This is a genomic window from Gilliamella sp. B14448G11 (genome assembly GCF_016101765.1).
Classification (GTDB): Bacteria; Pseudomonadota; Gammaproteobacteria; order Enterobacterales; family Orbaceae; genus Gilliamella; species Gilliamella apicola_N.
In genome coordinates, this window is the sequence record NZ_JACFPX010000003.1 from 115,343 (window position 1) to 170,859 (window position 55,517).

Genomic DNA, 55,517 nt, shown 5'->3' on the forward strand with positions numbered 1-55,517 from the left:
TGGTAATACTATAAATGCTATTAGTCAACAATTAAAACAATGCGGAGCAACCCGTGTTCAGATAATTTGTTTATGTCGAACGGTATTGTAAAATCCTAAACAGTCCCTATAATAACCAAGAAAGTTAGTCAACTATTATAAATGGTGTTAAAGTGAGGAGTTATGTCTATTATTACTATTTCTGAATCAGCTCAACAGCACTTTAAAAAATTGCTTGCTAATCAACCAGAAGGCACACAAATTAGAGTATTTGTTATGGATCCGGGTACGCCTAGTGCAGAATGCGGAGTTTCGTATTGTCCGGCCGATACCGTTGAAGATAATGATATAGAAGAAAAGTATGCGGATTTTTCAGTGTATATCGATGAATTTAGTGCCCCATTTTTGGAAGAAACTGTAATTGATTATGTGACAGATGAATTTGGTGCACAGTTAACATTAAAAGCACCAAACTCTAAAATGAAAAAAGTTGCTGATGATGCTCCGTTAATTGAGCGAGTCAACTATGTGATTCAAGCGCAGATTAACCCTCAGTTAGCAAGTCATGGTGGGCGTGTAAATTTAGTTGAGTTGACCGACGATAACTATGTCATCTTACAATTTGGCGGCGGATGTAATGGTTGTTCAATGGTTGATTATACTTTAAAAGAAGGTATCGAAAAGCAATTAATGGTCGAATTTCCTGAGCTTGCAGGAGTGAAAGATATTACTGAACATCAAGCAGGTACACATTCATTTTGTTAAAATGCATGGAAAATAATTTTTATTTAGAACTTGCTTATTGCTGGGATTAAGTCATAATCAAGGGTTATGTGTCTGTTCACTTTATGATGGGGTTTTATGAATCAAGTTAGTATTATTTCAGATCTTATCGTTTGGATTGAGAAAAATTTAGAACAGCCATTGTCTATTGATAATGTATCGCAAAAGTCTGGTTATTCAAAGTGGCATCTACAACGTATGTTTAAAGAAGTGACGGGTCAAGTTCTTGGAACTTATATTCGTCATCGTCGCTTAACTTATGCAGCGCTCTCTTTGCGTATGACCAGTAAACCCATTTTAGACATTGCTATGCAATATCGTTTTGATTCGCAACAAACATTTACCCGATCTTTTAAAAAACAGTTCAATGAAACTCCAGCAAGTTATCGTCGAGGTGAATTTTGGGATCCAGCAGGATTAACACCAGCAATTGAGCTTAATAAAAATCAGCTTTCACTACCTGAACCCAAATTTGTTGATATGCCGAAACAGACTTTTTGGGGAATTTCTTTCAAAAATAATTGTAATTTAGGGCAATTATTAGACGAAGAAAATAGACTTAGAACACAGTTTTTTCATAATTATTTATCCCGTTGTACAAATAAAAACGAAGATTTGCCTGATAAAATCTATGCTTTTAGTCGCATATTAAAAAGCAAAGATAATACCAATGAACAAGAATTACTTTATACTATTGCATTAGATCATAATAATAATCTTGAACATATTGAAGAAGTTGTCAGTGAAGGTGGATTATATCTTTGCTTTAAATATATTGGTTCACCAGATAACTTTAGAGATTTCATTTCTCAAGTACATTTAGCCGCAATGCCAGCTCTAAAAGTTCGGTTGCGTAGTTCCAGCTGTTTAATCGAAATCCATCATAATCTTCATGATGATACGGTTGCCTCTGTTAAAGATATTAAGACTATGGAATGTGATTACTGTGTGCCAGTTGTTACAGAAACTGAGGTTAATATCCAACAAAATTTATAACTCTGATTGTTACAAGTGTAACGAATAGATATTAGCTAGTGTTTTAGTTATCTGAGCTTAATAGAATATTCTCTAACCATTTTTTAAATTCAGGTGTTGCCTCTTTTAGACTATTAGAACCTCGAGTTACTGTAGCAATGCCTATTTTTAGTTGATCTTTTAGTTGTCGTTGGTTGATTGAACCGTCAAGTAATGAATGTATGATTTTTACTCGAGTTATCAATGCATCACGCTCATCGGCGGTCATTAATAATTTTAATATATCAATTGAATAACCATCATTAAATGCTTGGTGTAATAGCTTAACGGTTTGTTGCCATTCATTAGTTTTCATTATAGTCACCATTAATATTGTTTATTAAATTCATGCTGAGTCAAAATATGTGGATTTTTTTTACCTAAAATTATTTGATAGATATAGTCATAAACTAAAACACTTTTCACGTAATTACGTGTTTCAGTAAATGGAATACTATCAATAAAAGCAACGGCATCAAGTTTTCCACCACTCTCTTTTAACCATCGTTTAACGCGATTGGGTCCAGCATTATAAGCAGCTGAAGATAATATCCGATTATTACCATTTTGTAGATAAATTGAATTTAAATAGTAACTACCCAATTGTATGTTGATTTCAGGATCGAACAGTTGTATTGATGAAGTATAAGTAAGTAAGCCCATTTTTTTAGCTGTTTCTTTAGCGGTTGCAGGCATCAGTTGCATTAATCCTCTGGCTCCAGCTGAAGATTGTACCGAGGTATCAAGCGCACTTTCTTGACGAGAAATAGCTAAAGCATAAGAAAGAGGGATAGCTTTATCTTTTAGGGTATCATGGTATAAGTCTTGGTACATGATGGGCAAGCGTTCATTCCAGTTATTCCATAATTTGCCTACAATCGTTGCTTGAATACTTAGATCACCCCAACCTTTATGTAAAGCATATTGAGCCAATTTTAGATATTCATTACTATCCACTTGATTGTTTAGCATATATCGCCATTCTCTGCTTGATTCTGGCAACATTCCTAAACTACGTAATTCATTAATTCTTTTCACAAATGGTTTATCATCAAACTTAGACTTTAATGCTGAAATTTCGGTATGAGTAATTTTTTTTGATTGATTATTAAGAGAATAATGTCGATTCAGCGTTTGCGCACTGATCATCCCATAAAAACCACGTTTAGCTGTGAGTGTTTGTAAAATACTATTAGCTTCTTTTTTTCGATTATTTTTTAATAACACTCGTGCTTTCCAATATTGCCAATCTTCTTTTAATTGATCTTCTGGTGATAGTTGTTCTAACCAATAAGCAATATCCTTGTAATTATTTTCATCAATAGCTAAACGAATACGTTTTTCAACCAAAGATGAATCATGGCTTTTAGCAATATAATTATCTCGCCATTTAATTTGTTCATAAGTGGCTGAATCATTAAAGTAACGGTTTGCTAAACTTTTTTGCAATAAACTTTGTTCATTTTCATTTAATTTTTGCTGTTTGATGAATTGTGGTAATAAGGTCTCAGCTAATTCTATATCGACTTTAGTTAAACGAGAAAATGATGCTAAAATAATCTTTTTAGTAAAAGAACTCGCTTTAATATTTTTTGAAAAGTCGTCTAATTTTCTCGGATTATCAAATAAAGCTAGTAAATTATTTTTAGTTGTTTTGTAATCCTCATCTAATAAATTTGCTAGATACCGAGCTAATTTTAAATTATTCGCTTCAACTGCCAATTCAATACGTAATAATATTAAATTGTTTGTTCGTTTACCGGCTTTAGCCCAAGCATTAAGTAATGGATCACATGCAGAAGAAAGATCTTTTCCTGTCATCCAAAGTGTTTCTACATCTTTAAAAACTGATTTATCTCCGTTTTTCATGAGTAAAGCATATTGGTAGCGACAATTAGAAGATATTGAATTATCTTTGGGGAATGAAATTATTGAACTCCAATCTTGGCGATTTGTTAACTCTTTCAAGTAGGATTGGGTTAAAGAGTTTGTTAAAGGAAAATCCTGATTTTTCTTTACAAAATCGCTAACTACATCAGGGGAGACAACTTTTATATTTTTTTGAAAAAATTGCACAGCAGCGTAAGGATATAATGGATAATTTTTTATGGTTGCAAGTAATGTTTTTTGTTCTTGAAAATTTAACGATTGATAAGAGTTAATCCATTTTTGATAATTTTCTCGTAACATTTTTTGAGAATTATTTGCGAAAGCGTTACTTGTAAATATTAAACTTATTATCAATAAGTAACGTGATACCAATTTCATCCTTTTAGCTCCCATATGAATTTATCTAACTAGATTAGCATATTTCATTGTGTTTCGTCGATGATGAACTAAAAGGGGATAATTCCCACTAAAATAGTCAACTAAATACTTGACTAAAATAAAAGGATATATACAATAAATATTATAACACATAGGGGGATGATTAATGAAATTGACATCAAAAGGAAGATACGCGGTAACTGCAATGTTGGATGTAGCATTACATTCTGATTCAGGACCTGTATCACTTGCCGATATTTCAGAACGTCAAGAAATCTCACTTTCTTATCTTGAACAATTATTTGCGCGGTTACGAAAAAATGGTTTAGTAACCAGCGTTAGAGGCCCTGGTGGGGGTTATGTGCTGAGTCGGTCAATGGATCAAATTGCGATTAGCTCAATTGTAAAAGCCGTTGATGAGACGGTACATGCAACTAAGTGTCACGGTCAAGATGGCTGTCAAGGTGGTGTTAGATGTCTAACTCATACACTATGGAATGATTTAAGTGAGCGAATTGAAGACTTTTTAACCAGTATTACACTTAGCGAATTAGTCAATAATAATGAAGTTAAAGCCGTAGCTAATCGACAAAGTAATATACGACACGTCAGCATTAATTAAAAAATAAAATACAGAATTTGTTATTGGGAGTAATTAATGAAATTACCTATTTATATGGATTATGCAGCTACAACACCCGTTGATCCTAGAGTTGCTGAAAAAATGATGCAGTATTTAACACCAAATGGTATTTTTGGTAATCCTGCATCTCGTTCTCATAAATTTGGTTGGCAAGCCGAAGAAGCGGTTGATATTGCTCGAAATCAAATTGCAGATCTTATTGGTGCTGATTCCCGCGAAATTGTATTTACTTCAGGAGCAACGGAGGCTGATAACTTAGCTATTAAAGGTGCAGCGCATTTTAATAAAGCTAAAGGTAAACATATTATTACTTGTAAAACGGAACATAAAGCGGTACTTGATACTTGTCGTCAACTTGAACGTGAAGGTTATGAAGTGACTTATTTGGCTCCAGAGTCTAATGGGATACTGGATTTAGATAAGCTTGCAGCAGCCATGCGCAGTGATACAACCGTTGTATCAATTATGCATGTCAATAATGAAACTGGTGTCATTCAAGATATCGAAAAAATTGGTGAGATGTGTCGTGAAAGAGGTATTGTTTTTCATGTTGACGCAACCCAAAGCGTTGGTAAATTACCCATTGATCTGTCTAAATTAAAAGTTGATCTTATGTCATTTTCTGGACATAAAATTTATGGGCCAAAAGGGATTGGTGGACTTTATGTTAGACGTAAACCTCGTGTTCGTATTGAAGCGCAAATGCATGGTGGTGGTCATGAGCGCGGTATGCGTTCTGGTACGTTGCCAGTGCACCAAATCGTTGGTATGGGCGAAGCATATCGTATAGCTAGAGAAGAAATGGCAACTGAAATGCCACGTTTGTTAGCGTTAAAAAATCGCTTATGGAATGGCTTAAAAGATATCGAAGAAGTTTATCTTAATGGTTCTTTAGAACATAGTGTCCCTAATATATTAAATGTAAGCTTTGCTTATATTGAAGGTGAGTCACTTATGATGGCTTTAAAAGATTTAGCCGTATCATCCGGTTCAGCATGTACTTCTGCAAGTTTAGAGCCGTCTTATGTATTGAGAGCACTTGGCCTTAATGATGAACTTGCACATAGCTCAATTCGATTCTCATTTGGTCGATTTAGTACTGAAGAAGAAGTAGATTATGTTATTAAACTAATTAAAGATTCTATTGGTAAATTAAGGGAATTATCTCCACTTTGGGAAATGTTCAAAGATGGTGTTGATCTAAGCAAAATCAAATGGTCAGCCCATTAAAATTAGGAGTAAATTATGGCATACAGTGAAAAAGTAGTTGATCACTATGAAAACCCTCGTAATGTTGGTTCTTTTGATCAAAATGATCCTAATGTTGGTAGTGGCATGGTTGGTGCACCAGCATGTGGTGATGTTATGCGTTTACAAATCAAAGTAAATGATGACGGTATAATTGAAGATGCTAAATTTAAAACTTATGGTTGTGGTAGTGCAATTGCATCAAGTTCTTTAGTTACTGAGTGGATTAAAGGTAAATCTTTGGATGAAGCGCAAGCAATCAAAAATACAGATATTGCTAAAGAACTTGAGCTACCACCTGTTAAAATTCACTGTTCGCTTTTAGCGGAAGACGCAATTAAAGCAGCAATTGATGACTATAAAACTAAAAAAGGTCAAAGTTAATGGCAATTACACTAACAAATAGCGCCGCTAATCGTGTTCAGGCTTTTCTTGCCAATCGTGGAAAAGGGGTAGGATTGCGGTTAGGCGTTAAAACATCCGGTTGCTCTGGTATGGCATATGTTTTAGAGTTTGCTGATATTATTAATGATGATGATAGTGTGTTTGAAGATAAAAATGTTAAAGTCATCGTTGATAAAAAAAGTTTGGTTTATATCGATGGTACCGAACTGGATTTTGTTAAAGAAGGATTAAACGAAGGTTTTAAATTTAATAATCCCAATGCACAAAATGAATGTGGCTGCGGTGAAAGCTTTAATGTGTAATTGGGGTAATGAACATGCCTAATTACTTTGAACTATTTGATTTACCTGTTAAGCTACCAGTAGATGTTTCGTTACTAACAGCGCATTATCAACAATTACAAAGACAATATCATCCAGATAATTTTGCCACTGCTAATGATAACGATAAAATGGTGATGGTACAAAAATCAGCAATGATTAATGACGGTTATCATACACTGAAAAATCCTATTAAAGCTGCTGAACATTTGTTGTCTCTGCAAGGTTTTGATGTGGCAACTGAGCAAAATATTATTCATGATGCTGATTTTTTAATGGAACAATTTGTTTTACGTGAAAAATTAGAAGATATTGAAAGTCAGGATGATTTTGTTATATTAGATGACTTTCATTCGCAAGTTTTTGCGCGTCAACGTGATGTTTATAAAGAATTATTAGAATTTATTGACAAACAAGATTGGGAAGCAGCCCTTAATCAAATCTTTAAAATCCGCTATTTAACTAGATTGATAGAACAAATCGAAAAGTTACAAGAAAAACAATATGCTTTATAATTTTAGTTAAGCATATATCAATTAGAGACAATTCAAATGGTATTATTACAAATTAGTGAACCTGGACAAACTCCTGAACCTCATCAGCGCCGTTTAGCTGTGGGAATTGATTTGGGGACAACTAATTCACTAGTTGCTACTGTGCGTAGCGGACAAACCGAAGTGTTACCAGATTTGGATAATGATTTTCTATTACCTTCAGTTGTTCATTACGGCTTAGATGTTGATGATAATCTTGTTATTACCGTTGGTAAGCATGCAAAATCTAATGCTGTAAATGATCCTCAAAACACGGTGAGTTCTGTTAAACGGTTAATGGGTAGAAACTTATCTGATGTTGATGCTGTACATTTTCCTTATACTTTTTCACAAACGGATAATGGTGTTCCATTATTGAATTTGCCTAATAATCAAGTTAACCCAATACAAGTCTCCTCGGAAATTTTGATCGCTTTAGCTCAACGTGCAAAACAGAGTTTAGGTGGTGAAATTGATGGTGCTGTAATCACAGTGCCAGCCTATTTTGATGACGCGCAACGGCAAGCAACTAAAGATGCGGCTAAATTAGCTGGGTTGCATGTTTTAAGATTATTAAATGAACCAACTGCTGCTGCTATCGCTTATGGTTTAGATACTGGCAAAGAAGGCGTTATTGCAGTTTATGATTTAGGTGGCGGTACATTTGATATTTCTATTTTGCGTCTACATAAAGGGGTATTTGAAGTTTTAGCAACTGGTGGTGATTCAGCACTAGGTGGTGATGATTTTGACCGATTGCTTGCTGATTATTTAAAAAATGAATTAGGTTTAGAAAATAATACTGATCCTTATATAAACCAAAAAATTATCGATGAAACAGTTAAAATAAAAATAGCATTAAGTCAGCAAGACTTAGCTTTAGCTAATATAGAAGGTCAATCTTTAACTATAACGCGTCAACAATTTCAAGACTTAATTGAACCTTTAGTTAAACGAACTTTGGCGGTTTGTCGCCGAGCATTAAGAGATGCTGAAATCAATATTGATGAAGTGGTTGAAGTTGTCATGGTCGGTGGATCAACTCGTGTCCCTTTAGTTCGACAATTAGTGGGTGATTTTTTTAGAAAAGAGCCTTTAACTTCCATTGATCCTGATAAAGTTGTTGCTATTGGTGCGGCAATACAAGCTGATATTCTGGTTGGTAATAAGCCCGATTCAGATATGTTATTGCTTGATGTTATTCCTTTATCTTTAGGAATAGAAACAATGGGGGAATTAGTGGAAAAAATCATCCCTCGTAACAGCACAATACCCTGTGCAAGAGCTCAAGAATTTACCACATTTAAAGATGGCCAAACAGCTATGATGATTCATGTGTTACAAGGCGAGCGTGAAAGTGTTGCAGATTGCCGATCGTTAGCTCGTTTTACGCTAAGAGGTATTCCCCCAATGCCTGCTGGCGGAGCACATATTCGTGTTACTTTTCAAGTTGATGCTGATGGTTTATTAAATGTTACTGCAATGGAAAAATCAACAGGTGTTGAAGCTGCGATTCAAGTTAAGCCATCTTATGGTCTAACTGATAATGAAATTGCTAACATGATTCAAGATTCAATCAATTATGCCCAGCAAGATAAACAAGTAAGAATGCTTGCCGAACAAAAGGTTGAAGCGGCTAGAGTACTAGAGAGTTTACAAAGTGCTTTAGATAAAGATGCTGATCTATTAAATGAGCAACAGCTTAATCAGATTTTAATCGCTAAGCATCAGTTACAGGCCGTAAGTGAATTAGATGATAGTGATGCTATCAAAAAGCATATTAAGATTGTTGATAATATGACACAAGAGTTTGCTGCTAAACGTATGGATAGATCAATTCGTCAAGCCTTAACTGGCCATAAAGTTGATGATATTTAACAAACGAGATTATTATGCCCAAAATTACATTTTTACCTAATGCTGATCTTTGCCCTGAAGGCAAAACAGTTGAAGCTGAAGAAGGTGAATCTATTTTAGAAGTTGCACTTCGTAATGATATTGAAATTGAACATGCATGTGAAATGTCTTGTGCATGTTCAACATGCCATTGTATTGTTCGTAAAGGTTTTGATTCGCTAGAGGAAAGTGATGAACAAGAAGATGATATGCTTGATAAAGCTTGGGGAGTCGAGCCTCATAGTCGACTAAGTTGCCAAGCTCGAGTTGCTGATGAAGATCTTGAAGTTGAAATTCCAAGATATAGTTTAAATCATGCCAAAGAAGATCATTAAAAAGACCGCCATAATGGCGGTTTTATCTATCACAATTTGATTTAAATTTCTGCAAAGCGCTTTTCTTTCCTTAAATAATCTATTTTAAAAAGGATGTTTGAAGAATGATATATTGTAATTAAATTCACTCTTCAAGCGTCAAAACTCGTAATTATACCTATTATTTAAAAAATGTTTGTTAGTTAAATAATTATCTACATACTTTATTAATTACTCCTTGCATTCATTTATAATTTACGTATAATTGACGCACTTTGTTTGTTGATTTTTCAACAGCAAATGCGTATAAAGATATAGTTAATATGTAATATATTGAATTATATCAACAATACTTCCGATTTGGGGGTTACGAAAAGAACGGATTACACTCTCCTGTCAATCGAAACAGGGTAGGAGGAGTAGTCTTTTGTTATAACTTTTAAATAATGGAGCTCTGGTCTCATGTCGAACCAAAGAATCCGTATCCGGTTAAAAGCGTTTGATCATCGTTTGATTGATCAATCAACTGCTGAAATTGTAGAAACTGCGAAGCGCACAGGTGCGCAAGTTCGTGGTCCTATTCCATTACCGACACGCAAAGAGCGTTTCACTGTATTGATTTCTCCGCACGTAAATAAAGATGCGCGAGATCAATATGAGATTCGCACTCACAAACGTCTAGTTGATATTGTTGAGCCAACTGAAAAAACAGTTGATGCCTTAATGCGTCTAGATCTTGCTGCCGGTGTTGATGTGCAGATCAGTTTAGGTTAATCCTAAGCTGAATGATTGAGAGGTCGAAACAATGATTGGTTTAATCGGTCGTAAAGTGGGAATGACACGAATCTTCACTGAAGAAGGTGTTTCTATTCCCGTCACCGTAGTAGAAGTTCAAAGCAACCGCGTTACTCAAGTTAAAACTCTTGAGAATGATGGTTATCAAGCTATTCAGGTTACTACTGGCAGCAAAAAAGCAAGCCGCGTAAATAAACCTGAAGCAGGTCATTTCGCTAAGGCTGGCGTTGAAGCTGGTCGTGGTCTATGGGAATTCCGTTTTGAAGAAGGCGAATTTACTGTAGGTCAAAGTATTAACGTTGATATTTTCACTGACGTTAAAAAAGTTGATGTTACTGGAACATCTAAAGGTAAAGGTTATGCTGGTGTAACTAAACGCTGGAATTTCCGTACTCAAGATGCAACTCATGGTAACTCTTTGGCACACCGTGGTCATGGCTCTATCGGTCAAAACCAAACTCCAGGTAAAGTGTTCAAAGGTCGTAAAATGGCAGGTCACTTAGGTAATGAACGTGTAACTGTTCAAAACTTAGATATTGTGCGTGTTGATGCAGAACGTAACCTTTTATTAATTAAAGGTGCTGTTCCAGGCGCAATCAATAGTGACGTAATTGTTAAACCGGCAATCAAGGCTTAACGTCGAGGAGATAGAGATGGAATTAGTAGTAAAAGACGCGCAAGCGCTTTCTGTTTCCGAAACTACCTTCGGACGTGAGTTTAATGAAGCGTTAGTTCACCAAGTAGTTGTTGCTTATGCATCTGCTGCTCGTCAAGGCTCTCGCGCACAAAAAACTCGTGCAGAAATCGCTGGTTCAGGTAAAAAACCATGGCGTCAAAAAGGCACAGGTCGTGCTCGTTCAGGTTCTATTAAGAGCCCAATCTGGCGTAGTGGTGGTGTGACATTTGCAGCAAAACCACAAGATCATAGCCAAAAAGTTAACCGTAAAATGTATCGTGGTGCATTAAAGAGTATTTTCTCTGAATTAGTGCGTCAAGAACGTTTAGTTGTGGTTGAAACATTCACTGTTGAAGCACCTAAGACTAAATTATTAACTCAGAAATTAAATGATATGAACCTTAATGATGTTCTTATTATTACTTCTGATGTTGATGAAAATCTTTTCTTAGCAGCACGTAACTTACATAAAGTTGATGTGCGTGATGTGGCAGGTATTGATCCAGTTAGTTTGATTGCATTTGACAAAGTGGTTATCACTGTTGATGCTGTTAAACAAGTAGAGGAGATGTTAGCATGATTCGTGAAGAGCGTCTGCTTAAAGTCCTGCGAGCACCACATATTTCTGAAAAAGCATCTATTTCAATGGAAAAAACAAATACATTAGTATTGAAAGTTGCTAAAGATGCTACTAAGAGAGAGATTAAAGCCGCAGTTGAACAACTATTTGAAGTTAAAGTAGATGGCGTTAATACACTTGTTGTTAAAGGCAAAGTTAAACGTCGTGGTCAACAAATCGGTCGCCGTAGCGACTGGAAAAAAGCTTACGTTACTTTAGCAGAAGGTCAAAATTTAGACCTTGCTGGCGTCGCTGAGTAATTCGGAGGAGTAAGAACAATGGCAGTTGTTAAGTGTAAACCTACATCTCCGGGTCGTCGCCACGTTGTTAAAGTGGTTAACCCAGAGTTGCATAAAGGTAAGCCTTATGCACCGTTGCTTGATTCAAAAAGCAAAACTGGTGGTCGCAATAATAATGGTCGTATCACTACCCGTCATATCGGTGGTGGTCATAAACAACATTATCGTATTGTTGACTTTAAGCGTAATAAAGATGGTATTCCAGCAGTTGTTGAACGTTTGGAATATGATCCAAACCGTAGTGCAAATATTGCATTGGTTTTATATAAAGACGGTGAACGTCGTTATATTTTAGCGCCTAAAGGCTTAAAAGCAGGTGATCAGATCCAATCTGGTGTTGATGCATCAATTAAAACAGGTAACTGTTTACCGATGCGCAATATTCCAGTCGGTTCTACCGTGCATAATATTGAAATGAAACCAGGTAAAGGCGGACAACTTGCTCGCTCTGCTGGTAGTTATGTTCAAATCGTTGCGCGTGATGGTGCTTATGTAACATTACGTCTACGTTCAGGTGAAATGCGTAAAGTGTTATCTGATTGCCGTGCCACCATTGGTGAAGTTGGTAACTCAGAACATATGCTTCGCGTATTAGGTAAAGCGGGCGCAGCGCGTTGGCGTGGTGTTCGTCCTACCGTTCGTGGTACAGCAATGAACCCGGTAGACCATCCACATGGTGGTGGTGAAGGTCGTAACTTTGGTAAACATCCTGTGTCTCCATGGGGTCAAAAAGCCAAAGGATTGAAAACGCGTAGCAACAAACGTACTGATAAGTATATTGTTCGCCGTCGCAATAAGAAATAATTAATATAGAGGATTAGCTATGCCACGTTCTCTCAAGAAGGGTCCTTTTATTGACCTACACTTGCTGAAGAAGGTAGAGAAAGCGGTGGAAAGCGGGGACAAGAAACCAATTCGTACTTGGTCCCGTCGTTCAACGATCTTTCCTAATATGATCGGTTTGACCATCGCTGTCCATAATGGTCGTCAGCACGTTCCAGTTTATGTTTCCGACGAAATGGTTGGTCATAAATTGGGTGAATTCGCGCCGACTCGTACTTATCGCGGCCACGCGGCTGATAAGAAAGCTAAGAAGAAATAAGTAGGAGAAAGAGATGGAAACAATTGCAAAGTATCGCCACGCTCGTTCTTCTGCGCAAAAAGTTCGCTTAGTTGCAGATCTTATTCGCGGTAAGAATGTGTCTCAGGCACTTGATATTTTAACGTACACCAATAAAAAAGCGGCTGTACTTGTTAAAAAAGTATTAGAATCTGCTATTGCTAATGCAGAGCATAACGATGGTGCTGATATTGATGATCTAAAAGTTGCGAAAATTTTCGTAGATGAAGGCCCAACCATGAAGCGTATTATGCCTCGTGCGAAAGGTCGTGCAGATCGAATTTTGAAGCGTACGAGTCACATCACCGTGATCGTCTCAGATCGCTAGGCTGGAGAATAGCAATGGGTCAAAAAGTAAATCCAAATGGTATCCGACTAGGCATCGTCAAGCCTTGGACATCTACATGGTATTCGGGTACAAAGACATTCGCTGATAATTTAGAAAGTGATTTTAGAGTGCGTGAATTCTTGAACAAAGAATTAGCACAAGCATCAATCTCTAAGATTGTAATCGATCGTTCAGCAGAAACTAACGTTCGCATTACTATTCACACTGCTCGTCCAGGTATTGTGATTGGTAAAAAAGGTGAGGACGTTGAAAAATTACGTAATGCCGTAGCTTCTATTGTCAATAAATATAAAGACAAGAGAGAAAAACGTGATGTTGCAGTACAAATTAATATTGCCGAAGTTCGTAAACCTGAACTTGATGCTAAATTAGTTGCTGACAGCATTACTTCTCAGTTAGAACGCCGTGTTATGTTCCGCCGAGCTATGAAACGTGCGGTTCAAAACGCAATGAAAGCGGGTGCTAAAGGTATCAAAGTTGAAGTAAGTGGTCGTTTAGGCGGCGCTGAAATCGCTCGTAGTGAATGGTATCGTGAAGGTCGAGTACCTTTACATACATTACGTGCTGACATCGACTATGGTTTGTCTGAAGCATTAACAACCTATGGTATTATTGGTGTTAAAGTGTGGATCTTCAAAGGTGAGATCCTTGGTGGTATGGCTGCCGTTGAACAAGCAGAGAAACAACCTGCTGCTCAACCGAAAAAGCAGCGCAAAGGCCGAAAACAATAAGGAGCGTCGCTGATGTTACAACCAAAGCGTACAAAATTCCGTAAAGTGCACAAGGGCCGCAATCGTGGTCTTGCTGTAAGTACTGACGTTAGTTTCGGTACATTCGGTCTTAAGGCTGTGGGTCGTGGTCGTTTGACTGCGCGCCAGATCGAAGCGGCACGTCGTGCAATGACTCGTGCAGTTAAGCGTCAAGGTAAAATCTGGATTCGAGTTTTCCCTGATAAACCAATTACTGAAAAACCACTTGAAGTGCGTATGGGTAAAGGTAAGGGTAACGTTGAATACTGGGTTGCTCAGATTCAACCAGGTAAAGTCCTTTATGAAATGGACGGAGTACCGGAAGAAGTTGCTCGTGAAGCATTTGCGTTGGCAGCTGCAAAACTGCCAATTAAAACCACCTTTGTGATTAAGACGGTGATGTAAATGAAAGCAAAAGAGCTACGCGAAAAAAGCGTTGAAGAGTTAAATACTGAACTTCTTAATTTATTACGTGAGCAATTTAACTTACGTATGCAATTATCTGGGGGTCAGTTGAAACAGACTCATATGTTAAAACAAGTGCGTCGTAATATTGCACGAGTTAAAACGTTATTAACTGAGAAGGCGGGTGCGTAATATGACTACTGAAGTAAAAATTCGTACTCAGCAAGGTCGTGTTATTAGCGACAAAATGGATAAATCTATTACTGTAGCTATTGAACGTAAAGTGAAGCATCCGTTATATGGTAAGTTCATTAAACGTACGACTAAATTGCATGTACATGATGAAAACAACGAGTGTGGTATTGGTGATACTGTAGAAATTAAAGAGTGTCGTCCATTATCAAAAACCAAATCTTGGACTCTTGTTCGAATCGTTGAAAAAGCGGTTAGTTAATCTATTTGATTAAAAACTGCACATAATATAATAAACGGCTCGACGGCCGTTTATTTTATGCTATCCATTTTATTTGAGTGGTGTTATACTATGCGCCCTCACGTAAGTGGGTTTTTGGTTGTCTATTCTTATCCATGGAAGTTGAGGTGGATGAAGGTAGATTAGACAATAATTAATTTATACGGAGCATTAAAATGATCCAAGAACAGACTAGGCTAGATGTTGCCGATAACTCTGGCGCACGTAGCGTAATGTGTATCAAGGTTCTCGGTGGATCGCACCGTCGTTATGCAGCGGTAGGTGATATCATCAAAGTTACTATCAAAGAAGCAATTCCACGTGGTAAAGTTAAGAAAGGTGATGTACTTAAAGCTGTGGTAGTGCGCACTAGAAAAGGTGTTCGTCGTCCTGATGGATCTGTCATTCGTTTCGATCGCAATGCTTGTGTTATTTTAAATAATAACAGTGAGCAACCGATTGGTACGCGTATTTTTGGACCGGTCACTCGTGAACTTCGTTCTGAGAAGTTTATGAAGATCATTTCATTAGCACCAGAAGTACTGTAAGGAGCGGGTAATGGCAGCGAAAATCCGTCGAGAAGATGAAGTTATCGTGTTAACTGGTAAAGATAAAGGTAAACGCGGTAAAGTAAGAAGCGTTTTGTCTACTGGCAAAGTAATTGTTGAAGGTATTAATTTGGTGAAAAAACACCAAAAACCTGTACCTGCATTAAATCAAGATGGTGGAATTGTTGAGAAAGAAGCAGCTATTAATGTTTCTAACGTAGCAATTTTCAACCCAGCTACAGGCAAAGCAGATCGCGTAGGCTTTCGTATTGAAGACGGCAAAAAAGTCCGTTTTTATAAGTCTACTAATGAATTAATCAAATAAGTAATTTGGAGTGTACGATGGCGAAACTGCATGATTACTACAAAGCACAGGTAGTAAATAAACTGCAAGAACAGTTTGGCTACAAATCTGTCATGCAAGTCCCTCGGATCGAAAAGATCACCTTGAATATGGGTGTGGGTGAAGCAATTACTGATAAAAAATTATTAGATAATGCTGTTGCAGATTTAGCTGCAATCAGTGGTCAAAAACCACTAGTCACTAAAGCACGCAAATCAGTTGCTGGTTTTAAAATCCGTCAAGGGTATCCTATTGGTTGTAAAGTCACTTTACGTGGCGAACGCATGTGGGAATTTTTTGAACGTCTAGTTTATATTGCTCTTCCTCGTACTCGAGATTTTCGTGGTTTAAGCGCGAAATCTTTCGATGGTCGTGGTAACTATAGCATGGGTGTTCGTGAACAAATCGTTTTCCCTGAAATCGATTATGATAAAGTTGATCGTGTTCGTGGTTTAGATATTACTATCACTACTACTGCACAATCAGATGAAGAAGGCCGAGCTTTATTATCTGCCTTTAACTTCCCATTTCGTAAGTAAGGTAGGGCATAATGGCTAAACAATCAATGATTGAACGCGACAAAAAACGCGTAAAGCTAGCAGAAAAATATTTTGCAAAGCGTCAAGAATTAAAAGCGATTATCTCTGATCTTAATGCATCAGATGAAGATCGTTGGAATGCAGTGCTTAAATTGCAAACGCTTCCTCGTGATTCTAGTCCATCACGTCAACGTCGTCGTTGTCGTCAAACAGGTCGTCCTCATGGCGTCCTTCGTAAGTTTGGTTTAAGCCGTATTAAGGTTCGTGAATCAGCCATGCGTGGTGAGATTCCTGGTCTTAAAAAGGCAAGTTGGTAATCAGGGGAGTGTTATAGATGAGCATGCAAGATCCTATAGCAGATATGTTGACCCGTATTCGTAACGGTCAAGCTGCGAATAAAGTTGCAGTCACCATGCCTTCCTCTAAGCTAAAAGTGGCAATTGCCAATGTGCTAAAAGAAGAAGGTTATATCGGGGACTTTAAAATTGTTGGTGACACTAAGCCAGAATTGGAAATTACTTTAAAATATTTCCAAGGTAAAGCTGTTGTAGAAAGTATTAAACGTGTTAGCCGTCCAGGTTTACGTATTTATAAACGTAAAGATGAATTGCCAAAAGTTATGGCTGGACTAGGTATCGCAGTTGTTTCTACTTCTAAAGGTGTTATGACTGATCGTGCAGCACGCCAAGCAGGTCTTGGTGGTGAAATTATCTGCTACGTAGCGTAAGGGAGAAAAAAATGTCTCGTGTTGCAAAAGCACCTGTCGTTGTTCCTGCTGGCGTAGAGGTAAAACTCAATGGTCAGGTAATTACGATTAAAGGTAAAAATGGCGAGTTATCTCGCACAATAAATAATGCTGTTGTAATTAATCAAGAAGAAGGTCAAATTAAATTTGGTCCTCGTGATGGTTTTGCAGATGCTTGGGCTCAAGCTGGAACTGCACGTGCATTGGTTAACGCAATGGTTATTGGTGTTACTGAAGGTTTTACTAAAAAACTTCAGTTAGTTGGTGTCGGCTATCGTGCACAAGTTAAAGGTAATGCGATTGGTTTATCTCTTGGATATTCTCATCCAATTGAACATGAATTACCAGCTGGTGTAAAAGCTGAATGTCCTTCACAAACTGAAATCGTACTAACAAGTGCGGATAAACAGTTAATTGGACAAGTTGCAGCAGATATCCGTGCTTATCGTCGTCCTGAGCCTTATAAAGGTAAAGGTGTTCGTTACGCAGATGAAGTTGTGCGTACTAAAGAAGCTAAGAAAAAGTAAGGTAACACTATGGATAAGAAATCAGCTCGTATCCGTCGTGCAACTAAAGCGCGTCGCAAGATGCATGAACTACTTGCAACTCGCTTGGTGGTTCACCGCACTCCGCGTCATATTTATGCGCAGATTATCGCACCAAACGGATCAGAAGTACTGGCAGCAGCTTCTACGTTAGAAAAAGCTATCAGTGAAAGTTTAAAATACACTGGAAACAAAGATGCAGCGGCAGCAGTTGGTAAAGCAATTGCAGAACGTGCATTAGCGAAAGATATCAAAGAAGTTTCATTTGATCGTTCAGGTTTCCAATATCATGGTCGAGTTCAGGCGCTAGCAGATGCTGCTCGCGAAGCTGGCCTACAGTTCTAAGGTAGGAGTTAAAGATGTCAAACATCGAAAAACAAGCTGGTGAACTGCAGGAAAAATTAATCGCAGTTAACCGAGTTTCTAAAACCGTAAAAGGTGGTCGTATTTTTAGTTTTTCTGCACTAACAGTAGTTGGTGACGGTAATGGCCGCGTAGGTTTTGGATATGGTAAAGCACGTGAAGTGCCTGCAGCAATCCAAAAAGCAATGGAAAAAGCACGTCGTAATATGATTAATGTTGCTTTAAATAACGATACTTTACAGCATCCAGTTAAAGGTGCTCATACTGGGTCTCGTGTTTATATGCAACCAGCATCAGAAGGTACTGGTATCATCGCTGGTGGTGCAATGCGCGCTGTTTTAGAAGTTGCAGGAGTTCGTAACGTTCTAGCTAAAGCATATGGTTCAACTAACCCAATTAATGTGGTTCGTGCGACGATTGATGGCTTAGAAAATATGAAATCACCAGAAATGGTTGCTGCTAAACGTGGTAAAACCGTCGAAGAAATTTTGGGGTAATTAGCCATGGCAAAAACAATTAAAATTACACAAACTCGTAGTTCTATTGGTCGTCTACCGAAGCATAAAGCAACGTTAGTTGGTCTAGGATTACGTCGTATTGGTCATACTGTTGAGCGTGAGGATACTCCTGCGATTCGCGGTATGGTAAACCAAGTTTATTACATGGTTAAAGTTGAGGAGTAATAGTAATGCGTTTAAATACTTTATCTCCTGCTGAAGGTTCAAAGCATGCACCTAAACGTGTAGGTCGAGGCATTGGTTCTGGATTAGGTAAAACTGGTACTCGTGGTATTAAAGGTCAAAAATCTCGTTCAGGTGGTGGCGTACGTCGCGGCTTTGAAGGTGGTCAAATGCCTTTATATCGTCGTTTACCAAAATTTGGTTTTACCTCACGTAAAGCTCAAGTTACAGCTCAAGTTCGTCTTTCAGATTTAATGAAAGTTGAAGGTGATATTGTTGACCTAAATAGCTTAAAAGTCGCTAATGTGATTAATTCACAAATCGAGTACGCAAAAATTATGTTATCTGGTGAAGTAACTAAACCTGTAACTGTTCGCGGTATTCGAGTGACTAAAGGTGCTAAAGCTGCAATTGAAGCTGCTGGCGGAAAAATTGAGGAATAATTAGAAAGATGGCAAAGCAACCAGGATTAGATTTTCAAAGTACACGAGGCGGTAGCGGCGAGCTTAAAAGACGTTTATTATTTGTGCTTTTAGCGCTTATTGTTTTCCGTCTTGGTTCTTACGTTCCGGTTCCTGGTATTGATACTAAAGCGTTATCGGACTTACTAGAACAAGCATCATCTAATGGTATTGTAGGTATGTTCAATATGTTCTCTGGTGGTGCTTTAAGCCGTGCTTCGATTTTTGCTTTAGGGATAATGCCTTATATTTCTGCATCAATTATTGTGCAATTATTAACGGCCATTAGCCCTAAACTTGCAGAATTGAAGAAAGAAGGTGAGTCAGGTCGTAAGAAAATTAGTCAGTACACTCGTTACGGCACATTGGCTTTGGCGATGGTACAAGCTGTTGGTATTGCGACTGGTTTACCTAATATTCCTGGTTATGGTCAAGTGGTCATTGATCCAGGATTTTCTTTCTATTTTATTGCATCGGTTAGCTTAGTTACTGGCACTATGTTTCTTATGTGGTTGGGTGAACAGATCACGGAACGCGGTGTAGGTAATGGTATTTCAATCATTATCTTTGCTGGTATCGTTGCAGGTCTTCCTCATGCAATCTATGAAACGATTGAACAAGCTCGTTCTGGTTCATTGCATCCGATTTTATTATTAGTCGTGGCAGCATTAGTGGTTGGTGTGACTTATTTTGTTGTATTTGTTGAACGTGGTCAACGTCGTATCGTTGTCAATTATGCTCAACGTCAACAAGGTCGTAGAGTTTATGCGGCACAAAGCACACATTTACCATTAAAAATCAATATGGCAGGCGTTATCCCTGCAATATTTGCTTCAACAATTGTTATGTTACCATCAATGATGGCTTCTTGGTTTCAAGGAGATGGTGAAGGATGGAGATATATCATTGTTCTTATCGGACAATACTTCTCTCATGATCAACCATTATATATAATCTTTTTTGCAGCAGCGATTATCTTCTTTTGTTTCTTTTATACGGCGTTGGTTTTCAACCCAAGAGAGACAGCAGATCAGCTAAAAAAATCTGGTGCATTTATTCCAGGTATCCGTCCAGGTGAACAAACATCTAAATATATCGACAAAGTAATGACTCGTTTAACGCTGGTTGGCGCAATCTACATTACTTTTGTATGTTTGGTTCCAATGTTTATGACAAGTGCAATGAAAGTTCCGGTTCAATTTGGTGGAACTTCTTTATTAATTGTGGTTGTTGTAATCATGGATTTTATGGCACAAGTACAGACTTTAATGATGCCGAATCGTTATGAGTCAGTGTTAAAGAAAGCGAACCTTAAAGGCTACGGCCGATAAGTTAGCCAGAAGTTACGGAGAAAAACATGAAAGTTCGTGCTTCAGTCAAGAAATTATGCAGAAATTGTAAAATCATTAAACGTAATGGCATTGTTCGTGTTATTTGCGTTGAAGGTAAACATAAACAACGTCAAGGCTAATTATTTGGTTGCGAAGTTGTAACTTTTGCATATTTTACTTGCCAAAGTATAGTAAAGCTGGCTAGAATAGCCAGCCTAAATTTATTTGTAAAATCGCTGTTTGAGTATCCTGAAAACGGGCTTTTCAGTATAGTGATTTTACTAAACATTAACAATAAAGGAGTGCATAGTGGCCCGTATAGCAGGCATTAACATTCCTGATCAGCAACATGCTGTAATTGCATTACAAGCAATTTATGGTATCGGAAATACCCGCGCTAAGACAATTTGTGCTGAAGCTGGTATTCCAGAACATGTTAAGATCAGAGAACTATCTGAAGATCAGATTGAAAAGTTACGTGAACAAGTCGCTAAATTCACAGTTGAAGGTGATTTGCGTCGTGAAGTAACTATGAGTATCAAGCGTTTATTAGACCTTGGTTGTTATCGTGGCATGCGTCACCGTCGTGGACTTCCGGTTCGTGGTCAACGCACTAAGACTAACGCTCGTACCCGTAAGGGACCGCGTAAGCCAATCAAGAAATAATTGAGGTATAATTAAATGGCAAAGACACCTGTTCGTACACGTAAACGTGTTAAAAAGCAAGTTTCTGATGGTATAGCTCATATTCATGCATCATTTAACAATACAATCGTAACTATTACCGATCGTCAAGGTAATGCGTTGGGTTGGGCAACCGCTGGTGGTTCTGGTTTCCGTGGCTCTCGTAAGTCAACACCTTTTGCAGCTCAGGTAGCAGCAGAACGTTGTGCTGAAGCCGTCAAAGATTACGGAATCAAGAATCTGGAAGTTATGGTAAAAGGACCTGGTCCTGGTCGTGAGTCAACAATTCGTGCATTAAATGCAGCGGGTTATCGCATCACTAATATTACTGATGTTACTCCGATTCCTCATAACGGTTGTCGTCCACCAAAGAAACGTCGTGTTTAATTTTGTTAAACATTGAATGTTTAGGATTATTGGAGAAATAAAATGGCAAGATATTTGGGACCAAAGCTCAAATTAAGTCGTCGTGAAGGTACAGATTTATTCCTTAAATCTGGAGTCCGAGCGGTTGATAGTAAATGTAAATTAGAACAAGCTCCTGGACAACATGGTGCGCGTAAACCGCGTTTATCAGATTATGGTGTTCAGTTACGTGAGAAACAAAAAGTTAGACGTATTTATGGAATCTTAGAACGTCAATTCCGTAATTATTACAAAAATGCTGCGCGTATTAAAGGCAATACCGGGGAAAACCTACTTGGTCTTTTAGAGCGTCGTTTAGATAACGTTGTTTATCGTATGGGATTTGGTGCAACTCGTGCTGAAGCTCGTCAATTAGTTAGTCATAAAGCTGTTCTTGTTAATGGTCAGGTAGTGAACATTGCTTCTTATCAGGTTTCACCAGAAGATGTAATTAGTGTTCGCGAAAAATCAAAAAAACAAGCACGTATTAAAGCCGCTTTAGAGTTAGCTGAACAACGTGAAAAACCAACATGGTTAGAAGTTGATGCTAGCAAAATGGAAGGTGTATTTAAACGCTTACCAGAACGTTCAGATTTATCTGCTGACATCAACGAACATTTGATCGTCGAACTTTACTCTAAGTAAAGTTTAGCACTTAAGAGAGGACATAATGCAGGGTTCTGTAACAGAGTTTTTAAAACCTCACCTAGTTGATGTTGTTCAATACAGTCAAACTCATGCTAAAGTGACTTTAGAGCCACTTGAGCGTGGTTTTGGTCATACTTTAGGTAATGCACTACGCCGCATTTTATTATCATCTATGCCGGGACATGCAGTAACCGAAGTTGAAATTGACGGTGTTCTGCATGAGTACAGTACTAAAGAAGGCGTTCAAGAAGATGTGCTTGATATTTTGCTTAATTTAAAAAAATTAGCGGTTCGAGTGCATAATAAAGATGATGTTATGCTGACTTTAAATAAATCAGGTATTGGTGCTGTAACTGCATCAGATATCACTCATGATGGTGATGTTGAAATTGTTAATCCTGATTTAGTAATTTGTCATCTTACTGATGCCAATGCTTCAATTAGTATGCGTATTCGTGTACAACGAGGACGTGGTTATGTCCCTGCTTCTGCTCGTGTCAAGTCAGAAGATGAAGATCGACCAATTGGTCGTTTGTTAGTTGACGCATGTTATAGTCCTGTTGAGCGTATCGCTTATTCTGTCGATGCTGCTCGTGTGGAACAGCGTACAGATTTAGACAAACTTGTTATCGATATGGAAACAAATGGTACTATCGATCCTGAAGAGTCTATCCGTCGTGCATCAACAATTTTGGCTGAACAACTTGAAGCTTTCGTTGATCTACGTGATGTACGTCAACCAGAAGTTAAAGAAGATAAACCGGAGTTCGATCCAATTCTTTTACGTCCAGTAGATGACTTGGAATTAACCGTTCGGTCTGCTAATTGCTTAAAAGCAGAAGCAGTTCATTATATTGGTGATTTAGTGCAACGTACTGAAGTTGAGTTGCTTAAAACTCCTAATCTTGGTAAGAAATCACTTACTGAAATTAAGGATGTGCTCGCATCTCGTGGTTTATCTTTAGGCATGCGTCTTGAGAATTGGCCACCAGCAAGTATTGTTGAAGACTAAGATAAAATTTATAAGAAGGATAAAGTTATGCGCCATCGTAAAAGTGGTCGTCAACTGAACCGAAATAGCAGCCATCGTCAAGCAATGTTTCGTAACATGACTAGTTCACTTGTTGAACATGAAATCATCAAAACTACATTGCCTAAAGCAAAAGAGTTGCGTCGTGTTGTTGAACCGTTAATTACGCTAGCCAAAAGCGATAGCGTAGCTAATCGCCGTTTGGCATTTGCTCGTATCCGTGATAAAGATACAGTGAAAAAATTATTTTCAGATTTAGGTCCACGTTTTGCTACCCGTCCAGGCGGTTATGTACGTATTCTTAAATGTGGTTTCCGTGATGGAGATAATGCTCCAATGGCTTATATTGAATTAGTTGATCGCCCTGCGGTAGAAGAAGCAGAAGTAGCAGCTGAATAATTATAAAATCATTGTGTACAAAAACCGGCTATATGCCGGTTTTTTATTAGTAAAATAAATTTTCTGTTTTATAAGAGATTTAATTCTTAAGTAATGACTTATTAATTTTATTATTGAGTTTTGAGTTATAAATTAAAAGGGAATCCCTATAAGATACAGCAATATACATTAATAATGTGGCGGTGGGGTCTCTTCAGACAAGCTAGCAATATTTGATACTTGTGTTGCTTGAAGTTTTTGCGATAATAATGTTAATTGTTCTTTAAGTTTACTGATATCAGATTGTAGATTAACTACCATCTGATTTAATTCTTCAATGGTCATTTCTTGAAATGCAACTTTTGTTTCTAGTAATTCTAATTGATGTTTCATAAAGTGTTTTTGTGGATTCTATTCAATTTTTCATATTGTAAGCAAAAAGACCTATGAAATCCATCCTCGTTCGGCAAAAGAGACGTATTCCCCCTTACCTATTACAAGATGATCAACAATTCGGATATCAATTAGTTCACAAACTTGCTCTATTTTTTGAGTTAATACACGATCTGCTTGACTTGGTTCAGCCATCCCAGATGGATGATTATGCGCTAAAATCAAACCCGCAGCGTTATGTTGCAATGCTCGTCTAGCAACTTCTCGTGGATGCACTTCGACACAATTATAAGTACCAATAAACATTTCTTCAGATGTAATTACTTGATTTTGATTATTTAAAAAAACTACCATAAAAATCTCACGATCTTTATTTGCTAATCGACTAGCTAAGTAATGATGAGTTAAGGATGGTGAAGAAAGAAAGTTTTCGTTTGCCATTTTAACTTTAAGGTATCGGTGTGAAAGTTCAATGACTGCTTTTAATTGTGTGTATTTTACTGTTCCTAATCCATTTTTTTTACAAAATTCACTATGGCTTGCATTAATTAAATTATACAAAGAACCAAATTCACTTAATAATTTTTGCGATAACTGTAAAACAGGTAAGTTACGTGTACCAGTACGTAAAAATAACGCTAGTAATTCAGCATCACTTAATGTTTCTACTCCAAATTTCAAAAGCTTTTCTCTGGGCATTAATGTTGTGGGTAGTGAAGACATAATACAATTCCTATTATTCAAAACTGAATTATTAATGGAATAATAGATAAGATAAAATAATAAGTAGAAATATTATGAGTTATTTCACAAAAAAATGAGAAACTTTGCACCATACAAAAAAAGCGCCTAATGGCGCTTTAGAATATTATAATCGTTATCGAAAAAATCAATGACAACCACAACCACCGTGACCACCACCACAACAACCTTGATTATCATCTTCTTCGTGATCGTGTCCACCACAGCCACAACCGTCATGTCCATGATCGTGACCATGTTCACCATGAATATGTCCATGAGCAATTTCTTCTTCTGTTGCTTCACGGATAGCTAATACTTCTCCGGTAAACTTCAAATCTTGACCTGCTAACATATGATTGCCATCGATAGTGATATTATCTCCATCAATTGCTGTTATTTCCACTGGTAGCGGTCCATGCTGAGTATCAGCAAAAAAGCGCATACCAACTTCTAATTCATCTACACCAACAAAAACATCTCGTGGAACATTTTGTACAAGTGCATCATTAAAATCACCATAAGCATTAATTAGCTCAACATCAAATTTATCACCGATTTGACGACCTTCTAATGCTTTTTCCAAATCTGGTAATAAGTTTTCTGCTCCATGCAAATATTCACAAGGTGCGGCTTTAGTTGCTTCATCAACCAATACACCATCTTTAGTTCGAACTTGAAAAGCTAAACTGACAACTTTATTTTTTGCTATTTTCATTTTTTCTCCAATAAACTTTTATTGAGCAAATTAAGGTAGATTTTAACGGAAAAAATCTAATCTGTATGCTATTTTCTTCTGAAAAAATTTGAGGTGAAAATTAGAAGATTTCTTTTGAATCTTCAGTAAGATTTTTTTTAAAAGCGATGCTTAAATTGGTTAATATTTGTAATATGTCTACTAATATTTTATATTGCTTTGTATAAATCTGTCATTGCTAAATTAAAGTTATTCTGTTTTAGAAATTAATCATTCATTGTTGTAATTAAATAAATTATAGATAACTTATTTAATTAATTAAAAATTTGAAACTAACTAAAAATGATAAGGAGTGATTGTGTTAAATATAAATCAATATTTTAATGGTAAAGTGCAGTCCATTGGTTTTCAAAATGCCTCTCTTGGCCAAGCTTCTATTGGAGTAATGTTACCTGGTGAGTATATTTTTAGCACCGACAAACCAGAAGAAATGACCGTGATTACTGGTTCATTAAAAGTATTATTACCTACAGCAAAGGATTGGCAGATTTTTGAAGTAGGGCAGGTTTTCCATATCGCAGGAGAAAGCCAATTTGATGTTGTAGTTGTAGAACCTACTGCTTATTTGTGTCGATATTTAGCAAAATATTAAATTTCCCATAATATTTTTGCAATATTTAATTCATCAGTTTTAGTTGGTGGTAGACATAAATATAAGCGACTATCCGTTTTTTAGCTGATTTTTATTTTGCTATGAAATATTCTCCCGTAATTTCACGGGAGAATAACGGTATTGGGAACTATTTAAGTTCTAACTCATTCATTGCTGCGATACTAAATCCGCCATCGACGTGTACCACTTCACCAGTAATTCCTGATGCAAGGTCTGAACATAAAAAGGCTGCTGAATTACCCACATCTTCTATTGTTACTGTACGACGAATAGGAGTAACCGATTCGCAGTGAGATAACATCTTTTTGAAGTCTTTAATGCCTGATGCGGCAAGTGTACGAATTGGGCCTGCTGAAATTGCGTTAACACGAACTCCTTCTGGTCCCATGGCGTTTGCCATATAACGAACATTAGCTTCAAGTGAAGCTTTAGCTAATCCCATTACATTATAGTTAGGAATTGCACGTTCAGCACCAAGATACGAAAGTGTTACTAATGCTGAATTTGGATTTAACATTGATCGACATGCTTTTGCCATAGCAACAAAGCTATAAGAACTAATATCATGTGCGATAGCAAACCCTTGACGCGTAACCGCATTAACATAATCACCATCTAATTGGTCACCAGGAGCAAAAGCGATTGCATGCACAAATCCATCAAATTTGTCCCATGTTTTTGCTAATTCAGTAAAAAGTTCAGTGATGCTTTCATCATGTGACACATCACATGGTAAGACGATTTTAGAACCAAAATCCGCTGCAAACTCTTCAACGCGTGTTTTTAATTTATCATTTTGATAAGTAAAAGCTAATTCAGCCCCTTCACGATGCATAGCTTGTGCAATACCATAAGCAATAGAACGATTACTGGCAACACCAGTAACTAGTATGCGCTTACCTACTAAAAATCCCATAATTTTTCCTCTAATATTTTTACTACATAGTTTAGGATAGTGATGATTATATGTTGATAAAGCTAACTTCGCCACAAAAATTCATTTTTTGAGTGGTTGTTTTCAGTTCCATAGCTTAAAACAAGCGTTGTTAATTTTATTAATAGTTGACTATAATAGTAAACTATTATCGTTTGTAGATGGTGAAATTATTATGGAAAATTTAGTTTGTTATAAAACGTTACCCGTTTGGAATGTTAAAAAACTGCCACAAATGTTTTGCGAACAACACAATACACAAGTTGGAACATGGGCAAAATTGACAATCATTGCTGGTTATTTAGATTTTGAGTTATTAACTGAACAAGGTGAAGTTTTAACTCGGAACCATTACGATATACAACACCAACCTCCATTTATCGCACCTCAGCAATGGCATCGTATTGCTGGAGTTTCTGATGATTTACAATGTCAATTAGCTTTTTATTGTCAACCCGAAGACTATACACATAAAAAGTATCAAATGACAAAAACACATTCTGAAGTAATATCTGCTTGCCATATTGTACCGGTTGGAAAAGCACTCGATCTTGGTTGTGGTTCTGGACGTAATTCTCTATATTTACAGCTGTTAGGGTTTGATGTTGATGCAGTTGATAAATCCGAATTAAGTATAAATAATTTAGAGCAAATTATTAATAGTGAGCATTTACCTCGCATTAATGCTGATGTTTATGATATTAACCAAGCTAATTTACAAGGTGAATATGATTTCATTATTTCTACTGTAGTTATGATGTTTTTACAATCAGACCGAATTGCAGACATTATTGATAATATGCAATTAGTTACTAAATCAGGTGGATATAATTTAATTGTTTGTGCTATGTCTACTGAAGATTATCCTTGTCAGCTTGGATTTTCATTCACATTTAAAGAGAAAGAATTGCTTCATTACTATCAAAATTGGGATATTTTAAAGTATAACGAAGATGTTGGTGAATTACACAAAACGGATATTTATGGTAATCGAATTAAATTAAGATTTGCTACACTTTTAGCTAAAAAACGATAAATATTACAGGATAGCATCCCGTAATATTAATATGTTTAAATTGTTATTCGTTTACATTGAGTCTTTTATCAACCTCAAACCAAGCTTTACGAGAATTTAATAGATCTTGTGCTGACATAGGTTTTTTACCCGCAGGTTGTAGCAGTGTCATATTTAATGCTCCTTCACTGGTTGCAATACAAATTCCAGTTTTATCAGCCTGCAAAATGGTACCAACAGGTTTATTGTGATTAATTGCAATAGCTTGTGCTTGCCATACTTTAACCAATTCATTATTAACTTCAAAATAACTTACAGGCCAAGGATTAAAGGCTCGTACACAGCGCTCAAGTTGCTGGGCAGAAAGATGCCAATCTAATTTGGCTTCTTGCTTTGACAGTTTTTTAGCATAAGTTGCTTGCGAAGGATCTTGTTTTTCAGGGTGAATATTGCCTTCACTGATTAAATCTAGTGTTTTGAGTAAGGCCTTTGGACCAAGTTTAGCCAATTTATCGTATAATGAAGCGCTTGTATCAGTTGGTTCAATGTTACAGTTTAGTTTATATAACATATCACCAGTATCAAGGCCTGCATCCATTTGCATAATGGTTATACCAGTTTGTTTATCACCAGCCCAGCAAGCTCGTTGAATTGGGGCTGCTCCACGCCATCTTGGTAATAACGAACCATGCACATTTAAGCAGCCAAGTTTTGGCGTATCTAATACTGATTGTGGCAAAATCAATCCATAAGCTACAACAATCATAATATCAGCATTAAGATCACTAATAATTTTTTGATCTTCTGATGATTTAAGCGTTGCCGGTTGATAAATCGGAAGATTATTTTCTAACGCTAATTGTTTAACCGGACTAGCTGTTACTTTGTTGCCACGGCCAGCAGGACGGTCAGGTTGTGTAAAAACTGCAATCACATTATGATTAGAGTCAATTAATGCTTTTAAATGAGTGGCTGCAAAGTCAGGTGTACCGGCAAAAATAATATTTAACGGTTTAGTTGTCTGTTGCATAAGTTTTATATCCATAATAAAAAATAATGATTATAGTTGAAATTTCGTTGAGAATCTTTAAACAAAAAAGGTGCCATTATTTATTACTGAAAGCACCTTATTATCATATAGGGTTGTGTTATATAAAATTAGTAGCAAAATTATAAAGGTAGGTTACGTTTAATCATTGCTTCTTTATAGGTATCGAAAACTTTATGTTGCAATTTTAAACCATATTGATAAAAGATCCCAAATATAAAAAATGCCCACATTGTATTATCTTGATTTTTTTTGGACATATTGTAGTTTTTTGTTAATTCCTCATCGCTCATTTCTCCTGATTCAACAAGTTTTATAATTCTTTGGCAATAAAGCTTATTCATAAGTCCAACAAATGTTGCTAAACCGATAAAAATAGCGGCAACAACGATAAGAGCCATAATAGTTTGTATGATATCACTCATTTTTTAACACCTTTATCTTCCTATAATTCAATTAATTATTTTTAATAATATATTTTTCAACCAATAAATTTTAACAAAACGTTTGTTATAAGCAATCAAAACATCATTAATTTTTAAAATGGAAAAAATATAGGTACTAGAGCAATGTCTACTACCATCACCAAAAATGTTAATGGTATGCCAACTTTAACAAAATCAATAAAACTGTATCCACCAGGCGCAACAACCATGGTTTTAACTGGCGAAGAAACAGGTGTAATAAATGACGCAGATGTTGCAATGGCGACAGTCATGGCAAAAGGATAAGGTGAATAATTAAATTTTACTGCTAAATCAATTGCGATTGGAGCAATCAAAATTGCAGTTGCAGTATTAGAAATAAATAACCCTACTGTTGAGCATAATAAAAAGATAAAGGTTAATACTATGTATGGACCAAAAGATCGTAGATGAATTTCTAGCCATTCAGATATTAGCGAAATTCCTCCCGTTTTATTTAAAGCTACAGCAAAAGGCATCATCCCAATAATTAAAATCAATGTTGGCCAATGAATGGATTTATAAGCATTGGCCATGTCAATACAACGAGTAGCTCCCATTAATAGACAGGCAATAAGTGCAGCAACGACATTTGGTACAATACCTGTTACCATCAATAGAATCATTATCGCCAAATTTATTAAAGCTGCGGGGGCTTGTGAGCTTGCAGGAGCGATATCGTCAATATCTGCAGGGTAATCTAAGACCACAAAATCATTAGTACGTGTCTGCAGTTTTTGAATTGATCCCCAATCTCCACAGACCAATAATGTATCACTCATTTCTAAACGTTCTTGGAATAAGTTATTTGTTTCAACTGGAGCGTGATTGCGCCAAATACCAATTACTGTTAGAAAGTATTTTCCTCTGAAATCTATTTCATTGAGTGTTTTACCACATAGTGTTGATTCTGGTAGTAGTGCAACTTCGGCCATGCCAACTTCTTTAACTTGTTCAGAAAAATATTCACCGCGTAAAATTTTAGGTTCCAGATTATTTGTTGTCAGAAATGTTCGGTAATCGGCTTCTGAATGCGACATATCTAATAATAAGATATCATTTTCACGAAATTCGGTTGAACCATTTACTGGTATTAATACTTTATGAAATTTACGCCAACGTTCAATACCGATAACATTAACACCATGTTTAGTACGCAAGTGTAAACCATCAATAGTTCGTCCTACAAAAGGCGAACCGGCCAGTATTTGTGCGCGGTGAGCACGACCAATTAATTTATAGTCTCGAATTAAATCAGTTATTTTTCGTCTTTGTGGTTGAATATTAGTTGGTGTAACCTGTTCTGCAGTAAGCAACCAATTGCGTGTTAATATACAATAAATAACGCCAACAATTAAAACACCAATACCAATTGGCGTAATTGAGAAAAATCCAAACTCTTCAAGTGCGGCACGACTTAGTTCACTATTTACTACTAGATTGGGGGCGGTGGCAACCAATGTCATCATGCCACTAATTAATGCTGCAATACAAAGAGGCATCATTAGTTTTTTTGCATGAATACCTGTATGATTAGCAATACTAATAGCAACAGGAATAAAAATAGCAACAACGCCTGTTGAGCTCATCACTGAGCCAAGTAAAGCGACGCCTAACATGATACAAGTGATAATACGAATATCATTTTGGCCAGCTATTTTCAGAATATATTCGCTCATCTTGTATGAAATACCCGTTCTTACTAGGCTTTCACCAATAACAAAAAGTAGTGCAATTAAGATAATATTGGGGTCACTAAATCCAGATAGAGCTTCAGCAGGCGTTAACACACCTGTCATGGTGATAGCCGTAATGGTAAGTAGTGCAATTATGTCCATTCTTAATTTGCTAAGTGAAAATAAGATAATGGCAATAAGAAGCAATATACAAACAACGATGAGAGGATAATATTGGGTTAAATAATCAGGCAAAAAAGCAGCAGTAAATGACATTAAGCCATGCTCAGATGACAAGTTTTTCACAAAAATAACTCAATGAAGTAGGTTTTATTTTATACATAATACCTTGATTTATTGTAATAGGGAATATTTTCTATTGCTGTTTATTTAACAATAATTGATCATTTATTACCTATTTAACATTTTTTGCTATTTTTTTCATAACTCATTCGCTTTAACAAAACTTAGGTGTAATTTACTGAAATTAACTTATTCAACCGATAACCCTTGTTTAGGAGAGAATATGTCATCAAAGAAAACAGTTGCACAAATTATAGTTGATATTTTAGGTGAAGCAGGTGTTAAACATTGTTATGGTATTGTAGGCGACACATTAAATCAAATTACCTCCGCTATTAAAAAAAGTGATATTGAATGGGTTCATGTACGCCATGAAGAAGTTGGTGCTTTTGCTGCTGGAGCAGAAGCTTATCTTACCGATCAAATTACCGCTTGTGCTGGTTCTTGTGGACCCGGTAGTCTACATTTTATTAATGGTATTTATGAAGCACAAAGAAATAGAGTACCCGTTATTTTATTAGCGAGTCAGTTAATTACTTCGCAACAAGGAAACGATTTTCCACAAGAAGTTGATTTTGAAGCAGTATATAAAAATTGTTCTGTATTTTGTCGGGAAATTAGTGATGCTACGCAAGTAAGAGAAATCACTACTGCGGCTATTCAAGGCGCTATTAATCAACGCGGTGTTGCGGTGTTGGTGATTCCTTATAATATTAGTTTAGAGAAAATAGAAGATAAATGTGGTCACAAGATTTACCATCCTAAACCAATAATACGCCCATCATATAAAGAGTTGGCTGAAATTGCAGATATTATAAATAAAAATCAAAAAGTGACCATCTTTGCTGGTCAAGGTGTATATGATGCTCATAATGAGCTTATTGCATTTGCCGAAAAAATAAAATCTCCTATTGTACATACCTCTAGAGGTAAAGATTTTGTTGAATATGATAATCCATATAATGTCGGTATGACTGGAATGTTTGGTGTTAAATCAGGAACGATGGCAATTAAAGAGTGTGAAGTTCTTATTCTGCTTGGTACTGATTTTGCATGGCCTCAATTTTATCCAAATAATGCCACAATTATTCAAATTGATATTGATGCAACTCACTTAGGACGACGTCATTCAGTAAATGTTGGTGTTGTTGGTAGCTGTAAACCAACTTTAGCTGCTTTGTTGCCTTTAGTTAACGAAAAGCATGATACTAAATTTTTAGAAACATGTCGAACATTGTATAGTAGTGCTATGAGTAAGTTGAATAAAAAAGCATTACCCTCCAAATCTACTATCCATCCCCAATATTTAACTGAATTAATTGATAAATATGCAACCGATGATGCTGTGCTTTGTGCCGATGTTGGTTCGGCTATGGTTTGGGCTTGTCGACACTTTAATACTAATGGCAAAAGACGAACTGTAATTAGTTTAAAACATGGCACCATGGCCAATGCTATGCCACAAGCTTTAGGTGTTCAAAAAGCGTTTCCTAATCGTCAAGTGATCACCTTATCAGGTGACGGTGGTATTAGTATGTTATTGGGCGATTTATTAACGACAATCCAAGAAAAATTACCGATAAAAATAATTGTACTTAATAATAGTTCACTTAACTTTGTAGAATTAGAACAAAAAGTAGAGGGTTTGGTTAATCACTATACTGATTTACAGAATCCAAATTTTGCCAAAGTAGCGGAATCGATGGGATTATTTTCAATAAGAGTTGATGATTCAGATTTACTTGAAGCTGCAATGCAATCATTTTTAACCCATAGTGGTCCAGCGCTTTTGGACGTTAAAACCAGTACGGATGAACTTGTTATGCCACCTGAGATAAAGGCTTCGCAAGTCATGGGGATGGCACTTTATAGTATGAAAGCTTCTTTGAGTGGGAAAATAGGTGATGTAATGAATTTATTGGTTGATAACTTTATCAAGAAATAATTTATAAAGTTATTATTAATAATTTTTGTCAAAAAGTTTCAGGTTAAGGGTACGTTTCAGTATATTTTTACTGATTTCTGCCGCATATTGCGGCAGAACTATTAATTTAGAAACTTACTGCACCTTCTTCAGCAGAAGTTAAATTTTCCCGAATAATAGTAAACAGTTCTCGTCCATAACCAATATGTGAATTTGATAAATCAAAGCGATGAGGTTGGCGCTTAGCTAGCTCTGTCTCGTCTACTAATAACGTTATTTCGCCAGTCTGTCCATTAACTCTTATCATATCTCCATTTTTTATTTTACTTAATAAGCCACCATCATAGGCTTCAGGTGTTACATGTATTGCTGCCGGTACTTTACCTGATGCCCCTGATAATCTACCATCGGTTAACAAAGCAACCTTATATCCTCGATCTTGCAAAACTCCCAATGGTGTTATCAATTTATGCAGTTCAGGCATACCGATTGCTTTAGGGCCTTGATAACGAACTACTACTACACAATCTTTATCTAACTTGCCGGCTTTATAGTCATCATCTAAGTCATATTGACTATTAAAGACAACGGCAGGAGCTTCAATGATCTGATGTTCTGGAGCAATAGCTGAAGTTTTCATTACTGCTCTACCAATGTTGCCTGACATTACTTTTAATCCACCATGTGAATTAAAAGGTTTTTTTATTGATGTAATAACATTTTCATCTAATGATTGATTTGGACCCTCTCGGAAAATAAGTTTACCATTTTCTAAAATTGGCTCTTTGATGTAATGGCTCAATCCTCGTCCCACAACCGTTTCAACATCTTCGTGTAATAAACCACCTTCAAGTAATTCTCTAACCAATAATGAAGTCCCACCTGCAGCTTGAAAATAGTTAATATCAGCAGGCCCATTTGGATAAATTCGACATAAAAGTGGTATGACTGTTGAAAGTTCTGAAATATCGTCCCAATTAACAATAATGCCGGCAGCTTTAGCTATTGCCACTATATGCATTGTTAAGTTAGTTGAACCACCCGTTGCAAGTAATGCAATTAAGCCATTAACGATGACTCTTTCATCAACCATTTTTCCAATAGGCATATAATTACCTGATTGCTTAGTCAGGCGAGTAATCTGTTTAGCTGCTGCATTGGTTAATTCGAAACGTAAAGCTGTTTCTGGATTGACAAATGCAGATCCCGGCAAGTGTAATCCCATTAATTCAATCACCATTTGGTTACTGTTTGCTGTTCCATAAAAAGTACAAGTACCACTAGAATGATAAGATGCAGCTTCTGACTCTAATAAATCTTCACGCGAGGCTTTTCCCTCAGAGTAGAGTTGACGAATACGAACTTTTTCTTTATTTGATAGTCCAGATGGCATTGGTCCTGCGGGTACAAAAATTGCGGGCAGATGACCATAGGTTAAAGCTCCAACTAATAAACCCGGTACAATTTTATCGCATATGCCAAGATATAATGCACCATCAAACATATTATGTGAAAGACCCACAGTAACCGACATTGCAATGATATCTCGGCTTATTAATGACAGCTCCATTCCTGGCTCACCTTGAGTTACACCATCACACATTGCTGGTACTCCCCCTGCCATTTGTCCAACGGCTCCAACTTCATTTAATACTTTGCGAATTTGTTCAGGGTAGAGTTCATAAGGTTTATGCGCTGAAAGCATATCGTTGTAAGAACTAATAATACCGATATTACTTTTCAAGATATTTTTTAAATCATTCTTATCTTCAATACAACAAGCTGCAAAACCATGTGCTAAATTGCTACATGGTAATTTAGAGCGGGTGACTTTATTAAGTGTTGCATCTTCTATTTTTTGCAGATAGGCTGTGCGAGTAGCTTTGGAACGTTCAATAATTCGCTGTGTTACATTTTTGACAGTTGGATTCACATTAACCTCTTGTATAATTTTATTTTATATTCTATTTATCGCGCTGGCATATTGTGCATATAACTTGTTGGGTATCATGCACAACTCTTTCTAATGGTTGTTCTATATTGACGATATACACATCTTTTTCATCAGCGGCTGGTTCTTCAAGAGTGTCAAATTGCGATTGCAACATCCCTGTTTTTTGATAATGCCCCTTTCGTTTTGCTAAACGATCAGCGATTACATCATAACTACCTTTTAAATAAATAAAGTGTACATTTTCGTTTTCGCCACGGATGATATCTCTATATTTTCGCTTTAAAGCTGAGCAGATGATAATAGAAATATCATTAACGTTGCTCATTGCAAATGCGGCATTACTAATCAAATTAAGCCAAGGAAAACGATCTTCGTCATTTAATGGTGTTCCACTACGCATTTTTAAGATATTCGCTTTAGGATGTAAAAAATCACCATCAAGAAATGCTGCATCAAGGTTGTATGAAACTTGTTTGGCAACTGCGGATTTACCACTGCCAGAAACCCCCATTAATACAAAAACTTGTTTATTATTTTTCGTCACAGTGGCTCCTTAATTGAAATGTTGTTACGGGTAACATTTTTACATATTAGGTTTTTTTTTCAATTTAAAAAACTCCTTTTTGTGATCATGATCATATTTTTCCTCATAAACATAAATAATCACGAAATTAAGTTTTGATCTTTATTTTAAAAAATAGATTTCGATCACAAAAATATAAAAGTCTGTTTGCTTTTTAATTCGAAAGTAAATAATCTTTCGTTATATATTTTGTTTTCGAAAGTAAAATGAAAGAATTTAATAGAAGTACAACAATGGAGATTAAATATGAACAAGTGTCAGCTTCTTTTCGAAGACAAGCTCAAATTTGACAATCAGCAAGAAGTATTAACTTATATTAGTGAGCATTTACAGCAAAAAAAAATTGTCAAAAAGAGCCACTTAAAAGCTTTAATTGAAAGAGAAGCTTTATTTCCAACAGGTATTGCCCTTGATGGTTATGCTGTAGCGATTCCACATTGTGAGGCTGAACATGCTAATACACCCGCAATTTTTATTATTCGCACTCAAAGTCCAGTCGCTTTTAATCGAGCTGATGATGACTGTACTGTTGATGTTTCCCTCATTATTTCATTAGTTGTAACTTCCCCTGAAGATCAACTTGATTTGTTGAAAGCACTTTTTTCAAATTTACAAAATAAAGAATTCTATCACTTCTTATTAAAAGCGCCACAAGATGAAATTACAGAGCGTTTTAGTAAAGTGATATTTAATTAAAAAGTTATTTAGGAGGCATTATGAAAAAGAAGATTATTGTTGCATGTGGTGGTGCAGTTGCAACATCAACTTTAGCTGCAGAAGAGATAAAAGATTTATGTAAAGAAAATAATATCGAATTAGATCTTATTCAATGTCGGATTAATGAAATTAACACCTTTATTGATGATGTCGATTTAATTTGTACTACAGCAAGAATGGATCAGACTTTTGGTGATATTCCAATTGTACATGGCATGCCTTTTGTTTCAGGTGTTGGGATAGATCAGCTAAAAGATAAAATTTTATCTATATTGAAAGGATAAATCTATGTTTACTGAAATTATGCAGTACATTTTGGATCTTGGTCCATCAGTAATGTTACCCATTGTCATTATTCTATTTTCATTAGCATTAAGAATGAAAGTGGGTGATGCTTTAAAAGCGGGCATTCATATTGGTATAGGATTTGTTGGTATTGGTTTAGTTGTTGGTTTACTAACAAGTTCAGTTGGTCCAGCTGCTCAAGCTATGGCCGAAAGATTTGATATCAGTTTGAATGTGGTTGATGTTGGATGGCCAGGTGCTGCACCGATGACTTGGGCATCACAAATAGCCTTGGTTGCGATACCTATTGCGATCGCAGTGAATATTGTCATGTTATTGGCAAAATTAACACGAGTCGTTAATGTCGATATTTGGAATATATGGCATATGACATTCTCTGGGGCACTTGTTTATATTGCAACAGGTTCCTACTGGTTAGGTATTGCAGGTGTTATTGTTCATGCCATTATTGCGTATAAATTAGGTGATTGGTTTTCTAAAGATACTAAAGAGTTTTTTGAACTTGAAGGGATTGCCGTTCCTCATGGTACATCAGCTTATTGTGGTCCAATTGCGGTGTTTGTCGATGCTGTAATTGAAAAAATACCAGGGATTAATAAGATTAATTTTAATGCTGTAGATATGCAAAAACGGTTTGGTGCGTTTGGTGAACCAGTAACGGTTGGTTTATTTATGGGCATTATGTTAGGACTTTTAGCTGGATATGGTGTGAAAGAAACATTACAACTCGCTATTCAGACAGCTGCGGTAATGTTATTAATGCCACGTGTAATTAAACCGATTATGGATGGCTTAACACCAATATCTAAACAAGCTCGTAAACATCTACAATCAAAATTTGGTGGACAAGATTTTCTCATTGGTTTAGATCCTGCCTTATTATTAGGACATTCAACAGTTGTTTCTGCTAGTTTAATTTTCATACCACTAAGTATTTTTATTGCCATTATTTTACCAGGCAATGAAGTTTTACCATTTGGTGATTTAGCTACTATTGGCTTTTTTATCGCAATGGGTGTGGCTGTTCATCAAGGTAATTTGTTCAGAATCATTATTTCAGGTTCAATCATTATTGCTATCACGCTTTGGATTGCTACACAAATGGTTCCTTTGACAACTCAACTAGCAATCAATGCCGGTACTGTCGCTGATGGTAGTAGTATTAGTGTAGGAGCAATGGATCAAGGTGGCTCACCAATTACCTATATTATGGTTCAGCTAGTGAACTTAAAACAACCTATTGGCTTTGCTTTTATTGGATTGTTTTACCTCTTCTGCCTATTTTTAACATGGAAGCGAGCTAAAAGATATGAGCTATTTTTAAAAGAACAACAAATAGCACAATCAGATGAAATAAAAAAATAGCCCATAAATCGTATAAATAAATGTAATTTTAAGGCTTTCACTGAATAAGCAGTGAAAGTCATCTCTCAAAATAATTTGATTACTAATTAAGGAAAATAAAATGAAAGCGGTTATTGTCAATGAAGGGGGATCTCTATCTATAGAAGATATTGACATACCCAAAATTACATCTCCAGATCAAATTTTAGTAAAAGTTGCTTATTGTGGATTATGTGGATCCGATATTCCTAGAATCTTCCATCATGGAGCACATTTTTACCCTATTACGCTTGGACATGAATTTAGTGGCACTGTCATTGAAATAGGCGATGATGTAACTGAGTTTGACATTGGTGATTTAATTTCTTGTGTACCATTGTTACCATGTTTTAAATGTGATGAGTGCCAAAAGCATTACTATTCACTTTGTAAAAATTATACTTTTGTGGGTTCAAGAATAACAGGAGGTTTTGCTGAATATATTGTATTAAATAAAAAAAATGCATTTAAATTACCAAAACAGGTAAGTGCTCTTGAAGGCGCCTTTTTTGAGCCGATGACAGTTGGAATGCACGCACTATTATTAGCGGGTGGCTGCCAAAATAAACATGTCGTAATTGTTGGAGGTGGAACAATCGGTCTGCTTGCTATGCTTTGTGCCAAGGCAATGGGTGCGAGTTCTATTACCGTTTTAGATATTAATGATGAACGACTAAATCTTGCAAAACGACTAGGTGCTGATGCTACTTATAACTCTAAAAATCTTAGTTCTGATGAAATTTATCAAGCTTTATCTTACAATCGTTTTGATCAAATTGTATTAGAAACAGCTGGTTCGCCAATTACTGTCAGATTAGCCATTGAAATTGCTGGCCCTAGATCTAAAGTGGGCTTGGTTGGTACTCTCCATAATGATTTTACCTTATCAGAAAAAACGTTCGGTCTTATTTTACGAAAAGAGTTACAAATTTTAGGAAGTTGGATGAACTATTCTGCGCCATGGCCCGGTGAAGAATGGATATTGGTAAGTCAGTTTTTTGTAGAAGGTAAAATAAATCTTAATGAATTAATCGCTGTGATTGGTGATTTTAACACATTTATTCATAAAGTTAGCGATTTAAATGGGCATTCAATGAATGGCAAAATTTTATTAAATTGCGGTTAAAAGTTTGCTGTAGATTAACTATGAAAAATGAAAGCTTATCTTTTGATTTTGTTTGTTATACACTGCTTAAAAATTTTCGAAAAAGGAAATAATATGAATGCAAGTGAAAGACGTCAACAGATAATAGAATTTCTTAATATGAAAGGAACAGTATTAGTCAGTGATTTATCGGAACAATATGAGGTTTCAGAAGTCACTATCAGAACAGATCTTCGACTATTAGAGAAACAAGGTGAGCTAACACGATTTCATGGTGGCGCAACAAAAATCATCAATAATAATGATATAAAGTCATTTAAAGAGTTGCAGTTAGAAGAACGATATCAGCGATTTATTGAAGATAAAAAACGAATTGCAATTGAAGCAGTAAAACATGTTAAACAAGGCGATACTGTTATTTTAGATAGTGGTAGTACTACTATGTTAATAGCCGAAGAGCTGGTTAAATTAAAAAACATTACTGTTATAACAAATAGTCTTACCTCTGCTTTTATACTCTCTGATAATAGCGACATAATGTTATTTATGTGTGGTGGGACACTTAGGCATAAAACCCGATCTTTTCACGGAAAAATTGCTGAGCAATCGTTAGATGGTATCTCTGCTGATATTTTATTTGTTGGTGCAGATGGTATAGATGCAAAACGAGGAATAACAACCTTTAATGAAGGGTACACAATTAGCAGTGTGATGGCTAATACCGCAAAAAAAGTAATTGCAGTGCTAGATTCATCTAAGTTTGGACGAAATGGCATTAATGTGGTTTTACCACTAAATAAGCTTAATACTATTATTACAGATATCAATGTTGATGGTAAATGTAAGCAGGAATTTGGAAAACAGGGAGTTAGTTTAATCGCTGTTTAATATTTCGATTGATAATAGGGTACCTGATTAAAGTAGGTTTAATTGATCTAACGTTTTTTAAAAGATAACGAATTACAGTTTAATAATTTATGAATTGTTTCCATACTTGCTTAAAATGAATTCTATCTAAAAAGTGATCATTTAAGATTGTTGTTTCTCCCAACAATATTAATTTGTAGGTGAGAATATGATATTAACAATTACGATGAATCCTTCGGTGGATATATCATACCCATTAAGTAAATTAATTATTAATGATATTAATCGGGTATCTAATGTAAAAAAGACCGCTGGCGGTAAAGGGCTTAATGTTACTAGAGGAATTAAATTTTCAAATATATCAGTATTAGCCTCTGGTATTATTGGTGGAACAACTGGGAATTATATCCAAAAACAATTAGATGAAGATAATATTGATTATGATTTTTATATAACAAAGCAGGAATCAAGAAACTGTATTGCCATTTTACATGAAGGAAACCAAACCGAAATTTTAGAATCAGGTCCTGTGTTAGAGCTTCAGGACGCTAATCTTTTTTTAAAACACTATCAAACGTTGCTTGAAAAAGCAGATCTTGTGACCATTTCCGGATCATTACCTCAGGGTTTTCCCATCGATTTTTATGTAAGTTTAATTGAACAAGCCGATAGGCATCAAATCCCTGTTTTGCTTGACGCTTCTGGAAAAATGCTTCATGCAACACTCGTTTCCGAACATAAACCTTATTTAATAAAACCCAATAAAGAAGAATTAAAACAAGTCATCCAAATGGATATTGATGATAGTGATAACAATTCATTAATTAGAGCACTTAATCATCCTCTGCTAGATGATATTCCTTTCATTATTATTTCGTTAGGTAAAAAGGGTGCGTTTGCTCGTTGTCATGACCAATTTTATCAAGTCACAATTCCTAAAATTAATGTAGTTAATCCCGTTGGTTCAGGTGATGTCACATTAGCGGGTCTTGCGGTAAGTTTACACGAAAGCGAATCAGTAGACAGTATGCTGAAACGAGCTATGACGATGGGTATGTTAAATACGATGGAATCACAGACAGGTTTTGTCAATATGAGTAACTATGACCAATACTATCAACAAGTTAAAGTTAAAGAAATATATAAATCATAAGGTTAATTAGGAGTAAATTATGTATCTTATTTCCAGTCAAGAGATGTTAAAAAAAGCTCAGCGAGAACATTATGCCGTTCCCGCTTTTAATATACACAACCTTGAGACAATTCAAGTTGTAATTGATACAGCAAAAGATATGCAATCGCCTGTCATACTTGCAGCAACACCAGCAACGTATAACTATGCCGGCACACAGTATTTGATCAATATTTGTAAAACTGCGGCACAAATCCATCATTTTCCATTTGCATTACATTTAGATCATCATGAAAACCTGAGCGATATTAAAACTAAAATAGAGGAAGGTATTCGTTCAATTATGATTGATGCTTCTCATTATCCATTTGAAGAAAATATTGATATTGTCAGTAAAATGGTGGCATTTAGCCATAAATATAACGCAAGTGTTGAAGCTGAGCTTGGCCGTTTAGGAGGGCAGGAAGACGATTTGGTTGTTGATGATAAAGAAAGCGCATTTACCGATCCTGATGCAGCCAAAGAGTATGTAGAACGTACAGGAATTGACTCTTTAGCTGTGGCAATTGGATCTGCTCATGGCTTATATAAAGGGGAACCTAAGCTTGATTTTGAAAGATTAGCGAAAATACGTGACAAAGTTGAAGTTCCTTTGGTACTACATGGTGCTTCGGGTATTCCAGAAACAATGGTGAAAAAATCTATTTCATTGGGTATTTGTAAAGTGAATGTCGCAACAGAATTAAAAATTGCTTTTTCTGATGCTTTAAAACAAGATTTTAAAATTCATCCTGATGCTAATGATCCTAGGCATTATATGCAACCAGCTAAATCAGCAATGAAAAAAATTGTTGAAGAAAAGATTCGTATTTGTGGTAGTGCAGGGAAATTATAGTATGCAAGCAAAGGGTATTTTATTTGATTTAGATGGAACATTAGTCAATTCATTACCAGCAGTTGAGCGCTGCTGGTTAGTATTTGCTGATCGTCATAAACTTAATCATTCATATGTATTAAAAACCATTCATGGTCGTAAAGCTATCGATAATATAAAACTATTTTTGCCTAATAAACCAGAAAGTTTTATCGAACAAGAGTATCGTTGGATGGAACAATTAGAGACTGAAGATATAAAAGATATTGATGAAATATCTGGAGCCATTCATTTCTTACGGCAATTATCTTCACTTAATATTCCTTGGGGAATTGTAACTTCTGGTACCAAGAAAGTAGCTAATTCTCGCTTTAGTATTCTCAATGTAGCTAAACCAAAAGTTTTTATTACTGGTGAAATGGTCATTAATACTAAACCCGCTCCTGATGGTTATTTACAAGCAGCAAATTTACTTGGATTACCTGCTGATCAGTGTATTGTTTTTGAAGATTCTAAAGCAGGTATTGAATCTGCATTTAATGCACAATGTCAAATTATTAGTGTCAACTGTCCTAATTCATTTGATGATAATTGTATGATACATATTGAGTCTTTTGACGAGCTAGTAATAAAAAAATTAAACGAGAACGATTTTGAAATATTAAAAAGCAATACATAAAACATAATTGATAAACTTATTTATTGCTTTATTTAAATAACAGTTTAATCTCAAAGTATTTTTGCCGTGTAATTATTGATAATATGTTCAACACTTACCTAATTTGAACATATTATCAATGGAGTTACGCATTATTTATTTATATTGCCGATGATTTGTTTAAAGGTCGAAAATGAACAAAAACCCATTGTATTAGTTGGACAATTTTCCATTTCTAACGTTACTTTATGGGGTGGATTGTTACGATTTAATTGGGTCAAATTTCGGATTTGATCGGTTGATTGATAAAAATATTCAATTTTCATCAATGCTTCACCACTATGATTATCACGCCATTTTTGGAACACTACTTTGCCTCCAATTGGTGTCGTTTCAAATTGATCGGGTAGTGTATAAGATTTAATTTTTAGTGCTGAAAATAATGATGCTACATTTGAATCATGACCGACTAAAAAAGTAAATTTGGTATGATTTTTTTCTGAGAAAGTTTGATTAATATAGTTAATTAAATTTGCGGCAACCTGTTTAGCAATAACGGGTGAACCAAATAAAACAGTATTGTAATGTTCTTTTATCGCAACTAATTGTTCAAATTGTTTATTGTTTTTTATTTTTCCCCAAGCAATATCTTGCAATGGAGCGCCTTCATAATATTGTAAAATAAAAGCATCAGCGATTGATGTCCCAGTGCGAAGGGGGCCGGTTATGCCAGGTTCTTTGCCTTTTTCAATAATAATTTTGGTTGGTAAATCGGTAAAATCACACTGTTTATCGGCCAAACAATTAGTTGATTGGGTATAATTTATGATATTAGACAGATCTTGATAAGTGTTATTAAGTTTTTGATTTAACCCTTCAATACCTTTCGCATGAGCAGTTTGGTTGATTGAAATGATTGCTGCTTGTTTAAATTCAGGATTATCATCACTAATCACAGGAAAAAATACGAGATCCATAGTACCTAATTTTTCCTTATGAATAATTGGTACAATACAACCAGGAAAAGCACCAACTGTAAAGTACTGACCCGTTGCAATAGTACGTTGTAAACTGTTGGTGTAAATATACACTTCATTTTCACTTGGGCAGGTATTTTCGGTTAAAAGTTTATTATCAACCAACCATTCACTAAAGTAATGACCAAAATAGCTTTCTAATACCCCGCCGCGAGTAGTCAAATAACTGGCAGGAGTATCCCATTGTGGCCATTGATTGGGTGTAATTTTACCAAGCGTGCTTGTTGGACTGGCAAGAGGAGCTCTTAAACCATGTCGACTAAATACGACTACTTGTTCTAAAGTATAATTGTCTAATGTCTCTATTGCTTGTGCAGAAAAAGATAAAACAAAAGACAGACCTAATATTATTTTTAATTTTCGCATAAATAAAAACCTCTTAATTAACTTTTAAAGAGATAATATCACCATGATATTTCTGTTATAAGTGGTCGGTGATCACTTACAATTCCTTTAATTAAGTAGTGCGCTTTTACACTATTAATATCCAAATTTTTGATAAAGGTGTGATCGATTTCGACTTGTCCTTCTCCATCATCATCCCACATATCGCCTGACGGAAATGAGACTTTATTCCCTATTTTTTCTAATCGAGTCCAATGTGAAGTTAAATATTGCATTAGCGTGTTATCTTTACCATGATCTATGGTTGAATTAACGTATTTAGTCGGTGAACTATTGGTTGGAGTAGTATTAAAATCACCTGTCACTATTAGAGGTAATGTTGATGACTTAACATAGTCAACAATGGCTTGTGCCTGTAATGTTCTTTCTTCAAGTGATCTATAAAGATGTACTCCTATAATATTTAGTTTTTTGCCATTAATATTAACTGTTGTCATTAATGAGGTTCTTGGTTCAGGACCATCTGGTAAAGGAATATTATATGAATCAATAATAGGGTAACGACTAATAATTCCCATGCCATATTGCCCTCCATCATAATCGAAAAATGCTCCAAATTTGTAATACTTTAAATTGGCTAATTTGGCAATTTGAGCTAATTGATCAACATTGTTGGTTCTTTTGGTTTTATCATCGACTTCTTGCAATACAATAATATCTGCCCTTTCTGTGATTATTTTATCGGCAATACTTGCAGTACTAATTGTTCCATCATGTTGTTCACTATGATGTATATTAAATGACATAATTTTGATTAACTCAGCACTGGCAATGTTACTTATGCATTCTAATAATACTATAAAAGTTACAAAAATAGATTTGATAAACATTTTGACTCCTAAGAAAGCAACACCGTTGACTCTTACTTTGATAAAAAGTTTATGGATTTTTAAATCAAAATATCGGTAAGATCTGCTGATGTTTGATAAACAATATTACCATTTACAATAGTTGCCATTAGTTGATTATTTGCATTTAATAGTACTAGATTAGCTTGTTTTCCAACAGCAATATCACCCAAGTAATGATCTATACCTAATGCTTTTGCTGGATAAGAACTACCATGTAACCACGCTTGTTCAAATGAAATATTCGCATAATCTGCAAGATTGGTAACTGCACGATTTATCGTTAGAGTACTTCCCGCTAATCCCCCATCTTCTGTACGTACAACATGATCTTGTACATGTACTTTTAATTTACCCAATTGATAATCACCATCAGACATCCCTGTTGCTCTCATTGCATCGCTAATTAATAATAAGTTTTTCCCACAACATTTATGAGCAATATTAACTGCTGCAGGATGTACATGATGACCATCTATGATAATTTCAGTTTGACAATTATCTATTGTTAGGGCGGCACCAACTACGCCAGGATTACGATGATGCAAACCTGACATGCCGTTATAACAATGCACTACACCACTTGCACCAGCAAGTAGCGCCGCTTTTGTTGTTTGATAGTCCGCATTGGTATGTCCAATCATTACCCTGATATTTATTGAACGTAACCATTCTATAATTTCTAATGCATTTTGATACTCTGGAGCAAGAGCTATACACTTTAATGTGCCTTCAGCAAGATCTAACCATTTTTCTATAAGGTTGCGATCTGGGGCATGTAGTAGCGTTTCTGGATGTGCTCCTTTATGTACAGCATTAAAAAAAGGTCCTTCAAGATATGAACCTAATAAAGTTGCACCAGCGACTCCTTGCTTTATGCTATGTTTTACTTGTACTAATGCTGCCTCAATTTTTTCATGACTTTCTGTAACTGTTGTAGCTAAAAAAGCACCAATACCATGTCGTGCTAGGAAACTGCTCATTGTATTAAGGGCTTCATGGGTTGCATCCATTGTATCTGCGCCCATTACGCCATGAATATGGGTATCTATTAGTGCAGGTAACACCTTGATATTATCTGAACAAACTTTATTTGTTTGTTCAATTTTTATAATCTTCCCATTTTTAATGGTAACCATTGCATTTTCTAACCAACCAACGGGGGTTAGAACTTGTTTAGCATGTATTTTTTCAAATTCCATCTGAATTTTCCTTTTTATCAATTGATTTTTTGATGTTTTCATCCCATAAACTGGTTATGCTAGATTTTGCAATATCTAATGCCCTCAGACGGAAACTTTCAGCATCTAATTCATCTCGTTGTAATAACATTTCTAATAAAATAGGTAAATTGGTACCACTAATTATCTCAACATTATTAAATTGATAGCTTAACATTGCAGATAATCGAAATGGAGAACCACCTAAAATATCTGTAAAAAATATTACACCATCACCTTTATCGCACTTTTTTAGCGCATCAGTTAGTTGTTGTTCTAACACTTCACTACTCATCCCATCAGGAAAGTTAATAGCAGTAAATTGTGCTTGTTTTCCAATAATTTGTACTACCGCTTCATAAAGGCCAGTAGCAAAGCTACCATGGCCTGTTAAAATGATACCCAACATAATTTAACCTCTATAAGCATCCAACTAATTTACCTAATATGCCAATTACCACGGTTAAACCAATTAATTTTACAGGTGAGAAATTACGTTTCATTAAATAATAGACAATTAACGTAAATCCTAATGGTAATAAATTTGGCATAAGTTTATCTAGAACATCGGCTTGTAAAGCGATATGAGCCTTACCCGCATTAATCTCTAATGGTGTGGATAAATGTACATAAGAGGCTACAAGTGCACCAATAACTGTCATACCGACAATTGATGCTGCATGTGAAATGCGTTTGGTATGGGTTTTCAATAAGGGTAATGCGCTAGTACCAGCATGATAACCATAATGAGCAAGACCAAAACGTAATCCAAAATGGACTAAATTAAACATTAATAAAAAAATTATTGGACCAAAAAAACTATTTTCTAGTGCTAATGAAGCACCAATTCCAGCACAAATAGGCAACAATGTTAACCAAAATAATGCATCACCAATACCACCTAAAGGCCCCATTAAGGCAACTTTAACTGAACGAATTGTTGAGATATTTTCTTTGCCTTTTTCCATAGCTAAAACTAAACCAGACAAAAAGGTAACATCGAAAGGATGGACATTGATAAACTCCATATGCATATGCATAGAGTTTTTTAAGTCATCTGAATTTTTATGAATTTTTCTTAGTGCAGGTAAAATAGTATAAAGCCAACCACCAGCTTGCATACGTTCATAATTGAACGAAGCTTGTAGAGCTAAGGAACGAAATGCCATTCGATTAATGTCAACTTTAGTTAATGCTACATTTTGGCTTTGATCAATATAAGTATCGGTTGATACTTTGCTTGTTGCTAGTGCTTGTTCCATGCGTTTTTCTGCTTTAGCAGCCATTATTTTATCATTTTCGTCATTAAATCCCATCTTCTACCTCCACAGAACTTGCCCGTACTGATTTGTCATTGTCGGTGTTAACTCGGCTATAATTAAAGAAATCAATCATTGCAATTGCTAAAGCGCCTAATGCAATTGCTAATATTGGTAAGTTAAGGTATGTCACGCCAAGGAAACCTAAAATGAAATAGGCAATATAGGTTTTTTTCATCATAATTTTCATTAATATAGCAAAACCGATCGCAGGCATCATTCCACCGGCAACGCTTAATCCATCAAGTAACCATTGTGGTGATTTTTTTACTAAATCTGTTGCTACATCAGCACCAAAGTAAATTGGTAAAAATGCGACAATGAAATAAAAGCAAAACAGGATAATCATGCCTAGGTAATTGACCCACTCAATACCTTTGAAATTAAGTTGATCAACATAGCGATCACATTTGTGCATCATTGGTGAATAGATAGTAAATAAAATCGTGATGCAACCTTGTACCGCTATAGCAAATGGAACGGCAATACCAATGGCAACTTTAGGATCGGTATGAGTTAAAATTGCAAAACTTGTACCAATTACGCCACCAATAACAACATTAGGTGGTTGTGCTCCAGCCAATGGTACCATTCCCATCCAAACAAGTTCTAATGAACCACCAACATATAATCCTGTTTTTATATCACCTAAAATCAATCCCACTAAAGGACCAATTACAATAGGTCTATGTAAATGAGTTAGACCATCGAATAAATCTACACCAGCGATACCTGCTAGTAATCCAATTAATAATGCATCGATTAACATAGTTTGCTCCTAGGTTAGGATTGATCAATTAGATCTATTATTTTTTCACCAGCCTCATCTGGTACACGGCGAATCTCACACGTTACACCTAATCGTTCAAGTTCTTTAAAAGCAACGATATCTTCTTTATCAACAGATACTGTTTTATGAATTTGTTTTTTTCCTTCCGAAAAATGCATATTACCTACGTTAACAAATTTGATAGGTACGCCTCCTTTAACGAGAGTTAAAACATCTTGTGGTGTTTTACAAACAATAAATATTTTTTGTCGTTCTGCTGCTTTGCCAATAATGTCGATGGTTTTTTGTAAAGTAAAATAACGGGTTTGTATTCCTTCTGCGATAACCATATCCATAAGATTTTGTTGAACAGGATCTTGTGCAGCATTATCATTAGCAACTAATAATAAATTAGCCCCAAGTGCATTGACCCAAGTTACACCAACTTGACCATGAACTAAGCGATTATCAATGCGTGTCATAAGAATATTTGGAGTGCTCATATGTTTTACATCCTTCGTTTTGTGATAATGGGATACTTTAAATTTAGTCAAATGGGTAAATAGTAACGCCTTTTACCACTCGATTAACTTCACCTGTTGGACAAGGATTATCAGGCGTTAATCCATGATTTAATGATTTCTCAAATGCGAGCATCTGGGCAAAAACAAGATATGGGAAGATCAGCCAGCAATCCGCAAAATTACTATTTACTGCAAGTATATTTTGTTTATCGGTACTATTTTTTCCGCTTAACGCAAGTACATCCATTGCGATATGGTCATTAACTAATTCATTTAATAAATCAGTGTCATATTGATTAATATAATGATCGTTAGAGAAGAAACAGACGACTAAACTTTGTGAATTAATCATGAATTTAGGACCATGACGTAAGCCTAAAATAGAATCAAATCGAGAAGCTATTTTACCCGCTGTTAATTCAAGAATTTTTAATGCAGACTCTTGGGCGATACCAGTAAAACAACTACTACCGACATAGATAACTCTTTCATGGTTTTTATGTGCTAATTGTTTAGTTATTTTCTGCCAACTTTCTATTTTTTGTTCACAAATATTAGCAATTTCCATTACTGCCTCATGTGCTTCTACATGATCAATATTTCCCAAAAGGAGTAATGTTGCAAGTATCATACTACTAATACTTGACGTCATAGCAAAACCTAAATCATGAGCACCTTCTGGCATAACCAGTGGAAGAATACGGTTTGATGAATTGTTATTAGTCGCATAATCGGTTAAAGCACAGTTTGGATTACATATTAAAAATAAGTGATGACAATCAGAAACTAATTGATCTGCTAATTTAACTGTTGCCACACTTTCAGGACTATTGCCTGAACGAGCAAATGACACCATTAATGTTTTTTTATTTGGTGAAAGATATTGTAGTGGGTCAGCAACAATTTCAGTTGTACCATAGGCATGAACATTTCGATGGGTATGCTCTCTTAACCAAGGTGCAAGCGCAACGCCCCCAAAAGCTGATGATCCAGCCCCAGTCAAAATAATTTCTAAATTTGGATCCGCCAGTAAAGGTTCTAAAAATGTTTGTAATTGAGCTCTGTTTTGTTCAATTAATTGTAATAAATCACGCCAAATTTTAGGTTGTTGACAGATTTCTTTAGCAGTATGTTCTGCGCCGTGTTTTTTTAGCCAATCTAATGAATAATTTAAATACTGTTGCATAATTTCGATCCTGCCTTTTGAATAATGATATGGTTAAAAATAAGATCATTTATGTATCTGCAATTTCCACATTAATTCCTCGTGAATGTAATTGCATTAAATGGTCTTTGGATATTTTTGAATCAGTGATTAGAGTGTTAATAAGATTAATTTTTTCTATCGTGCAGAAACTTTTTCGACCGAATTTTGTTGAGTCTGTTACTGCAATAATTTGTTCAGAGACTTGGCACATTACTCTATTAACTGAAGCTTCACCAAAATTTGGAGTTGTAATACCTGCATTGAGATCAAATCCATCAACACCTAAAAATAATTTATTAAAATGGTACATTTTTAATTGTTGCTCAACAGTAGAACCTGAAATAGAGTAAGCTTTTTTTCTAATATTGCCGCCAGCAATAATTACCTCAATATTTGTATTGATTGATAATTCATAAGCAATGTTAATCGCATTTGTAAAAACGACTAAATTCTGTTTTTTACCTAAATGTGGCACCATTGCAGCGGTTGTTGAACCTGAATCGAGAATAATTCGATCGCCGTCATTTACCATTTCGGCTGCTTTTTTAGCAATCTTATTTTTTATAATTGAATTAATGCGGCTTTTATCAAATAAAGGTCTATCAAAAGCAAAAGTTTTATTTATCATTGCTCCTCCATAAGAGCGTAATACACAGCCTTTTTGCTCTAAATGGCGAAGATCATTACGAATTGTGACTGTAGAGACTTTAAAAAGTTTGCTCAATTTATTCACAGACACGGTATTTTCTTTACCCAGTAAATGAATAATTTTTTCTCGACGTTCAAGAGTGTTCATAATTTCATTAGTCATAAAGTTACAACTTATTAATCTTTCATTTTGTTATTAAATTTGAACACGTGTAAAGGATTGAAAATGATAAATAAGTCACAAAACAGATTATGCATAGAAAAACCTAAAAATCATTTCATTTGAAACGAAATGAAAGAATAAAAATAAAATTATATTTTAGATAAAAAACTATTATTATTTTTATTCAAATGGTTAATGAAAAGATGAAAAATTATTTGAATAAGAAATGAAAGTATATAATTTCATTTTATAAAGTGATGTCTATCACAAATTTGATCATTAGATTTGAAATAATGATAATTTTGGCGAGATTTAACGTGAAAAATTATTTAAATAAAAAATCGAGGATGGGAAGTTATTGAAACCATATTATAGTTTCAATAACTTGTATTTTTTAATTCAATTCTGGCTGTGCAGCAGGTTTTTTAACTTGGTTAAAAACTATCATTACAACAAATGCAATAACGGTTAAATAAATAATAAACATCCCATATGTGGACATCATATCAATGAGTGAACGACCACGCATAGCGATATCACGGAAAAAACGGAATAACCAAACTAAAGGGAAAGCATGGCTAACATAATAAGCCCAGATTGGCATAATACCTACAGCCATTGTTGATCCCCCCATAATAAAACCTGGAGGTACTAAAAATATCATTTTACTTGCACCTTCACCTGGATTATTGGTTTTCCAAGAAAGTAAAAAACCTAACCAACCAAATGCGAGTCCAGTCATAAATATACTCGGTACAAACACGAAGTAGTTACCATCAAAACGTAATTGTCCGAATAAAACAAGTACTGCGGTAATCAATGTTAATCCGGTAGTATAAAATAATGCATAAGGTATTGTTCTTGCTAATAAAGCGACAAAGCCTCTTTCTAAAACGGTATTCCACAATCCAGTAATTTTTAAACGACCTATAATCATCAATGATGTTAACCCATATGTTAAAGATGAGAAAAAGTAAACAAAATAGATGATGGTTGAAATTGTTGATGAACTTGCTGGATTAAATAGATTACGGGATTTTAGCTGCATAGGTGATAAAGTGGCTTCGGTGCCTTCTCGACCCAACCCCAATGACGAAACTTTACCCACACTCAGTTCTGCGCCTAATTCAGGTATATATTCGTTGAGATTTTGAAGTACTTTAGCATTTTGGGCTTCATTCGTATCATCTGAAAAGTAACCTAAACGAACAGTCTGGTCTCCTCTTTTTAAGCTCTTTTCTAACCCTTTAGGAATATATAAAACACCTAAATTACGATCATGAGAAACTAAAGTTATAGGATTAACAGGCGATCTGATGACTTCAGAAACTTCAATGTAAGAAGAAGTATTTATTTTACTAATTAATTCAGTCGAATAATTAGAACCATCAAGGTCTATAACTGCAATTTTACCTTCAAATACCGAACCATGACTGAGTACAATAGAGAAAATAAGCGCAACAATAGCGGCTAACCCTATAGCAACTTTGTAATACGGGATAAAGTGGCCTGATAACATTGCATCAAGCTCTTCTTGAATAGATTTAATGATGTTTTGCATCATTGTTTAACCTCAAGTGTCATTCCGGTTAATAGTTTTGGAATTGATTCCATATATATTCTGACTTGATAAGATGTTAAATCAGCTTGACCGCGTTCTCGAGTCATGCGTAAATCAGCAAAAGATGGTGCTGCTGTTGCAAAACGAACCTTACCTTTTACTTCTTTATCCAAAGCAATCGCATTTGCTGTAACAGTTGTACCTGGTTGGTAGTCATTGACCATTTTTTCATTTACATAAATGTCGATATATTTACGATCGGTTTCTAACAGTACAGCGGGCGCGCCTGTTGGTGCCAATTCACCATCTTCAAACATCAGTTTTAAAACTTTACCATCTTCAGGTGCTTTTAATGTGAGTCTTTGGTAATTGATTTGCAATTGTTTTAAATCAGCTTCGCCTTGAGCTAACTGTGCCTTGAGCTGTGCTAATTGATTTTGGCGATTTTCAAGCTTTTGTCTTGCAATTGTAATCGATTGTAGTGACATGCCAGTAGCATTTTGCGTTTTTTCAAATTGACTGACTTGTTCAGGTGTAGCGCCAATCATTAATGTTGATAATTGGCTTTCAATTTGGATTACTTGCATTTTGGCTACAACAAAAGCATTACGAGCATTATCAAGTTGTGATTGTGAGTTTCCACCTGTTTTACGTAATTGTGTTTGACGATCAAACTCCGTACTAGCCAAATTTCTAGCAGATTTCGCCGCTTCTAAACTTGCTTTAACTTCTTCAATTTTACGCCAAGTCGATAGTTCAGAAAGATTGGTTTCGTTTTCAGTGATTTCAATTGCAGCTTGTTCTTGATTAACTGCAGCTCTTTGGCTATCAACCAATGCTTGTAAACGATCAATTGCCAATTTTGTATCAACGTCCTCTAATTGCATTAAAGGATCCCCTTTTTTAACCATTTGTGATTCTTCCACAAATCGTTTAATGACTTTACCTCCTACATTTTGAAAGGCAATATTAATTTCATCAGCAGTTAACACTCCTGATTTAATGCTTTTTGCAACTGTTACTGCATCATTTCGGGAACCCAAAAAGATTAAAAATGATCCAAAAAATAGAAGAAGTAAAAAGATAAGAGGAATTTTGACATTTTTTTTCATATACAACTTATTTTCCATTTATTTAGTCAGCTAATTATTTAATTAAAAAGAATGACTTCAATTTCATTGAAATCAGCTATTTCGTAATAATTTACGCAACATAAGTATTAAAGATTCTTGTTCTTGCGAGTTTAGTACCTGCGCAAAAGCACGAATCGATTTAAGGTGATCGGGTAATGCATTTTGAATAAGTGTTATTCCTGCTTCTGTCAAAGTTATCAAACGTGAACGACCATCTTCATCGTTTTTTGTCATGGATATTAATGGATTTGATACGGTTAACATCCGCTTAACCATAACCGATACGGTTGCCGGAGTTACCCCTATACGGAGTGCGAGATCGCCAGCACTGGTTTCACCTTCTGAATATAATGACATTAACAAAGCAAACTTACCTTCAGAAACATCATAATCTTTAGTAAGTTGTGCATAAATATTTGAACGGATCAAATCAGCTGTTGTTATCAAACTTAAAACTAGGTCAACACCAGATACATCAATGATATCATCATTAAATCTTTGTGCTCGTGCTATTGTCTCACGAGATGGAAGCTTTCTTGACTTATAATTCAATTATCATTACTCAATTTAATTAGTCGGCTAATTATACTGATTTAATATTAATTGGCAATCATTTTCACTGGTTTTTTATATCTGTTAACGATTAATTAATAAGCGCATTTTTAAGAGTGTTATAACATTTTTAATTTTACTTATATGTTCAATTGCCATAACATAATGATATTAAATAATATTGTTTAAAATTACTACTTTAGTAGTAACCCTTGAGAGTAGTTATATTCTGTATAAAGTTTCATACAATGGGAATAGTTTCAAAATTGATTATTTAAATTAGAATAAATTGGAGCTTTTGTATGAGTAAAACCAATCTCGTTATCATTGGTAATGGGATGGTTGGACATCGTTTTGTCGAAGAAATTATCGACAAAATGCAGTCTGATCAGTTCAATATTACTATTTTTTGTCAAGAACCTCGGGTCGCTTATGATCGGGTTCATCTCTCCTCTTACTTCTCAGACTTTACTGCTGAAGGATTATCGCTTGTTCAAGAAGGATTTTATGAAGAACATCACATCAATATTTTACTAAATGAACGTGTGATATTGATCAATCGTCAACTTAAACAGGTGCATTCACAGACTGGGCGAATTGTTGAATACGACAAGTTAATTATAGCGACAGGTTCTTATGCTTGGGTTCCCCCAATTAAAGGTGCTGATGGTGCGGATTGTTTTGTTTATCGCACGATTGAAGATTTAGACGCTATTGCACAATGTGCTAGTCATTGTAAAACGGGTGCCGTAGTCGGAGGTGGTTTACTCGGACTTGAAGCTGCAGGAGCACTTAAAAATTTAGGCATACAAACCCATGTGGTTGAGTTTGCAAACGTTTTAATGGCTGAGCAGCTTGACATGATAGGTGGCGAACAATTGCGCCATAAAATTGAAGAAATGGGCGTTAGTGTCCATACCAGCAAAAACACTCAAGAAATTTTGCATACACCACAAGGTAAAGTAATGCAATTTGTTGATGGTACATCACTAGAAATCGACTTTATTGTTTTTTCCACTGGCATTCGAGCTAATGATCAGTTAGCGCGTGATTGTCAGTTAGACATTGGTGCTCGAGGGGGCATTGTCATCAATGAT

At 35.5% G+C, this 55,517-nt stretch carries 73 protein-coding genes (2 of these 73 running past the window's edge); 50 read left to right on the forward strand and 23 right to left on the reverse strand.

Features of this window, described 5'->3' with window-relative positions; translation table 11 throughout:
* The 3 genes from H3S88_RS03085 to robA form a co-directional block, all read left to right on the forward strand.
* Window positions 1-91, forward strand: partial view of a phosphoribosyltransferase family protein gene (locus H3S88_RS03085; RefSeq protein ID WP_039127738.1) — the final stretch only. The gene continues 581 nt to the left of window position 1, outside the view; 91 of the gene's 672 nt are visible here — the last part of the coding sequence; its start codon lies off the left edge, out of view; its stop codon occupies window positions 89-91.
* Between the two features lie 71 nt (window positions 92-162).
* A complete protein-coding gene (gene nfuA, locus H3S88_RS03090) occupies window positions 163-744 on the forward strand; it encodes a Fe-S biogenesis protein NfuA (RefSeq protein ID WP_172398455.1) in 582 nt (193 codons plus the stop codon).
* A 96-nt stretch (window positions 745-840) separates the two neighbouring features.
* Window positions 841-1,758, forward strand: coding sequence for an MDR efflux pump AcrAB transcriptional activator RobA (gene robA / locus H3S88_RS03095; protein WP_039127734.1), 918 nt, complete (start codon window positions 841-843; stop codon window positions 1,756-1,758).
* 43 nt (window positions 1,759-1,801) lie between these two features.
* Here robA and trpR read toward each other — a convergent pair whose 3' ends face one another.
* Both trpR and sltY read right to left on the reverse strand, forming a co-directional pair.
* Window positions 1,802-2,092: a trp operon repressor gene (trpR, locus tag H3S88_RS03100; protein WP_216355862.1), complete on the reverse strand. Its 291-nt coding sequence runs from the start codon at window positions 2,090-2,092 to the stop codon at window positions 1,802-1,804.
* A gap of 11 nt (window positions 2,093-2,103) precedes the next feature.
* Window positions 2,104-4,044 carry a murein transglycosylase gene (sltY, locus tag H3S88_RS03105; protein ID WP_198227611.1) on the reverse strand — a complete coding sequence of 647 codons (1,941 nt, stop codon included), beginning with the start codon at window positions 4,042-4,044 and terminating at the stop codon, window positions 2,104-2,106.
* A gap of 166 nt (window positions 4,045-4,210) precedes the next feature.
* Between sltY and iscR the strand changes: the two genes are divergently transcribed.
* The 35 genes from iscR to rplQ all read left to right on the forward strand — a co-directional run bounded on the left by iscR (window position 4,211) and on the right by rplQ (window position 23,608).
* Complete coding sequence (gene iscR / locus H3S88_RS03110) at window positions 4,211-4,666, forward strand: Fe-S cluster assembly transcriptional regulator IscR (protein WP_039127725.1); 456 nt, start codon at window positions 4,211-4,213, stop codon at window positions 4,664-4,666.
* 36 nt (window positions 4,667-4,702) lie between these two features.
* Window positions 4,703-5,917, forward strand: coding sequence for an IscS subfamily cysteine desulfurase (locus H3S88_RS03115; protein WP_039127722.1), 1,215 nt, complete (start codon window positions 4,703-4,705; stop codon window positions 5,915-5,917).
* Window positions 5,918-5,932: 15 nt separating this feature from the next.
* The gene (iscU, locus tag H3S88_RS03120) at window positions 5,933-6,319 is read left to right on the forward strand and encodes a Fe-S cluster assembly scaffold IscU (RefSeq protein WP_025314376.1); all 387 of its coding nucleotides are present in this window, start codon (window positions 5,933-5,935) and stop codon (window positions 6,317-6,319) included.
* Window positions 6,319-6,642 (forward strand): iron-sulfur cluster assembly protein IscA, encoded by a 324-nt coding sequence (iscA, locus tag H3S88_RS03125; protein ID WP_025314377.1) that lies wholly within the window; start codon window positions 6,319-6,321, stop codon window positions 6,640-6,642. Before iscU ends, iscA begins: the two co-directional genes overlap by 1 nt.
* 14 nt (window positions 6,643-6,656) lie before the next feature.
* Window positions 6,657-7,175 (forward strand): Fe-S protein assembly co-chaperone HscB, encoded by a 519-nt coding sequence (gene hscB, locus H3S88_RS03130; RefSeq protein WP_198227610.1) that lies wholly within the window; start codon window positions 6,657-6,659, stop codon window positions 7,173-7,175.
* 36 nt (window positions 7,176-7,211) lie between these two features.
* Window positions 7,212-9,071: a Fe-S protein assembly chaperone HscA gene (gene hscA, locus H3S88_RS03135; protein WP_198227609.1), complete on the forward strand. Its 1,860-nt coding sequence runs from the start codon at window positions 7,212-7,214 to the stop codon at window positions 9,069-9,071.
* Between the two features lie 14 nt (window positions 9,072-9,085).
* The gene (gene fdx, locus H3S88_RS03140; RefSeq protein WP_034884110.1) at window positions 9,086-9,424 is read left to right on the forward strand and encodes an ISC system 2Fe-2S type ferredoxin; all 339 of its coding nucleotides are present in this window, start codon (window positions 9,086-9,088) and stop codon (window positions 9,422-9,424) included.
* Window positions 9,425-9,865: 441 nt separating this feature from the next.
* Window positions 9,866-10,177, forward strand: coding sequence for a 30S ribosomal protein S10 (rpsJ, locus tag H3S88_RS03145; RefSeq protein WP_006120582.1), 312 nt, complete (start codon window positions 9,866-9,868; stop codon window positions 10,175-10,177).
* A gap of 31 nt (window positions 10,178-10,208) precedes the next feature.
* Window positions 10,209-10,835, forward strand: coding sequence for a 50S ribosomal protein L3 (gene rplC, locus H3S88_RS03150; RefSeq protein ID WP_025314383.1), 627 nt, complete (start codon window positions 10,209-10,211; stop codon window positions 10,833-10,835).
* A 16-nt stretch (window positions 10,836-10,851) separates the two neighbouring features.
* Window positions 10,852-11,454 (forward strand): 50S ribosomal protein L4, encoded by a 603-nt coding sequence (gene rplD / locus H3S88_RS03155; protein WP_025314384.1) that lies wholly within the window; start codon window positions 10,852-10,854, stop codon window positions 11,452-11,454.
* Window positions 11,451-11,753 carry a 50S ribosomal protein L23 gene (gene rplW, locus H3S88_RS03160; RefSeq protein WP_025314385.1) on the forward strand — a complete coding sequence of 101 codons (303 nt, stop codon included), beginning with the start codon at window positions 11,451-11,453 and terminating at the stop codon, window positions 11,751-11,753. The genes rplD and rplW overlap by 4 nt, the downstream gene beginning before the upstream one ends.
* A gap of 18 nt (window positions 11,754-11,771) precedes the next feature.
* Window positions 11,772-12,596 (forward strand): 50S ribosomal protein L2, encoded by an 825-nt coding sequence (gene rplB / locus H3S88_RS03165; protein WP_025314386.1) that lies wholly within the window; start codon window positions 11,772-11,774, stop codon window positions 12,594-12,596.
* 19 nt (window positions 12,597-12,615) lie between these two features.
* Complete coding sequence (gene rpsS / locus H3S88_RS03170) at window positions 12,616-12,894, forward strand: 30S ribosomal protein S19 (protein WP_024496505.1); 279 nt, start codon at window positions 12,616-12,618, stop codon at window positions 12,892-12,894.
* Window positions 12,895-12,907: 13 nt separating this feature from the next.
* Complete coding sequence (gene rplV, locus H3S88_RS03175) at window positions 12,908-13,240, forward strand: 50S ribosomal protein L22 (protein ID WP_025314387.1); 333 nt, start codon at window positions 12,908-12,910, stop codon at window positions 13,238-13,240.
* Between the two features lie 14 nt (window positions 13,241-13,254).
* Window positions 13,255-13,992 carry a 30S ribosomal protein S3 gene (rpsC, locus tag H3S88_RS03180; protein WP_025314388.1) on the forward strand — a complete coding sequence of 246 codons (738 nt, stop codon included), beginning with the start codon at window positions 13,255-13,257 and terminating at the stop codon, window positions 13,990-13,992.
* A 12-nt stretch (window positions 13,993-14,004) separates the two neighbouring features.
* Window positions 14,005-14,415, forward strand: coding sequence for a 50S ribosomal protein L16 (rplP, locus tag H3S88_RS03185; RefSeq protein WP_025314389.1), 411 nt, complete (start codon window positions 14,005-14,007; stop codon window positions 14,413-14,415).
* The gene (gene rpmC, locus H3S88_RS03190) at window positions 14,416-14,607 is read left to right on the forward strand and encodes a 50S ribosomal protein L29 (protein ID WP_025314390.1); all 192 of its coding nucleotides are present in this window, start codon (window positions 14,416-14,418) and stop codon (window positions 14,605-14,607) included.
* Window position 14,608: 1 nt separating this feature from the next.
* A complete protein-coding gene (gene rpsQ, locus H3S88_RS03195; RefSeq protein ID WP_025314391.1) occupies window positions 14,609-14,869 on the forward strand; it encodes a 30S ribosomal protein S17 in 261 nt (86 codons plus the stop codon).
* Window positions 14,870-15,063: 194 nt separating this feature from the next.
* Window positions 15,064-15,435: a 50S ribosomal protein L14 gene (rplN, locus tag H3S88_RS03200; RefSeq protein ID WP_025314392.1), complete on the forward strand. Its 372-nt coding sequence runs from the start codon at window positions 15,064-15,066 to the stop codon at window positions 15,433-15,435.
* 10 nt (window positions 15,436-15,445) lie between these two features.
* A complete protein-coding gene (gene rplX, locus H3S88_RS03205; protein WP_025314393.1) occupies window positions 15,446-15,760 on the forward strand; it encodes a 50S ribosomal protein L24 in 315 nt (104 codons plus the stop codon).
* A 17-nt stretch (window positions 15,761-15,777) separates the two neighbouring features.
* Window positions 15,778-16,317 (forward strand): 50S ribosomal protein L5, encoded by a 540-nt coding sequence (gene rplE, locus H3S88_RS03210; RefSeq protein WP_025314394.1) that lies wholly within the window; start codon window positions 15,778-15,780, stop codon window positions 16,315-16,317.
* Window positions 16,318-16,328: 11 nt separating this feature from the next.
* On the forward strand, window positions 16,329-16,634 hold the full coding sequence (gene rpsN, locus H3S88_RS03215) for a 30S ribosomal protein S14 (RefSeq protein ID WP_025314395.1): 306 nt from the start codon (window positions 16,329-16,331) through the stop codon (window positions 16,632-16,634).
* Window positions 16,635-16,651: 17 nt separating this feature from the next.
* Window positions 16,652-17,044 (forward strand): 30S ribosomal protein S8, encoded by a 393-nt coding sequence (gene rpsH / locus H3S88_RS03220; RefSeq protein ID WP_039129274.1) that lies wholly within the window; start codon window positions 16,652-16,654, stop codon window positions 17,042-17,044.
* Window positions 17,045-17,055: 11 nt separating this feature from the next.
* Window positions 17,056-17,589 (forward strand): 50S ribosomal protein L6, encoded by a 534-nt coding sequence (gene rplF, locus H3S88_RS03225; protein ID WP_065738254.1) that lies wholly within the window; start codon window positions 17,056-17,058, stop codon window positions 17,587-17,589.
* 9 nt (window positions 17,590-17,598) lie between these two features.
* A complete protein-coding gene (gene rplR, locus H3S88_RS03230) occupies window positions 17,599-17,952 on the forward strand; it encodes a 50S ribosomal protein L18 (protein WP_025314398.1) in 354 nt (117 codons plus the stop codon).
* A 14-nt stretch (window positions 17,953-17,966) separates the two neighbouring features.
* Window positions 17,967-18,467, forward strand: a complete 501-nt coding sequence (gene rpsE, locus H3S88_RS03235) for a 30S ribosomal protein S5 (RefSeq protein ID WP_025314399.1) — start codon at window positions 17,967-17,969, stop codon at window positions 18,465-18,467.
* A 6-nt stretch (window positions 18,468-18,473) separates the two neighbouring features.
* Entirely contained in the window at window positions 18,474-18,653 is a 180-nt protein-coding gene (gene rpmD / locus H3S88_RS03240; protein WP_025314400.1) for a 50S ribosomal protein L30, read from the forward strand.
* A gap of 5 nt (window positions 18,654-18,658) precedes the next feature.
* Entirely contained in the window at window positions 18,659-19,093 is a 435-nt protein-coding gene (rplO, locus tag H3S88_RS03245) for a 50S ribosomal protein L15 (RefSeq protein ID WP_039127711.1), read from the forward strand.
* Between the two features lie 8 nt (window positions 19,094-19,101).
* Entirely contained in the window at window positions 19,102-20,442 is a 1,341-nt protein-coding gene (gene secY / locus H3S88_RS03250) for a preprotein translocase subunit SecY (RefSeq protein WP_025314402.1), read from the forward strand.
* A 26-nt stretch (window positions 20,443-20,468) separates the two neighbouring features.
* On the forward strand, window positions 20,469-20,582 hold the full coding sequence (rpmJ, locus tag H3S88_RS03255; protein WP_025314403.1) for a 50S ribosomal protein L36: 114 nt from the start codon (window positions 20,469-20,471) through the stop codon (window positions 20,580-20,582).
* 169 nt (window positions 20,583-20,751) lie between these two features.
* Window positions 20,752-21,108: a 30S ribosomal protein S13 gene (rpsM, locus tag H3S88_RS03260; RefSeq protein ID WP_025314404.1), complete on the forward strand. Its 357-nt coding sequence runs from the start codon at window positions 20,752-20,754 to the stop codon at window positions 21,106-21,108.
* Between the two features lie 15 nt (window positions 21,109-21,123).
* Complete coding sequence (gene rpsK / locus H3S88_RS03265) at window positions 21,124-21,513, forward strand: 30S ribosomal protein S11 (RefSeq protein WP_025314405.1); 390 nt, start codon at window positions 21,124-21,126, stop codon at window positions 21,511-21,513.
* Between the two features lie 42 nt (window positions 21,514-21,555).
* A complete protein-coding gene (gene rpsD, locus H3S88_RS03270) occupies window positions 21,556-22,176 on the forward strand; it encodes a 30S ribosomal protein S4 (protein ID WP_025314406.1) in 621 nt (206 codons plus the stop codon).
* Between the two features lie 25 nt (window positions 22,177-22,201).
* A complete protein-coding gene (locus H3S88_RS03275; RefSeq protein ID WP_065738256.1) occupies window positions 22,202-23,191 on the forward strand; it encodes a DNA-directed RNA polymerase subunit alpha in 990 nt (329 codons plus the stop codon).
* Window positions 23,192-23,218: 27 nt separating this feature from the next.
* Window positions 23,219-23,608 (forward strand): 50S ribosomal protein L17, encoded by a 390-nt coding sequence (rplQ, locus tag H3S88_RS03280; RefSeq protein ID WP_198227608.1) that lies wholly within the window; start codon window positions 23,219-23,221, stop codon window positions 23,606-23,608.
* A 168-nt stretch (window positions 23,609-23,776) separates the two neighbouring features.
* Here rplQ and H3S88_RS03285 read toward each other — a convergent pair whose 3' ends face one another.
* The 3 genes from H3S88_RS03285 to slyD form a co-directional block, all read right to left on the reverse strand.
* Complete coding sequence (locus tag H3S88_RS03285; RefSeq protein ID WP_025314409.1) at window positions 23,777-23,980, reverse strand: SlyX family protein; 204 nt, start codon at window positions 23,978-23,980, stop codon at window positions 23,777-23,779.
* A 51-nt stretch (window positions 23,981-24,031) separates the two neighbouring features.
* On the reverse strand, window positions 24,032-24,703 hold the full coding sequence (radC, locus tag H3S88_RS03290; RefSeq protein ID WP_198227607.1) for a DNA repair protein RadC: 672 nt from the start codon (window positions 24,701-24,703) through the stop codon (window positions 24,032-24,034).
* A gap of 166 nt (window positions 24,704-24,869) precedes the next feature.
* Window positions 24,870-25,439 carry a peptidylprolyl isomerase gene (gene slyD / locus H3S88_RS03295; RefSeq protein WP_086325948.1) on the reverse strand — a complete coding sequence of 190 codons (570 nt, stop codon included), beginning with the start codon at window positions 25,437-25,439 and terminating at the stop codon, window positions 24,870-24,872.
* Window positions 25,440-25,776: 337 nt separating this feature from the next.
* On the opposite strand from slyD, the gene ppnP reads away from it, so the two are divergent.
* Window positions 25,777-26,070 (forward strand): pyrimidine/purine nucleoside phosphorylase, encoded by a 294-nt coding sequence (gene ppnP / locus H3S88_RS03300; RefSeq protein ID WP_039131519.1) that lies wholly within the window; start codon window positions 25,777-25,779, stop codon window positions 26,068-26,070.
* Between the two features lie 148 nt (window positions 26,071-26,218).
* Here ppnP and fabI read toward each other — a convergent pair whose 3' ends face one another.
* Window positions 26,219-27,007 carry an enoyl-ACP reductase FabI gene (fabI, locus tag H3S88_RS03305; RefSeq protein WP_086307899.1) on the reverse strand — a complete coding sequence of 263 codons (789 nt, stop codon included), beginning with the start codon at window positions 27,005-27,007 and terminating at the stop codon, window positions 26,219-26,221.
* Window positions 27,008-27,200: 193 nt separating this feature from the next.
* Between fabI and tehB the strand changes: the two genes are divergently transcribed.
* Window positions 27,201-28,061, forward strand: coding sequence for an SAM-dependent methyltransferase TehB (tehB, locus tag H3S88_RS03310; RefSeq protein WP_198227606.1), 861 nt, complete (start codon window positions 27,201-27,203; stop codon window positions 28,059-28,061).
* Window positions 28,062-28,104: 43 nt separating this feature from the next.
* Here the strand turns inward: tehB and fmt are convergent, their stop codons facing one another.
* The 3 genes from fmt to H3S88_RS03325 form a co-directional block, all read right to left on the reverse strand.
* The gene (gene fmt, locus H3S88_RS03315; protein WP_198227605.1) at window positions 28,105-29,070 is read right to left on the reverse strand and encodes a methionyl-tRNA formyltransferase; all 966 of its coding nucleotides are present in this window, start codon (window positions 29,068-29,070) and stop codon (window positions 28,105-28,107) included.
* 140 nt (window positions 29,071-29,210) lie between these two features.
* A complete protein-coding gene (locus H3S88_RS03320) occupies window positions 29,211-29,513 on the reverse strand; it encodes a hypothetical protein (RefSeq protein WP_065738263.1) in 303 nt (100 codons plus the stop codon).
* Between the two features lie 113 nt (window positions 29,514-29,626).
* A complete protein-coding gene (locus tag H3S88_RS03325; protein ID WP_198227748.1) occupies window positions 29,627-31,504 on the reverse strand; it encodes an SLC13 family permease in 1,878 nt (625 codons plus the stop codon).
* Between the two features lie 250 nt (window positions 31,505-31,754).
* On the opposite strand from H3S88_RS03325, the gene H3S88_RS03330 reads away from it, so the two are divergent.
* A complete protein-coding gene (locus H3S88_RS03330; RefSeq protein WP_198227604.1) occupies window positions 31,755-33,476 on the forward strand; it encodes a thiamine pyrophosphate-dependent enzyme in 1,722 nt (573 codons plus the stop codon).
* 106 nt (window positions 33,477-33,582) lie between these two features.
* Here the strand turns inward: H3S88_RS03330 and edd are convergent, their stop codons facing one another.
* Complete coding sequence (gene edd / locus H3S88_RS03335) at window positions 33,583-35,388, reverse strand: phosphogluconate dehydratase (RefSeq protein ID WP_198227602.1); 1,806 nt, start codon at window positions 35,386-35,388, stop codon at window positions 33,583-33,585.
* A gap of 31 nt (window positions 35,389-35,419) precedes the next feature.
* Window positions 35,420-35,920 (reverse strand): gluconokinase, GntK/IdnK-type, encoded by a 501-nt coding sequence (locus H3S88_RS03340; RefSeq protein WP_065739123.1) that lies wholly within the window; start codon window positions 35,918-35,920, stop codon window positions 35,420-35,422.
* Between the two features lie 318 nt (window positions 35,921-36,238).
* On the opposite strand from H3S88_RS03340, the gene gatA reads away from it, so the two are divergent.
* From gatA to H3S88_RS03380, 8 genes are all read left to right on the forward strand, one after another.
* Window positions 36,239-36,688: a PTS galactitol transporter subunit IIA gene (gene gatA / locus H3S88_RS03345; protein WP_086326030.1), complete on the forward strand. Its 450-nt coding sequence runs from the start codon at window positions 36,239-36,241 to the stop codon at window positions 36,686-36,688.
* A gap of 20 nt (window positions 36,689-36,708) precedes the next feature.
* Window positions 36,709-36,993, forward strand: coding sequence for a PTS galactitol transporter subunit IIB (gatB, locus tag H3S88_RS03350; protein WP_065603261.1), 285 nt, complete (start codon window positions 36,709-36,711; stop codon window positions 36,991-36,993).
* A 4-nt stretch (window positions 36,994-36,997) separates the two neighbouring features.
* Complete coding sequence (locus tag H3S88_RS03355) at window positions 36,998-38,380, forward strand: PTS galactitol transporter subunit IIC (protein ID WP_198227600.1); 1,383 nt, start codon at window positions 36,998-37,000, stop codon at window positions 38,378-38,380.
* 100 nt (window positions 38,381-38,480) lie between these two features.
* On the forward strand, window positions 38,481-39,524 hold the full coding sequence (locus H3S88_RS03360; protein ID WP_198227598.1) for an alcohol dehydrogenase catalytic domain-containing protein: 1,044 nt from the start codon (window positions 38,481-38,483) through the stop codon (window positions 39,522-39,524).
* 93 nt (window positions 39,525-39,617) lie between these two features.
* Window positions 39,618-40,391: a DeoR/GlpR family DNA-binding transcription regulator gene (locus H3S88_RS03365; RefSeq protein ID WP_065738271.1), complete on the forward strand. Its 774-nt coding sequence runs from the start codon at window positions 39,618-39,620 to the stop codon at window positions 40,389-40,391.
* 187 nt (window positions 40,392-40,578) lie between these two features.
* Window positions 40,579-41,523, forward strand: a complete 945-nt coding sequence (locus H3S88_RS03370; protein WP_198227597.1) for a hexose kinase — start codon at window positions 40,579-40,581, stop codon at window positions 41,521-41,523.
* A 19-nt stretch (window positions 41,524-41,542) separates the two neighbouring features.
* Entirely contained in the window at window positions 41,543-42,397 is an 855-nt protein-coding gene (locus H3S88_RS03375) for a tagatose bisphosphate family class II aldolase (protein WP_086307892.1), read from the forward strand.
* A gap of 1 nt (window position 42,398) precedes the next feature.
* Window positions 42,399-43,055, forward strand: coding sequence for an HAD-IA family hydrolase (locus H3S88_RS03380; protein WP_198227596.1), 657 nt, complete (start codon window positions 42,399-42,401; stop codon window positions 43,053-43,055).
* A 131-nt stretch (window positions 43,056-43,186) separates the two neighbouring features.
* On the opposite strand, the gene agp is transcribed toward H3S88_RS03380, so the two are convergent.
* The 12 genes from agp to H3S88_RS03440 form a co-directional block, all read right to left on the reverse strand.
* Window positions 43,187-44,437, reverse strand: coding sequence for a bifunctional glucose-1-phosphatase/inositol phosphatase (agp, locus tag H3S88_RS03385; RefSeq protein WP_198227595.1), 1,251 nt, complete (start codon window positions 44,435-44,437; stop codon window positions 43,187-43,189).
* A 38-nt stretch (window positions 44,438-44,475) separates the two neighbouring features.
* The gene (locus H3S88_RS03390; RefSeq protein ID WP_198227594.1) at window positions 44,476-45,306 is read right to left on the reverse strand and encodes an endonuclease/exonuclease/phosphatase family protein; all 831 of its coding nucleotides are present in this window, start codon (window positions 45,304-45,306) and stop codon (window positions 44,476-44,478) included.
* A 59-nt stretch (window positions 45,307-45,365) separates the two neighbouring features.
* Window positions 45,366-46,526 carry an N-acetylglucosamine-6-phosphate deacetylase gene (nagA, locus tag H3S88_RS03395; protein WP_198227593.1) on the reverse strand — a complete coding sequence of 387 codons (1,161 nt, stop codon included), beginning with the start codon at window positions 46,524-46,526 and terminating at the stop codon, window positions 45,366-45,368.
* On the reverse strand, window positions 46,516-46,953 hold the full coding sequence (gene agaF, locus H3S88_RS03400) for a PTS galactosamine/N-acetylgalactosamine transporter subunit IIA (protein ID WP_086307888.1): 438 nt from the start codon (window positions 46,951-46,953) through the stop codon (window positions 46,516-46,518). The genes nagA and agaF overlap by 11 nt, the downstream gene beginning before the upstream one ends.
* 10 nt (window positions 46,954-46,963) lie before the next feature.
* The gene (locus tag H3S88_RS03405) at window positions 46,964-47,860 is read right to left on the reverse strand and encodes a PTS system mannose/fructose/sorbose family transporter subunit IID (RefSeq protein ID WP_086307887.1); all 897 of its coding nucleotides are present in this window, start codon (window positions 47,858-47,860) and stop codon (window positions 46,964-46,966) included.
* On the reverse strand, window positions 47,850-48,632 hold the full coding sequence (agaW, locus tag H3S88_RS03410) for a PTS N-acetylgalactosamine transporter subunit IIC (RefSeq protein ID WP_198227591.1): 783 nt from the start codon (window positions 48,630-48,632) through the stop codon (window positions 47,850-47,852). The genes H3S88_RS03405 and agaW overlap by 11 nt, the downstream gene beginning before the upstream one ends.
* Window positions 48,633-48,646: 14 nt before the next feature.
* Window positions 48,647-49,135, reverse strand: coding sequence for a PTS N-acetylgalactosamine transporter subunit IIB (gene agaV, locus H3S88_RS03415; protein ID WP_039129101.1), 489 nt, complete (start codon window positions 49,133-49,135; stop codon window positions 48,647-48,649).
* A gap of 43 nt (window positions 49,136-49,178) precedes the next feature.
* Complete coding sequence (locus tag H3S88_RS03420; protein WP_198227589.1) at window positions 49,179-50,342, reverse strand: SIS domain-containing protein; 1,164 nt, start codon at window positions 50,340-50,342, stop codon at window positions 49,179-49,181.
* A gap of 49 nt (window positions 50,343-50,391) precedes the next feature.
* Window positions 50,392-51,174: a transcriptional repressor AgaR gene (gene agaR / locus H3S88_RS03425; RefSeq protein WP_232352492.1), complete on the reverse strand. Its 783-nt coding sequence runs from the start codon at window positions 51,172-51,174 to the stop codon at window positions 50,392-50,394.
* 394 nt (window positions 51,175-51,568) lie between these two features.
* Window positions 51,569-52,738 (reverse strand): ABC transporter permease, encoded by a 1,170-nt coding sequence (locus H3S88_RS03430; protein ID WP_198227587.1) that lies wholly within the window; start codon window positions 52,736-52,738, stop codon window positions 51,569-51,571.
* Window positions 52,735-53,847 carry an HlyD family secretion protein gene (locus tag H3S88_RS03435; protein ID WP_198227584.1) on the reverse strand — a complete coding sequence of 371 codons (1,113 nt, stop codon included), beginning with the start codon at window positions 53,845-53,847 and terminating at the stop codon, window positions 52,735-52,737. The genes H3S88_RS03430 and H3S88_RS03435 overlap by 4 nt, the downstream gene beginning before the upstream one ends.
* A 72-nt stretch (window positions 53,848-53,919) precedes the next feature.
* The gene (locus H3S88_RS03440; protein WP_086325927.1) at window positions 53,920-54,420 is read right to left on the reverse strand and encodes a MarR family winged helix-turn-helix transcriptional regulator; all 501 of its coding nucleotides are present in this window, start codon (window positions 54,418-54,420) and stop codon (window positions 53,920-53,922) included.
* Between the two features lie 302 nt (window positions 54,421-54,722).
* Between H3S88_RS03440 and nirB the strand changes: the two genes are divergently transcribed.
* Window positions 54,723-55,517: the 5' portion of a nitrite reductase large subunit NirB gene (gene nirB / locus H3S88_RS03445; RefSeq protein WP_198227583.1), read on the forward strand. It continues 1,731 nt past the right edge of the window; only the first 795 of its 2,526 coding nucleotides appear in the window; the start codon lies at window positions 54,723-54,725; its stop codon lies off the right edge, out of view.

Bases quoted from the DNA above. Each gene is read 5' to 3' on its own strand.
- nfuA (WP_172398455.1), top strand. From the start codon at position 163: ATGTCTATTATTACTATTTCTGAATCAGCTCAACAGCACTTTAAAAAA.
- robA (WP_039127734.1), top strand. From the start codon at position 841: ATGAATCAAGTTAGTATTATTTCAGATCTTATCGTTTGGATTGAGAAA.
- trpR (WP_216355862.1), bottom strand. From the start codon at position 2,092: ATGAAAACTAATGAATGGCAACAAACCGTTAAGCTATTACACCAAGCA.
- sltY (WP_198227611.1), bottom strand. From the start codon at position 4,044: ATGAAATTGGTATCACGTTACTTATTGATAATAAGTTTAATATTTACA.
- iscR (WP_039127725.1), top strand. From the start codon at position 4,211: ATGAAATTGACATCAAAAGGAAGATACGCGGTAACTGCAATGTTGGAT.
- H3S88_RS03115 (WP_039127722.1), top strand. From the start codon at position 4,703: ATGAAATTACCTATTTATATGGATTATGCAGCTACAACACCCGTTGAT.
- iscU (WP_025314376.1), top strand. From the start codon at position 5,933: ATGGCATACAGTGAAAAAGTAGTTGATCACTATGAAAACCCTCGTAAT.
- iscA (WP_025314377.1), top strand. From the start codon at position 6,319: ATGGCAATTACACTAACAAATAGCGCCGCTAATCGTGTTCAGGCTTTT.
- hscB (WP_198227610.1), top strand. From the start codon at position 6,657: ATGCCTAATTACTTTGAACTATTTGATTTACCTGTTAAGCTACCAGTA.
- hscA (WP_198227609.1), top strand. From the start codon at position 7,212: ATGGTATTATTACAAATTAGTGAACCTGGACAAACTCCTGAACCTCAT.
- fdx (WP_034884110.1), top strand. From the start codon at position 9,086: ATGCCCAAAATTACATTTTTACCTAATGCTGATCTTTGCCCTGAAGGC.
- rpsJ (WP_006120582.1), top strand. From the start codon at position 9,866: ATGTCGAACCAAAGAATCCGTATCCGGTTAAAAGCGTTTGATCATCGT.
- rplC (WP_025314383.1), top strand. From the start codon at position 10,209: ATGATTGGTTTAATCGGTCGTAAAGTGGGAATGACACGAATCTTCACT.
- rplD (WP_025314384.1), top strand. From the start codon at position 10,852: ATGGAATTAGTAGTAAAAGACGCGCAAGCGCTTTCTGTTTCCGAAACT.
- rplW (WP_025314385.1), top strand. From the start codon at position 11,451: ATGATTCGTGAAGAGCGTCTGCTTAAAGTCCTGCGAGCACCACATATT.
- rplB (WP_025314386.1), top strand. From the start codon at position 11,772: ATGGCAGTTGTTAAGTGTAAACCTACATCTCCGGGTCGTCGCCACGTT.
- rpsS (WP_024496505.1), top strand. From the start codon at position 12,616: ATGCCACGTTCTCTCAAGAAGGGTCCTTTTATTGACCTACACTTGCTG.
- rplV (WP_025314387.1), top strand. From the start codon at position 12,908: ATGGAAACAATTGCAAAGTATCGCCACGCTCGTTCTTCTGCGCAAAAA.
- rpsC (WP_025314388.1), top strand. From the start codon at position 13,255: ATGGGTCAAAAAGTAAATCCAAATGGTATCCGACTAGGCATCGTCAAG.
- rplP (WP_025314389.1), top strand. From the start codon at position 14,005: ATGTTACAACCAAAGCGTACAAAATTCCGTAAAGTGCACAAGGGCCGC.
- rpmC (WP_025314390.1), top strand. From the start codon at position 14,416: ATGAAAGCAAAAGAGCTACGCGAAAAAAGCGTTGAAGAGTTAAATACT.
- rpsQ (WP_025314391.1), top strand. From the start codon at position 14,609: ATGACTACTGAAGTAAAAATTCGTACTCAGCAAGGTCGTGTTATTAGC.
- rplN (WP_025314392.1), top strand. From the start codon at position 15,064: ATGATCCAAGAACAGACTAGGCTAGATGTTGCCGATAACTCTGGCGCA.
- rplX (WP_025314393.1), top strand. From the start codon at position 15,446: ATGGCAGCGAAAATCCGTCGAGAAGATGAAGTTATCGTGTTAACTGGT.
- rplE (WP_025314394.1), top strand. From the start codon at position 15,778: ATGGCGAAACTGCATGATTACTACAAAGCACAGGTAGTAAATAAACTG.
- rpsN (WP_025314395.1), top strand. From the start codon at position 16,329: ATGGCTAAACAATCAATGATTGAACGCGACAAAAAACGCGTAAAGCTA.
- rpsH (WP_039129274.1), top strand. From the start codon at position 16,652: ATGAGCATGCAAGATCCTATAGCAGATATGTTGACCCGTATTCGTAAC.
- rplF (WP_065738254.1), top strand. From the start codon at position 17,056: ATGTCTCGTGTTGCAAAAGCACCTGTCGTTGTTCCTGCTGGCGTAGAG.
- rplR (WP_025314398.1), top strand. From the start codon at position 17,599: ATGGATAAGAAATCAGCTCGTATCCGTCGTGCAACTAAAGCGCGTCGC.
- rpsE (WP_025314399.1), top strand. From the start codon at position 17,967: ATGTCAAACATCGAAAAACAAGCTGGTGAACTGCAGGAAAAATTAATC.
- rpmD (WP_025314400.1), top strand. From the start codon at position 18,474: ATGGCAAAAACAATTAAAATTACACAAACTCGTAGTTCTATTGGTCGT.
- rplO (WP_039127711.1), top strand. From the start codon at position 18,659: ATGCGTTTAAATACTTTATCTCCTGCTGAAGGTTCAAAGCATGCACCT.
- secY (WP_025314402.1), top strand. From the start codon at position 19,102: ATGGCAAAGCAACCAGGATTAGATTTTCAAAGTACACGAGGCGGTAGC.
- rpmJ (WP_025314403.1), top strand. From the start codon at position 20,469: ATGAAAGTTCGTGCTTCAGTCAAGAAATTATGCAGAAATTGTAAAATC.
- rpsK (WP_025314405.1), top strand. From the start codon at position 21,124: ATGGCAAAGACACCTGTTCGTACACGTAAACGTGTTAAAAAGCAAGTT.
- rpsD (WP_025314406.1), top strand. From the start codon at position 21,556: ATGGCAAGATATTTGGGACCAAAGCTCAAATTAAGTCGTCGTGAAGGT.
- H3S88_RS03275 (WP_065738256.1), top strand. From the start codon at position 22,202: ATGCAGGGTTCTGTAACAGAGTTTTTAAAACCTCACCTAGTTGATGTT.
- rplQ (WP_198227608.1), top strand. From the start codon at position 23,219: ATGCGCCATCGTAAAAGTGGTCGTCAACTGAACCGAAATAGCAGCCAT.
- H3S88_RS03285 (WP_025314409.1), bottom strand. From the start codon at position 23,980: ATGAAACATCAATTAGAATTACTAGAAACAAAAGTTGCATTTCAAGAA.
- radC (WP_198227607.1), bottom strand. From the start codon at position 24,703: ATGTCTTCACTACCCACAACATTAATGCCCAGAGAAAAGCTTTTGAAA.
- slyD (WP_086325948.1), bottom strand. From the start codon at position 25,439: ATGAAAATAGCAAAAAATAAAGTTGTCAGTTTAGCTTTTCAAGTTCGA.
- fabI (WP_086307899.1), bottom strand. From the start codon at position 27,007: ATGGGATTTTTAGTAGGTAAGCGCATACTAGTTACTGGTGTTGCCAGT.
- tehB (WP_198227606.1), top strand. From the start codon at position 27,201: ATGGAAAATTTAGTTTGTTATAAAACGTTACCCGTTTGGAATGTTAAA.
- fmt (WP_198227605.1), bottom strand. From the start codon at position 29,070: ATGCAACAGACAACTAAACCGTTAAATATTATTTTTGCCGGTACACCT.
- H3S88_RS03320 (WP_065738263.1), bottom strand. From the start codon at position 29,513: ATGAGTGATATCATACAAACTATTATGGCTCTTATCGTTGTTGCCGCT.
- H3S88_RS03325 (WP_198227748.1), bottom strand. From the start codon at position 31,504: ATGTCATTTACTGCTGCTTTTTTGCCTGATTATTTAACCCAATATTAT.
- H3S88_RS03330 (WP_198227604.1), top strand. From the start codon at position 31,755: ATGTCATCAAAGAAAACAGTTGCACAAATTATAGTTGATATTTTAGGT.
- H3S88_RS03340 (WP_065739123.1), bottom strand. From the start codon at position 35,920: ATGGGGGTTTCTGGCAGTGGTAAATCCGCAGTTGCCAAACAAGTTTCA.
- gatA (WP_086326030.1), top strand. From the start codon at position 36,239: ATGAACAAGTGTCAGCTTCTTTTCGAAGACAAGCTCAAATTTGACAAT.
- gatB (WP_065603261.1), top strand. From the start codon at position 36,709: ATGAAAAAGAAGATTATTGTTGCATGTGGTGGTGCAGTTGCAACATCA.
- H3S88_RS03355 (WP_198227600.1), top strand. From the start codon at position 36,998: ATGTTTACTGAAATTATGCAGTACATTTTGGATCTTGGTCCATCAGTA.
- H3S88_RS03360 (WP_198227598.1), top strand. From the start codon at position 38,481: ATGAAAGCGGTTATTGTCAATGAAGGGGGATCTCTATCTATAGAAGAT.
- H3S88_RS03365 (WP_065738271.1), top strand. From the start codon at position 39,618: ATGAATGCAAGTGAAAGACGTCAACAGATAATAGAATTTCTTAATATG.
- H3S88_RS03370 (WP_198227597.1), top strand. From the start codon at position 40,579: ATGATATTAACAATTACGATGAATCCTTCGGTGGATATATCATACCCA.
- H3S88_RS03375 (WP_086307892.1), top strand. From the start codon at position 41,543: ATGTATCTTATTTCCAGTCAAGAGATGTTAAAAAAAGCTCAGCGAGAA.
- H3S88_RS03380 (WP_198227596.1), top strand. From the start codon at position 42,399: ATGCAAGCAAAGGGTATTTTATTTGATTTAGATGGAACATTAGTCAAT.
- agp (WP_198227595.1), bottom strand. From the start codon at position 44,437: ATGCGAAAATTAAAAATAATATTAGGTCTGTCTTTTGTTTTATCTTTT.
- H3S88_RS03390 (WP_198227594.1), bottom strand. From the start codon at position 45,306: ATGTTTATCAAATCTATTTTTGTAACTTTTATAGTATTATTAGAATGC.
- nagA (WP_198227593.1), bottom strand. From the start codon at position 46,526: ATGGAATTTGAAAAAATACATGCTAAACAAGTTCTAACCCCCGTTGGT.
- agaF (WP_086307888.1), bottom strand. From the start codon at position 46,953: ATGTTGGGTATCATTTTAACAGGCCATGGTAGCTTTGCTACTGGCCTT.
- H3S88_RS03405 (WP_086307887.1), bottom strand. From the start codon at position 47,860: ATGGGATTTAATGACGAAAATGATAAAATAATGGCTGCTAAAGCAGAA.
- agaW (WP_198227591.1), bottom strand. From the start codon at position 48,632: ATGTTAATCGATGCATTATTAATTGGATTACTAGCAGGTATCGCTGGT.
- agaV (WP_039129101.1), bottom strand. From the start codon at position 49,135: ATGAGCACTCCAAATATTCTTATGACACGCATTGATAATCGCTTAGTT.
- H3S88_RS03420 (WP_198227589.1), bottom strand. From the start codon at position 50,342: ATGCAACAGTATTTAAATTATTCATTAGATTGGCTAAAAAAACACGGC.
- agaR (WP_232352492.1), bottom strand. From the start codon at position 51,174: ATGACTAATGAAATTATGAACACTCTTGAACGTCGAGAAAAAATTATT.
- H3S88_RS03430 (WP_198227587.1), bottom strand. From the start codon at position 52,738: ATGATGCAAAACATCATTAAATCTATTCAAGAAGAGCTTGATGCAATG.
- H3S88_RS03435 (WP_198227584.1), bottom strand. From the start codon at position 53,847: ATGAAAAAAAATGTCAAAATTCCTCTTATCTTTTTACTTCTTCTATTT.